Origin of the sequence: Cellulomonas sp. ACRRI, from assembly GCF_022346185.1 — a bacterium.
Lineage (GTDB): Bacteria > Actinomycetota > Actinomycetes > Actinomycetales > Cellulomonadaceae > Cellulomonas.
Window position 1 is genome coordinate 1 of record NZ_JAKRMS010000008.1, and the last position, 57138, is coordinate 57138.

The following is a 57138-nucleotide window of genomic DNA, read 5'->3' on the forward strand; positions in this document are numbered from 1 at the left end:
CGACGGGGCCGGGTCGGCGGGTCGCGTGGGGCCGGCCGGCCGCGTGCGTTCGGCCGGCCGCCAGGCGGCGACGACGTGCTGGGCGCCGGCGACGACCTCCGCGTGCGGGGTCGCGACGTCCGGGCCGAGGTGGGTGGGCAGCAGCGCGAGCGCGGCCCGCCACGGCGCCCAGCCGGAGACGGCCAGGTCCCGTGCCTCGTCGGCGCCGAGGTCGTCCAGCGCCCGGGCCAGCGCGGCCGGTCCCCCGGCGAGCGCCGCGAGCAGGGCGTCGTCGACCGCCGGGGCACGCGGGTCGTCGGCGAGCGGGGCGTCGGGCCCGTGCCGGGCGCTCAGCGACCCGACGACCACGACGGCACGCAGGACGTCCGGCGCGGGGAGGGCGTCGGCGGCGGGGGCGGTCTCGGCGGCGAGGATGTCGGCTGCGGGGGCGTCGGCTGCGGCGCGGTCGATCTCGAGCACGTCGACCGGCGCGGTCACCCCGGCCGCCCGCAGCAGCACGAGCGCGACCGACGCGGGCGTGTCGGCGAGCACCGCCCCGTCCGCGACCGGCGCCGTGCCCGGCAGGTCCAGACCGGCGGCGCCCAGCCCCGGGGCGACGGGGTGCGGCAGGAACCGGTCCCGGCGAGCCGGGGCGATGACGAGCAGCCGGCCGCGCGGCCCGTCCGGGTGGGCGAGGTCCGCGAGCGCCGCCACCGCCGCGTCCCGCAGCCCGGCGGCCGGGTCGGCCCGCCCGGCGGCCCCGGGGACGAGCAGGGCGGTGTCGGGCAGGAACACCACGGCCAGGCTCACCCCACGACCGTATCCCGCCCGGCGCCGCTCCCCGCCCCGCGACCGACGGACCTCCCCGAGATGGCAGCTCTCGGCTGTGCACGGGTGGGCGCGCGCAGCCGAGAGCTGCCATCTCGGCGGAGCTGGCCGCGGGGGCGGCGGCGGGGGCTAGGTCGTCAGGGTGCGGGCCAGGTCGTCGGCGCGGGCGTCCTGGCCCGAGCGGCGCAGCACGTCGACCAGCGCGTTCGCCACCTCGCCGTGCGGAGCGCGCTGCCGGGCGGCGGCGAAGCCCTCCATCGCGGACTCCAGGTGCCACACGGCGTCCTCGACGCGGCCGAGCCCGTCGTGCAGGCGGCCCGCGAGCCAGAACGCGTGCGCGGCGTCCGCGAGCGCCCCGAGCCCGGCGTACGCCTCGGCGGCCGCCTGCGCGCGGGCGGCCGCGGCGGTGCTGCGCTCCGGGCCGCCGAGCGTCGCGAGGAGGCGCGCGGCGGCGTCGTCCAGGTCGGCGGCCGCGCGGCGGTGCTCGGCCTGCTCGCGGGCCACGAGCTCCGGGGCGCGGTCGTCGTCCTCCGCGGGCCCCCCGGCCGCGCTCAGCCGGGTCAGCAGCCCGTCCGCCTCGGCGAGCACGGCCTCGGCCTGGCCGGTCACCGCGGCGGCGCCGGCCCACGCGACCACGACCGGCGCCACTGCCGTCGCCGGGACGCCCGCGGCACGCAGCCGTGCCACCGCCGCCGCGTACCCCGAGGCCGCGCCGTCGTCGTCGCCGAGCACCTGGGCGCAGTGGGCGGCCTCCGCGTAGCCGAAGCCGGACTCGGTCAGCAGCCCCGCGCCCTCGAACGCGACGGCCGCGTCGAGGTACGCGCCCGCGGCGGACTCCAGGTCACCGGCCGCCGCGAGGCCCTCGGCCTCGGCGACGAGCGCCGCCGGGTCGGCCGGGGCCGCGCGCCGGGCCTCGCCGGCCGCAGGTTCGCCGGCCACCGGGCCCGCGCCGCCCGCCGCCGGCACGGCCTCGGCCGCCGGAGCCGCCGGCGACGCGGACGACGCGGACGGCTCCGCTCGCCCGGCGCCCGCCGCCAGCCCTCGCGGCAGCACGTCCAGGTCCAGCACGTCCGCGGCCGGCTCGGTCGCCCAGGCGCGCGCCACCGACTCGCTCTCGGCGCTCGTGCCGTTGCGCGCGTCGAACCGGGCCGCCAGCGCGGTCGCCTCGGCACGCAGCCAGTCGTCGAGCTCCGCCACCGTGGTCGCGGGCACGGCGTCGAGCCGGACCGGCAGGTCGCCCCGCCCGGCCCCGCGCAGCACGTGCGTGGCGGCGCCGACCAGCCGCGCGAACGCCAGCCGCGAGTACGGGGTGTCCCCGCCGGTGAGGTACTGCTGGTCCGCCTCGATGGCGCGGACGGCCCGCTCGGCCTGCCCGCCGCGCGCGAGGAGCCGCACCCGGCGGCCGCGGGCCCCGACCATGTCGGACTCGGCCTCGGCCAGGGCGGCGACGGCGCGCCGGTGCGTGCGCGCGGCGTCGCGGGGCCGGCCCTGCTCGAGGTAGGCCTCGGCGAGGTACGACAGCATGTCGGCGGGCTCGGACGCGCAGGACGGGTCCTCGGCGAGCGTCTGCTCGATGAGCCGGACGCCCTCCTCGACGCGGTCGGTGGCCAGCAGCCACGCGGCGCGGTCACCCGGGTCGCAGGCCTCGCACTGGGAGAAGTCGTCCCGCGGGGTGGCCACCCACGCCTGGAACGCGGCCTCGACGTCCGCGGCGCCGCGCTGGCGCGCCCACGCGAACCGCTCGTAGGCGACGGCGTCCATGCCGTTGCCGGCCAGCGCGTACCGGCGCTCCATGTCGGCGAGCGTGCGGTCGATCTGCTCGGCGGGCACCGTCGGGAAGTCGGCGAGGCCGGAGACCATCCACTTGAACGACCAGAACAGGCCGTGCCGGTCCTGGGCGTCGAAGTGCTCGGGGTGCTCGTCCCACCACCGCAGCAGCCGCGCGAACGCGACGAACGACCGGTCGACCTCGCCGCCCCACTGGTAGGCCTCGACCAGCGTGCTCAGCGCGTAGGCGCGCGCCGCGTCGGGTCCCTCGGCGTCGACCAGCCGCACCTGGCGCTCGGCCGCCCGGGTGCGGGCGAGCCCGTACGGCATCTGCCGCACGCGGGTGATCTCGCGGTTGGCGTCGTCCAGCGTGCGCGTCACGCGCGCTCCTCCCCGGCCGGTCCCCCGGCCGCCTCGTCGTCGGCGCCGGGCAGCGCGCCCGGCACCCCCTCGTCGCGCCCGGTACCGGCCCCGCGCAGGCCCGCGCGCAGCAGCACCGACATCGACCCGGTCATCAGCTCCGAGTCCCGCGCACGCAGCGGCTCGCCGGAGAGCAGCAGCGCCGACACGTACAGCGACCGCAGCCCCGCGGCGAACACCTCCCCGGGCGGGGCGTCCAGCAGCTCCCGCACCAGCGGGCTGGCGTCGTTGAGCACCAGCCGGCGGGCGGCGGCGGGCGCGGCGAACCCGGCGAGCACGTCGCTCCACACGTCGTCCGCCTCGGCCATCGCCGCCTGCAGGTCGCGCTGGTGGTCGCCGTCCCGGTCGTGCAGCAGGACGGCCGGCAGCTCGGCCGGGTCGAAGGTGCGCAGCACCAGCTCGGTGTCGAGCGGGCGCAGCACCTCGCCGGCGGCCCGCACCGCGTCCAGGGTGGCGAGCTCGCGCTCGGGGGTCACCGGGGCGAGCACCTGCGCGATGTCGCCGGCCCCGAGCGGCCGCACCTCGCCCAGACCGCGCCCCGGGCCCCGGGCGGCGAGCCGCGCCAGCAGGTCGGCGTCGTACACGTAGCCCGCGTTCACGACCGCGAGGCCCTGCGCGCGGGCGACGGGCGCGATCCGCCTGTACTCCTCGAGCGTGGGCGCGAACACCACCTGCCCGTGCTCCGCCGCGACCTCCGCGAGCGTCAGCGTCCCGTCGGTCGTCTCGTAGGGCAGGATCCGCGCGGCGAGGTCGAGCATCGTGTCGTCGGTCAGCGCGAGCGAGCGCACGGCGAGGTGGTGCGTGCCGACGAACTGCCGCGCCAGCGCCGTCGACGACTCCAGGGTGCGCAGCGTCCAGGACCGGACGGCGTCCGCGAGCGCCTCCTGCGTCGCGAGCAGCACCTCGTCGGTGTACAGCGCCTCGCGGGACGCGGTGGGGCGCAGGCCCGAGGCGTCGATGACGCACCGGACGAAGAACGCCCACTCGGGCAGCAGCCCGTCGACGCGCGCGCCGAGCAGCATCCGCTTGAGGTAGACCCGGTGCGACCCGCCACCGCCCGGGGGCACCGCGGCGGGCAGCACGAACGCGACGCCGGACACGCCGGCCAGCGGCACCGACAGGTCGATGTGCGCCAGCGGCGTGAAGCCGAGCGTCTGCTCGCAGTAGCGGGCGAGCGCCTGGGCGCGGGCGGCCTCGTCGGGGTACGTGCGCGCCCAGGGGGCGTCGGGCGCCGAGATCCGCCGCCAGGCGTGGCCGGGGCGGGGCGTGCCGTCGGCGGGCAGGTCCCGGGCCGGGTCGCCGGCGCCCGGCACCCCCGCCGGGACCGCCGCCGGGGCGGCGCCCAGCGGCACCTCCACCGCCACGTCGACCGGGAGCAGCGAGCCGAACTCGGCCGCGAGCGCCGCGACCGTCTCCCCCGCCAGCCAGTGCTCCAGGTCGCGTCGCGGCCGCAGCCGCACCGTGCTTCCGGGCGTCAGGTCGGCGTCCGGGAGCTCGACCAGGTCGTACGACCCGTCCGCGTGCCCGCGCCAGCGCACGGCCGGGGCCTGCGGGTCGCGGGCGGACCGGGACACCAGCTCGATGGAGTCGGCCACCATGAACGCCGACAGCAGGCCGATGCCGAACTGCCCGAGGAACTCCTCGCGCCCCACCCCGAGGTCGAGGTCCCGCTTGGACGACCGGCCGACGGTCGCCAGCAGCTCCTCCGCCTCGGCGCGGGTCAGGCCCACACCCGAGTCGGTGACGAGCAGCGACCCGTCCGGCAGCGGCCGCAGCCGGACGGTGGCGGGGCACCCCGGGTCCTCGGCGCGGCGCGCGGTGATCGCGTCGACGCCGTTCTGCAGCAGCTCGCGCAGGTAGACCCGGGGTCCGGAGTACAGGTGCCGGGCGAGCAGGTCGACCACGCCGTGCAGGTCGACCTGGAACGCCCGAGCGGCGGGGTCCGTCATCGGCGGCGCGTCACTCCCCCTGCGCGGCGGCCTCGGCGGCCTTGGCCTCGGCCGCCTCGGCCGGGAACTGCTCGTCCAGGTGCTCGAACAGGCTCAGCGCGGTGGTGATGCCGCAGGCCAGGTGCAGGTCGATCTGCTCGTCGGTCGCACCGTGCTCGTAGTCGACGGTGTGCTCGGCGTAGACGCCGACGACGTCACCCTCGGCCCGCACGTAGCCCTTCGGCCACAGCTTCTCCGAGTTCCAGGTGTTCACCAGGTCGACGACGCGCGCGTACTGGTCGATGCCGACCCGGCGGTTCCACCGGCCACGGGTCTGCAGGTACTCCTGCTGGCCGCCGAGGCGGAAGAAGTAGAACAGGTGCCCGTCCCAGTAGCCGCCGATGTCGCCGTCGTCGTCGACGCCGTAGTTCATCTCGCGCGCGTCCAGCACGTCGATGAGGCGCTGGTGGGACAGGGGCTGCGGTCCGGGGACGGACGCCGCGGCGTCCGGCTTGGTGAAGAAACCCATGGCGTCCTCGTGGGGGTCGTGCGGGGCGCGGTCGGCCCCGCGGGCTGCGTCGGTGCTGGTGGGGGGCGCGCAAGGCGCCGTCCGGCACGAGCCTAACCCGATCGCGCGGACGCACGGCCGCCCGAGATGTCCGATCCGGTGAACCAGGTCCGACCACGATGGCGGCGTCGGCTCCCGCGCGTATGGTGTGCGCATGGGTCTGTTCGGGAACCGCCGCCCCCGCCGCGGACCGGGCCGCCCGGCGAGCGGCCGCGAGGCCGCGCCGGTCCCCGCCAACCCCGGTCGTGGCGGTGCACGCGGCTCCGATCCCGCCGGCGTGTCCGTGGACGACGGCCGCCCCACCCCGCTGAGCACCGAGCGGATCGTGCGCTGGTTCGAGCGGAACGACTTCCACTACTTCACCGACGACGACGGCGACCTCGGCGGGCTGTGGCGCGGGCGCCTGTTCTACTTCTTCCTGTTCGGCGACCACCAGGAGATCGTCCAGGTGCGCGGGCAGTGGAACCGCGAGATCGCGATCGAGCGGCTCGAGGAGGTGCTGGACGCCTGCACCGAGTGGAACGCCGAGCGCATCTGGCCGAAGGCCTACGTGCGGGTGCGGGACAACGGCATGGTGCACGTCGTCGCGGAGGTGTCCACCGACCTGGAGCACGGTGCCACCGACGAGCAGCTCAGCCAGATCCTGTTCTGCGGGCTCAGCACGTCGAGCACGTTCTTCGACGCGATCGACGAGCTCTACCCCGACCCCGCGGCGGTGGCGCCGTGACCGCGCCCCGCACGCCGGGCTGGCTGTCCCGGGTGCTCGGTGAGCGCGGTGCCGCCCCCGCGCCGCAGCGCCGGGTGCCGCTGCAGGCCCGGCCGACGCCGCTGACCCGCGACCGGGTGGCGGCGACGCTGTCCGCGCGCGGCTACCACTACCGGGTCGACGAGGACGGCGACCTCACCGGCGTGTGGAACGACTCCCGGTTCTGGTTCCTGCTGCTCGGCGAGCAGCGGGAGATCCTGCAGGTGCGCGGCCGGTGGCACCGGCAGCTCCCGGTGGACAGCCGCCGGGCCGTGACGCTCGCGCTCAACGACTGGAACCGCGAGCGCATCTGGCCGAAGCTGTACCTCCGCGAGGAGGAGGGCCAGCTCGCCGTGTACAGCGAGGTGTCGACCGACCTCGAGCACGGCGTGACCGCCGAGCAGCTGGACCAGCTCGTGTCCTGCGGGCTGGGCACCGGCGTGCAGAGCTTCGCGTCGTTCGACCAGCTGCTGCCGCCGCAGGTCTGAGCGGCGCGGCGCGGGGTCCGCGCCCGGCCGGCCCCGCAGGACGGGCTCAGCGCCGCCCGAGCGTCGGCAGCCCCAGCAGCACCGGCGCGGCCGGACCCGCCGCGGCGCCGGTCCCGCACGCGTCCCCCGCGCCGCCGTGCGCGTGGTCGTCCTCGCCGGCCTGCCGCCGCTCCCAGGCGTCGCCGGCCCGGGTCCGGCGCACCGCGAAGGTGCCGCCCTCGACCGCCGAGTCCGCGACCAGGTGGTGCGGCGCGGCGTGCGTGACGTCGACCGTGACGAGGTCGCCGGGGCGGGGCGCGTCGGCCGCGTCGAGCCCGGCGGGCAGCGCGAGGTGCACCAGCCGGTTGTCCGCGGCGCGGCCCGACAGCCGGCGGGTCTCCCCGTCCTTGCGGCCCTCGCCCTCGGCGAGCAGCACCTCGACCGTGCGGCCGACCTGCTTCTGCGCCTCCTCGAGGCCGATCCGGTCCTGCAGCGCGATCAACCGCTCGTACCGCTCCTGCACGACCGCCTTGGGCAGCTGGTCGGGCAGGTCGGCGGCCGGCGTGCCGGGCCGCGGCGAGTACTGGAACGTGAACGCCGAGGAGAAGCGCGAGGCCTCGACCACGCGCAGCGTCTCGGCGAAGTCCTCCTCGGTCTCCCCCGGGAAGCCCACGATGATGTCCGTGGTGATCGCGGCGTCGGGCAGCTGGGCGCGCACCCGGTCGAGGATCCCGAGGAACTTCTCCGACCGGTAGGACCGGCGCATCGCGCGCAGGACCCGGTCCGACCCGGACTGCAGCGGCATGTGCAGGCTCGGCATGACCGCGGGCGTCTCGGCCATCGCCGCGATGACGTCGTCGGTGAACGCCGCGGGGTGCGGCGAGGTGAACCGCAGGCGCTCCAGGCCGTCGATCGCGCCGGCGGCCCGCAGCAGCTTGGCGAACGCGCCGCGGTCGCCGAACTCGACGCCGTAGGAGTTCACGTTCTGGCCCAGCAGGGTCACCTCGATGGCGCCCTGGTCCACCAGCGCCGCCACCTCGGCGAGGACGTCGCCCGGCCTGCGGTCCCGCTCCTTGCCGCGCAGGTGCGGCACGATGCAGAACGTGCAGGTGTTGTTGCACCCGACGCTGATGGACACCCAGCCGGCGTAGGCGGACTCGCGGCGGGTCGGCAGCGTCGACGGGAAGACCTTGAGGGACTCCTCGATCTCGACCTGCGCCGCCTCGTTGTGCCGGGCGCGCTCGAGCAGCACCGGCAGCACGTCGAGGTTGTGCGTCCCGAAGACGACGTCGACCCACGGGGCGCGCTCGACGATGCCGGTGCGGTCCTTCTGGGCGAGGCAGCCCCCGACGGCGATCTGCATGCCCGGGCGGGCGCGCTTGGTCCCGGCCAGCCGGCCGAGGTTGCCGTACAGCTTGTCGGCCGCGTTCTCCCGCACCGCGCACGTGTTGATGACGATGACGTCGGCCTCCTCGGCCGCCGCGGCCTCGGGCGTCGCGGCGACGTAGCCGGCCTGCTCCAGCATGCCGGCCATGTGCTCGGAGTCGTGCACGTTCATCTGGCAGCCGAGGGTCTTGACCAGGTACGTGCGCGCGGGCGCTCCGGCCGCCGACGCGGGGGCGTCGGGGGCCACGAGGACGGGGGGCGGGGTCGTCGTGCTCATCGCGGACCAGGGTACGTCCGCGGCTCGCCGCCCTCCGCAGCGATGACTTGCCCGAGAGGCGCACATGACCGGGCTGTTTCCGATCTGTGACCTCAAAAGGTGGCGCAGGTAACACGAGCCTCATAGGTTCCAGGGATGACACAGCCCCTGGTCGTCCTCGAGCACGTGGAGAAGCACTTCGGCGCGCTGCACGTGCTGCAGGACGTCAACCTCACCGTGCGGCGCGGCGAGGTCGTCGTCGTCATCGGCCCGTCCGGCAGCGGCAAGTCCACGCTGTGCCGGACGATCAACCGGCTCGAGACGATCGAGTCCGGCACCATCACCGTCGACGGCGTGCCGCTGCCCGCGGAGGGCCGCGCGCTCGCCCGCCTCCGCGCCGACGTCGGCATGGTGTTCCAGTCCTTCAACCTGTTCGCCCACCGCACCGTGCTGCAGAACGTCACCCTCGGGCTGCGCAAGGTCCGCCACCTCGGCAGCCGCGAGGCCAAGGAGCGGGCGATGGCCCTGCTCGAGCGGGTCGGCGTCGCGAGCCAGGCGGACAAGCTGCCCGCCCAGCTGTCCGGCGGCCAGCAGCAGCGCGTCGCGATCGCCCGCGCGCTGGCCATGGAGCCGAAGGTGATGCTGTTCGACGAGCCGACCTCCGCGCTCGACCCCGAGATGATCAACGAGGTCCTCGACGTCATGACCTCGCTCGCGGCCGAGGGCATGACGATGGTCGTGGTCACGCACGAGATGGGCTTCGCCCGGCGCGCCGCGGACCGCGTGGTCTTCATGGACGGCGGGGCGATCGTCGAGGAGGCGGACCCCGAGACGTTCTTCACCGCCCCGCGCAGCGACCGGGCGCGCGACTTCCTGTCGAAGATCCTCACCCACTGAGCCCGGGCGCCCCCGCGCCCGCCGCACCACCCGCACGAACCCTGACCGGCACCGACCGAGACGCACGCACCCGACGCGACCCCAGGAGCCCGACATGAGAACCCGTACCGCTGGCCCGATCGCCCTCGCCGCCGCCGCCGTCCTGACGCTGGCCGCCTGCGGCGGCTCCGACGACACCGACGAGGGCTCGACCCCCGAGGTGTCCGACGTCGAGGCCGCCGACTTCCCCGAGGGCTCGACGATGGCCGAGCTCGCCGAGGCGGGCTCCATCACCATCGGCACCAAGTTCGACCAGCCGCTGTTCGGCCTCGTCGGCCCCGACGGCACGCCCGAGGGCTTCGACGTCGAGATCGGCAAGATCATCGCCGGCGCGCTCGGCATCCCCGAGGACGGCATCGAGTGGAAGGAGACGGTGTCCGCCAACCGCGAGTCGTTCATCGAGTCCGACCAGGTCGACATCGTCGTCGCGACCTACACGATCAACGACGAGCGCAAGCAGAAGGTGTCGTTCGCCGGTCCGTACTACCAGGCCGGGCAGTCGATCCTCACGCTCGCCGACAACGAGGACATCCAGGGGCCCGACGACCTCGCCGGCAAGAAGGTCTGCACCGTCGCCGGGTCGACGCCCGAGGCGAACCTGCTGGAGAACTTCCCGGACACCGAGGTCGTGCCGTTCGGCGCCTACTCCGACTGCCTGGAGCCGCTGCGCAACGGGCAGGTCGACGCGATGAGCACCGACAACGTCATCCTCGCCGGCTTCGCGGCCGACGACCCGACGTTCGAGGTCCGCGGCGAGCCGTTCACCGAGGAGCCGTACGGCATCGGCCTCGCGCTCGACGACACCGACTTCCGGATGTGGATCAACGACGTCCTCGAGCAGGCCTACGAGGACGGCACCTGGACCGAGGCGTGGGAGGCGACCGCCGGCACCGTGCTGCCGACGCCCGAGCCGCCGGCCGTCGACCGGTACTGACGCGCCCGGCGGCGCGGCGCCCGGGGGTCCCCCGGGCGCCGCGCCGCTCGACCCGTGGACCCCCGTCGTCCCCCGAAGGCAAGGACCCCCGTGTGGACCTGATCGCCGACAACCTGCCGGCCTACCTGAGCGGCTTCCGCGTCACGCTCCAGCTCACCGTCATCTCCGGGGCCGTCGCCCTGGTCTGGGGCACCGTGCTCGCCGCCATGCGGGTCTCCCCCGTGGCGACCCTGCGCGGCCTGGCGGTCACCTACGTCGAGCTCCTGCGCAACACCCCGCTGACCCTGGTGTTCTTCTTCCTGGTGTTCGTCGCCCCGCAGTTCGGCGTGCTCCCGCCCCTAGGTTTCTGGACCGCGGTGATCGCGCTGTCCGCGTACACGTCGGCGTTCGTCTGCGAGGCGGTCCGGTCGGGCGTCAACGGGGTGCCCGTCGGGCAGGCCGAGGCGGCGCGCGCGATCGGGCTGACCTTCGGCCAGACCCTCACCCTGGTGGTCCTGCCGCAGGCGGTGCGCTCCGTGATCCCGCCGCTGATCAACGTCCTGATCGCCCTCACCAAGAACACCTCGGTGGCCGCCGGGTTCGCGGTCGTCGAGCTGCTCGCCTCCGGCCGGCGGATCGCGCTGGCCAATCCGTCCGAGGCCGTGCTCGCGCTGGTCGGCGTGGGGCTGTTCTACCTGGTCATCACCATCCCGGCCGGGTACCTGGCCGGGGTCCTCGAGCGGAAGGTGGCGTTCGCGCGATGAGCTCCGTCCTGTACGACGAGCCCGGGCCCGTCGCCCGCCGGCGCGAGCGGATCGGCTCCGTCGTCGGCGGCCTGCTGGTCGTCGCCCTGCTCGTGCTGGCGTTCCGGTACGCCGACGACCGCGGCCTGTTCGGCGCCGACCGGTGGGACGTGCTGTACGACCCGCCCAAGAACCAGTCCGCCGAGGCGGTGTGGACGTCGATGGTCGTCCGCGGCCTCGGCGCCACCCTGCGCGCCGCCGTGGTCGCCGCCCCGCTCGCGCTCGTGCTCGGGCTGCTGCTCGCGATGTGGCGCACCGCCCGGAGCACCTGGCTCCGCGCGCCGGCCACGGTCGTCATCGAGCTGTTCCGCGGCCTGCCCGTGCTGCTCATGATGCTGTTCGGGCTGCTGGGGTTCGGCTGGGACGCCTTCGCCGCCGTGGTGTTCGGCCTCACGGTCTACAACATGGCGATCATCGCCGAGATCCTGCGCGCCGGGCTCGCGTCGCTGCCGAAGGGCCAGACCGAGGCCGCGTACGCCATCGGGCTGTCCCGGTGGCAGACCCTGCTGCTCGTCCAGCTGCCGCAGGCGGTGCGGACGATGCTGCCGAGCCTCATCGCCCAGCTCGTGGTGCTGCTGAAGGACTCCTCGCTCGGGTTCATCGTCGGGTACCCGGAGCTGCTGAAGGCGATGCAGAACAACGCCCAGTACTTCGGGCAGCGGTACTACGTGGCGCTGTTCGTCGTGGGGGCCGGGATCTACCTGGTCGTGAACATCACCCTGACCCGGCTCGCGGTGTGGCTGCAGCGCCGGGGCGGCGCGAAGACGTCCGGCAAGGTCGCCCGGGACGTGACGATCGCGCCCGCCGGCGTCGGCGGCCCGGGCGGGTTCGCCTCCGGCGCGGGCGGCACGGTCTGACCGCGTGGTCCCGCCGAGATAGGACCGTTCCGCCGAGGAAGGACCGTCCTGGGTCCTATCTCGGCTCGGGCGTCCTATCTCGGCGCGGGGGTTGTCGCTCGGCGCGGGGGTCCTGCCCGGGCGGGATCCGCGGGGGCCGTCAGCCCGCCGTGGCGCTGGCGCGGACCTCGCGGACGACGGTCACCTTGATCTCGCCCGGGTAGGACAGGTCCTGCTCGATGTGCCGGGCGATCTCCACGGCGAGCCGGCCGATCTCCGTGTCCGGCACCTCGCTCGGCTCGACGACCACCCGCATCTCGCGGCCGGCCGCCATCGCCAGCGCCCGGCGGACCCCGGCGTGGCTCGCGACGAGCTCCTCGAGCTGCTCCAGCCGCTCCACGTGCTGGTCGGTGTCCTCGCGGCGCGCGCCCGGGCGGGCGGCCGACATCGCGTCCGCCACCTGCACGAGCACCGCCTCGACCGTCTCCGCCGGGACCTCGTCGTGGTGCGCGGCGATGCCGTTCACCACCGCCTCGGACTCCCCGTGCCGGGCGGCCAGCGCCGCACCGACCTGGGCGTGCGTGCCCGGCACCTCGCCCGTCATCGCCTTGCCGAGGTCGTGCAGCAGCGCGGACCGGCGGGCGACGTCGACGTCCGCGCCGATCTCGGCCGCGACCTGCGCCGCGATCAGCGCCGACTCCACCAGGTGCTCCAGCACGTTCTGGCCGAACGACGTCCGCAGCCGCAGCCGGCCGAGGACCCGCACGAGCTCCTGGTCCAGCCCGCGCACCCCGGCACGCTCGGCGGCGGCGTGCCCGGCCTCGTCGGCGCGGTCGTCCGCACCGGCCAGGGCCTCGGCGTAGGCCGTCTCGATGCGCTGGGGGTTGATCCGGCCGTCCGCCATCAGCGCCTCGAGCGCGACCTGGGCGACCTCCCGGCGGTCGGCGTCGAAGCAGGACAGCACCACCGTGCCCGGGGTCTCGTCGACGAGGACGTTCACGCCGGTCAGCGCCTCGAACAGCCGGATGTTCCGGCCCTCCTTGCCGATGATCCGGCCCTTCATCTCGTCCGACGGCAGGGGCAGCAGCGTCACGGCCGCCTGGCTGCTCGTCGGGACCGCCGCTCGCTGCGCGGCGGTCGCGAGCACCCGGCGGACCCGTGCGTCGGCGGTGCGGCGCGCCTGCGCCTCCACCCGGCGGACCGTCGCGGCCGCCGCCGTCTGCGCCTCGGCGGTCAGCTGCCGCAGGAGCTCGGCGCGCGCCTCCGCCGCGGTCAGCCCGGACGTCGCCTCCAGCCGCTCGGCGGCCTCCTGGCCGGCGACGGCGAGACGGTCGGCGGCCTCGCGCTCGGCGGCCGCGAGCCGCTCGGCGGCGGTGCGCTCCGCCTCGGCGACGACCCGGGCGGCGTCCCGCTCGGCGGCCGCCCGCTGCTCCCCGGCCGCGGCGGCGGTGGCGGCGGCCTGCTCGGCGGCGCGACGACGCAGGTCGGCGGCCGCGTCGTTGGCGGCGCGGGCCGCGCGCTCCTGCTCGGTCGCCGTGCGCTCGGCAGCCGCGGCGTTCTCCTCCCGCTCCGCCGCCCGGGCCTCGCGACGCTGCGCGTCCGCCAGGGCGGTGCGGGCCTCGTCGCGGATCGACTGCACGTCCTCCTGCGCCTGCCGGCGCACGGCGGCTGCCTCACGGCGCGCGAGCAGCACGAGGACGAGCGCGACGAGGCAGGCGGCGAGCAGTCCCACGATGATCGCCACGTCCTGCATGCGTCCACGCTCCTGGGGTGCTCGGCCGGGTCCGGGCGCGCGGCGGATCCGTGCCCCCTGGGGGACTCGCGGCTGCTGCGACCGGTGCTGCCGTCGCCGGCCCGCTGGGGTGCGGGCCGCGCGGGCGGCGCGGCGGGGAGGCGGCGGCGCGAGGTGGAGCCATTGTTCCCCATGCGGGCGGCCCGACCGGCGACCTGGCGCGAGTGGCGCGGGAGACCGGGAGATCGCACGGCCGTGGAGCGCCGCCCAGCGGAGCGGCCCTCCCGCGGCGCCGGTGCGTGCCGGGCGCACGCTCCACCCCCGCGCGAACGAGCGCGAGGACGAGTGCCGCTCCCGGTCCCGCTCCCGGTGCCGCTCCCGGTGCGGTCAGGAGTCGCCGGCGTCCTCGCCCTCGGCCGCCAGCTCCTCCCGGACGACCCGGGACACCAGCGAACCGCCGTACCCGCGCCGGCCGAGCGCGCCGTACGCCCGGCGCAGCCGGACCTCGCGGTCGAGCCCCCGGGTGGCCCGGAGCTTCTTGCGGGCGAGGGCCCGGGCCGCCTGCTCCTCGTCGGCGTCGTCCACCTGCTCCAGGGCCTCGCGGGCCACCTCGTCGTCCACGCCCTTGCGGCGCAGCTCCATCGCGAGGGCGCGCCGGGACATCCCGCGCTCGGCGTGCCGGCTGCGGACGAGGATCTCGGCGTACGCGGCGTCGTCCACCAGGCCGACCTCGGTGAACCGGTCGAGCACGCGGTCCGCGACGTCCTCGGGCACGTCGCGCTTCGCCATCGCCTCCGCGAGCTGGGCGCGGCTGCGGGGGGCGGCGGTGAGCTGGCGCAGGGCGATCGCGCGGGCGACCGACTCGGGGTCGGGCTCGGCGTCGGTCGCGGCGGTCCCGGTCTCCGGGGGCTCGGTCGCGGGCGCGAGGCGCCGGCCGGACGTCCGGCGACGCCCTCGGTCCCCGGGACCATCGCCGGTCGGGCCGCGCCGGACGACGGGCGGTCCGTCGGGGTCCGGGGCCCCCGCGGCGCCGGGGAGACCCGGGGCGGCGGCGGGCGTCTCGGTGGCGGTGCCGGTGGTCGTGGCGGCGGTGGAGGCGGCCCGACCGCCGCCCGAGCGCGCCACGATCTCGGCAAGCCTCGCCGCGACGGCCGCGACCTCCGGGGAGTGCTCGGCGGAACCGGCTCCGTCGACGCCCGCTCGGCCGCGCCGACCCGCGGCGGTACGACCCGCCCGCTCGGGTGCCGTCCCGCGAGCGCGACCGCCCCTCGCGGGTGCCGGCGCGTCGGTTCCGCCTTCCCGCACCGACGCGTGCGCCGCCCCGTCCGGCACCGGCGAGGGCGCGGGCGACTCGTCGTCCCGCACCGACCCCGGCGCGGGCGCGTCGTCGTCCCACACCGACCCCGGCGCGGGCGCGTCGTCGTCCCACACCGACCCCGGCGCGGGTGCGTCGTCGTCCCACACCGACGCGGACGCGGGTGCGTCGTCGTCCCAGACGGAGCCCGCCGGCTCCGCGGACCCCGCCCAGGCGGACGCGTCGCCGTCGGACTGGTCGTCCCACGCCGAGGCGCCCGCCGGGGCGACGTCGAGCCACGCATCGCCGGCCGCCGCGGGATCGATGCCGGCGGCGGCCGGGTCGTGCCGGGTCGACATCAGAAGTCGACCTTCACCTCCGCGCCGGCGGGCGCGTCGACCTTGGCACCGATGCCGAGCTTCTCGAGGATCTTCTTCTCGATCTCCGCGGCGAGGTCCGGGTTGTCGCGCAGGAACCCGCGCGCGTTCTCCTTGCCCTGGCCGAGCTGGTCGCCCTCGTAGGTGAACCAGGAGCCGGACTTCCGGATGAACCCGTGCTCGACGCCCATGTCGATGAGGCCGCCCTCGCGGGAGATGCCGACGCCGTAGAGGATGTCGAACTCCGCCTGCTTGAACGGCGGGGCCATCTTGTTCTTCACGACCTTGACCCGGGTCCGGTTGCCGACGGCGTCCGTGCCCTCCTTGAGGGTCTCGATGCGGCGGATGTCCATGCGCACCGACGCGTAGAACTTGAGCGCCTTGCCACCGGTCGTGGTCTCGGGCGAGCCGAAGAACACGCCGATCTTCTCGCGCAGCTGGTTGATGAAGATCGCGGTGGTGCCGGACGCGTTGAGGGCACCGGTGATCTTGCGGAGCGCCTGGGACATGAGGCGGGCCTGCAGGCCGACGTGGCTGTCGCCCATCTCGCCCTCGATCTCGGCCTTCGGCACGAGCGCCGCCACGGAGTCGATGACGATGATGTCGATCGCGCCGGAGCGGATCAGCATGTCCATGATCTCGAGCGCCTGCTCGCCGGTGTCCGGCTGGGAGACGAGCAGCGCGTCGGTGTCGACGCCGAGCTTCTTGGCGTAGTCCGGGTCCAGCGCGTGCTCCGCGTCGATGAACGCGGCGATGCCGCCCTGCCGCTGGGCGTTGGCCACGGCGTGCAGCGCGACGGTGGTCTTGCCGGAGGACTCGGGGCCGTAGATCTCGACGATGCGGCCCTTCGGCAGACCGCCGATGCCGAGCGCGACGTCGAGGGCGACGGACCCGGTCGGGATGACCTCGACCGGGGCGCGGCCGTCGTCGCCGAGACGCATGATCGAGCCCTTGCCGAACTGGCGGTCGATCTGGCTGAGGGCGGCCTCGAGAGCCTTCTCGCGGTCCTGGGGTGCGGGCATGGTGTTCCACCTCGTGCGTCTCGTGCAGCCTCGCGCTGCGCCGGCAGGGCTGGTCTTCGGTGTCGTGCGCTGACGCTATGCCCGACCACCGACATGGACCCCGGTCCCGTCCACAGCCCGCGCGACCAGTCCCCCTGGGGACGGCCGCCGGACCGCCCGGACCCGGGGCGCGCCAACGGGCCTACTCTACCGAACACATGTTCGATCAGCACCGCACCGACACGCCCGGCGCGTCGCGGGGTCGCCGGGGACGCGCCGCCCCGGCACTACCGCGGCGCGGCGGGGATCGGCCCGGACACGCCGCGCTCCCCGAGCCGCACCGCCTCGCCCGGTGCCAGCAGCACCGGCTCCACCTGCGCCCGTCGCGCCAGCGCCCGCGCGAACGCCGGCCCCGCCCGGTCCATCCACCCCGGCGGCAGCCGCCGCGACGCCGGCGCGTGCAGCGTCCCCCAGTGCACCGGCACGGCCCACCGGACGCCGACCGCCTCGCACACCGCCGCCGCCTGGTGCGGGTCCATGTGCCCGCCGGACAGCCGCGGACCCCAGCCGCCGACCGGCACGAGGGCCAGGTCGATCGGCCCCCCGGCCAGATCGGGCAGCCGGCGCATCTGCGGGTAGGGCGCGGTGTCGCCGGCGAACCACACCCGCAGCCCCGGCGCCACGACCAGGAAGCCGTGCGCGGCGTTGGGCCGGTGCGGCATCGGCCGGTGGCCGTGCTCGGCCGGGACCGGGCGGACCCGCACCGACGTCCCCGGCACCGTCCACCAGTCCTCCGCCCCGAGGCCGACCGCGCGCAGGCCCTGCCGGTCGAGCCAGTGGGCGTTCGCGCGCGCGGCGAGCACCGGCACGTCGCCGAGCAGGCGCAGCGAGCCGAGCTCGGCGTGGTCGTGGTGCAGGTGCGACACCAGGACGGCGCTGGTGCCCGCCCAGTGCTCGGGGTGCGGCGCCGGGCCGCTGCGGCGGAGCAGGCCGGCGTGCGGGCGCAGCAGCGGGTCGGTGACGAGCCGCGCGCCGGCGACGTCGAGCACCACGGTGGCGTGCCCGAGCCAGCGCAGCACCGCTCCCGCGCCGCCGGGGTCCCCCGCGGTCACCGCCCGGCCCCGCGGCGCGGACGGGGCGGTGGTGCGCCGCCCGTCACGGCGCCGGCTCCCCCGCGACGTCCGCCGCCCGCTCCGCGGCAGGGCGTCGCAGCCCGAGCCGCGTCGCCCACCGCACCAGCTGCTCGTGCACCCGGTCCGCCCCGACGGGCATGCGCTCGGAGTCGACGTCGGCCAGCAGGTCGTCGTCGACGGCGAGGTCCGCGGGGTGCAGCAGCACGGCCCGATTCTGCGCACCTCCGAGGCCGCCGTGCGACCCGACCTGCCCCTCGAACGCGTGCACGTGCCCGTCGGCGGTCACGTCGGAGAGCAGGACCAGGTCCCCGACGTGGCCGAGCCGCCCGAGCCGGCGCAGGTCGTCCGCCGCCTGGCCGCCGTACCGTGCGACCGGGTCCACGCCGTCGACCGCGGGCCCCTCGCCGGTCGCCTCCAGCCACGCGACACCACCCGGCCCCACCGCCACCAGTCCGCGCGCCGCGGTGTCGACGACGACGAGCCCGACGCCCGGTGTGCCCGCCAGGCCGCGCACCAGCCCCGGCCAGCGCTCCTCCACCTCCTCCAGCACGAGCCGGCGGCCGGCCCGCGGGAACCACACCATCCCGAGGTTGCCGGACCCGGTGACGGCCACGTCGGGGGCCGGGGCGCCGTCGGGCGCGGGCGACGGGGCGTCCGCGCGCCGCTCGCGGCCCTGCGGACCGAGGACCGGCGAGCGGTCCCCGCCGTGCCGCGCCGCGGTCGAGCTGAGGAACGCGTTCAGCGGTCCCCACTCCTCGTCGGTGCCGGCCTGCACGGCGTCCACGCCGGGCTCGGCCATCAGGGCGCGCACGACGTCGACCAGCGGCCGGCCGGCGACCTGCTCGAACGTCGCCCCGAGGGACTGCCCGTGGTCGGACAGCACCACGACCCGGTAGTCCCGCGGGGCGGCGTCGGTGACCCGGACCAGCGTGTCCAGCACCCGGTCCAGCCCTTCGAGCGCGCGCAGCGACTCCGGTCGGGTGGGTCCCGCGTGGTGCGCGATCTCGTCGTAGTCGACCAGGTCGACGAACACGACCGGCGCCCCGCGGACCAGCTGCTCGGCGACCACGGACGTGGCGAGGTCCCGCAGCAGCACGTTGGTCACCCCGCGGAGCACGACGTACCAGCCCCGCCGCGGCACCCGGGGGCGCACGTCGCGCACCCGCTGCCGCCGCCCCTGGTACAGCTCCTTGACGATCTCGCCGATCGTCAGCGTCGCGGCGCGGGCCAGCACGAACGGGCTCGCGAAGAACCGCAGGTACGACGTCCCGGGCCCGATCCCTCGCCGGGCCTGGCTCATGACCAGGTGCTGGCGCTCGGCGTCACCGGAGAACATCGTCGCGACCGCCGCTCCCCCGTCGGCCAGCAGCCCGCGGCCGTCCGAGAGCCGCCGCTCGACCAGCGCGGCGTCGTCCGGGTGGTTCGTGACCACCAGCCGGCCGGACTCCCGGTCCCACCACCGGAACGAGCAGATCCCGTCAGCCGCCCCGTGCAGCAGCCCGGCCTGGCTCGCCGGCGTGGTCGACGGCGCCTGGGCCCACCACGTCTGCAGGGCGTGCGTCCCGTCGGCCAGCCAGCGGGCCATCGTCGGCGCCAGTCCCGCGTCGAGCGCCTGGGCCAGCACCGGCGCAGCGACTCCGTCGAGCTGCACGACCAGCAGACCCGGCGGGCGGTCGTCGGGCACCGCGCCGCCGCCCTCCCCGGCCCGGCGGGCGTGCGCCCGGGCGCGGCGCAGCACGTCGCCCACCACGTAGTCGGAGTCCGAGGCGCCCCACACCCAGCGGCCCACGGCCATGACGACCGCGGCGATCACCAGCACCTGCACGGCGGCCCAGGCGTTCGTCACGTGCAGGCCGGGCAGCAGGGTCAGCGACAGCCAGACGACGAGCACCTGCGCGCCGAGGCCGGCGAGCAACGCGCCCATCGCGCCGCCAACCCGGGCGAGCACCCGCAGCGGCGGCCGCAGCACCAGGTCGCCGACCCCGACCGCGAGCGCCGCGAGCAGCACGGACCCCGGGTTCGTGGCGCTGACGCCGTCGACGAGCGCGATGGCGACGCCGAGACCCAGCGCGGTCGTGGCCAGCCCGAGCAGGGCGTCGCCCACGTCGCTGAGCGTGACCGACCACCGGCCGGGCGGCGGGCGGTGCGGGTCGGCGGGCGACACGCTCTCAGCCTGCCACGCCCGGGCGCGCCCGGGGTGACCCGACGCGGGTGGCGCGGGAGGTCAGGGGCGCGCGGGCGGCGCCTGGCGGTACCGGTCGGCGCCCCAGCGCTGCGGGTCGGGGATGTCCAGCTCGTCGCACAGCGCGTGCCACACGTCGCGCGGGTCGGTGCCGGCGTCGAGCGCCTGCTCCGCGGTGCGGTCGCCGAGCCGCTGCAGGACGAGCTCGTGCACGAGCACCCGGCCGTGGGCGCTGCCGAGCACCTCGTCGACCAGCTGCCAGAACTCGCGGTACCGCACGGTGCGCTCCCTCCCCGTCCGCGTCGTGGACCTGCGAGCGTACGCGCGCCGGGGCGCGGGCGGTCAGTCGTCCGCCGTCGGCAGCGCCAGCAGCCACCCCGACACGGGGTGCCGCACCACCACCTGGGCCCGGTACACCCGCGTCGTCCCCCCGTCGCCGACCCGCACCTCCAGGTCCGACGGCGCCGGGCTGCCGACCAGCGCGGCGAGCACGTTCCCGACCACCCCGCGCACCCGGGGCCGCCGCCGCGCACGGCCTCCGCCGCCGTCGAGCAGCGCGTCCACCACGGCCGCGGTGTCGCGGCGCGGCACCTCCAGGGCCACGACGTCCTCGACCACGACCTCGTCCTCGCCGTCCCGGTGCAGCCGCACCTGCAGGTCCGGCGTCCCCGCGAGCACGACGACGACCGGCGACCGCTCGGCCCCCTGGGCCTCGTCCTCCCACGGGTCGGCCTCGGGCACCGGTGCGGGCGCGCGGCCGTGGCGCGACCCCGCCTCCCACAGCGCCCGGACCGCGGCCTGCGTCGCGTCGTCGATCGGCATGTCCTCGATCCTGCCCTGCCGGCCCCGGGCGCCGCAGGCGTTCGCCGAGCGCGCAGCCGCGGAGCCGCAGGTGGAGGCGCGCGTGTCGGTGCCGCGCGACAGAATGGCGCGGTGACACCTCCCCCGACCGCCGGCGGCCCCACCGGCGCCGACGTCCTCGGGCGGTTCTCCGGGCCGACGCAGGACTGGTTCCGGGGCGCCTTCGCCGAGCCGACCGCCGCGCAGGCCGGCGCGTGGGACGCGGTGTCCACCGGGCGGCACGCGCTGGTCGTGGCCCCGACCGGGTCCGGCAAGACGCTCGCGGCGTTCCTCTGGGCGCTCGACCGCATCACCGCCGAGCCGGTCGACGCGGACGCGGACCCGCTGCAGCGGTGCCGGGTGCTGTACGTGTCGCCGCTCAAGGCCCTCGCGACCGACGTCGAGCGGAACCTGCGCTCCCCGCTGGTCGGCGTCCGGCAGGCCGCCACCCGCCGCGGGCTGACCCTGCCCGACGTGCAGGTGGGCGTCCGCACCGGCGACACCCCGCCCAACGAGCGGCGGCAGTTCGCGACGAAGCCGCCGGACATCCTCATCACGACCCCCGAGTCGCTGTTCCTCGTGCTCACCTCCGGTGCGCGGGCGGGGCTGTCGGGCGTGCGGACGGTGATCCTGGACGAGATCCACGCGGTCGCCGGGACCAAGCGCGGCGCGCACCTCGCGGTGTCGCTGGAGCGCCTCGACGCGCTGCTCGACCGGCCCGGCGGTCCCGGCCCCGCGCAGCGGATCGGGCTGTCCGCGACCGTCACGCCCGTCGACCGGGTCGCGGCGTTCCTCAGCGGGAGCCGCGCCCCGGCGGACGGCGGCCGCGAGGTGGTCGTCGTGCAGCCGCCGTCGACCAAGGAGATCCGGGTCGACGTCGTCGTCCCCGTGCCCGATCTGACCGACCTGGGCGCCCCGCTGCCCGACGACGGGAGGACCTCCCGCGGCCCGAAGCCCGTCGTCGACGACGAGCTGCCGCCGCTCGCACCGGGCGAGGCCGACCTCACGGGCCAGGCCGCCGGGTCCGGTGCGCCGCGCCCGTCCATCTGGCCGCACGTGGAGGAGCGCGTCGTCGACCTGGTCGCCGACCACCGGTCGACGCTGGTGTTCACCAACTCGCGCCGCGGCGCGGAGCGGCTGACCGCCCGGATGAACGAGGTGTGGGCCGAGCGGCAGGGCGAGGACGTCCCCGACCCCGGCACGCTGTGGGCGGCGCAGGCGAACGCCCAGTCGGGCACCGCGGTCGGCGTCGACGCCCGGGACGCCGACACGATCATCGCCCGCGCGCACCACGGGTCGATGAGCCGCGCGGAGCGCACCCGCACCGAGTCCGAGCTCAAGGCCGGCCGGCTCCCGGCCGTCGTCGCGACCAGCTCGCTCGAGCTCGGCATCGACATGGGCGCGGTGGACCTGGTCGTCCAGGTGGGCGCGCCCCCGTCGGCGGCCAGCGGCCTGCAGCGCATCGGCCGCGCCGGGCACCAGGTCGGCGCGGTGTCGCATGGCGTCGTGTTCCCGACGTTCCGCGGCGACCTCGTCCCCGCGGCCGTCACCGCGCTGCGGATGCGCGCGGGCCAGATCGAGCCGCTGCACGTGCTGACCAACCCGCTCGACGTGCTCGCTCAGCAGGTCGTCGCGATGGTCGCGCAGGAGGACTGGACGGTCGCCGAGCTGGCCGCGGTGGTGCGGCGGTCCGCCCCGTTCGCGACGCTCGGCGACGCGACGTTGCGCGCGGTGCTCGACATGCTCGCCGGCCGCTACCCGAGCGAGGAGTTCGCCGAGCTGCGGCCCCGCATCCTGTGGGACCGGGCGACCGACGTGCTCAGCGCCCGACCCGGCGCGCTCCGGCTGGCCGTGACCAGCGGCGGCACGATCCCCGACCGGGGCCTGTACGGCGTGTTCCTGGCGTCGGGCTCGGAGACCGCCGACGTCCCCGTCGACCCCGAGCGCTCCGGCGGGCGGACCCGCGGCGGCAAGCGGGTCGGCGAGCTCGACGAGGAGATGGTCTACGAGTCGCGCGTCGGCGACACCTTCACGCTGGGATCCAGCACCTGGCGGATCGAGGACATCACCCCCGACCGCGTCCTCGTGACGCCGGCCCCGGGCGTCCCCGGGCGGCTGCCGTTCTGGAAGGGCGACTCGCAGGGCCGGCCCGCGTCGCTCGGGCGTGCGATGGGCGCGTGGGCGCGCGAGGTCGCGGACCTGCCGGACGCCGACGCGCGCGAGCGGGTGGGCGCCGCCGGGCTGGACCCCTGGGCCGCCGACAACCTGCTCGGCTACCTGCGCGAGCAGCGCGACGCCACCGGGGTGCTGCCCAGCGACGTCACCGTCGTGGTCGAGCGGTTCCGCGACGAGCTCGGCGACTGGCGGGTGGTCGTGCACTCGCCGTACGGCGCGCGCGTGCACGCGCCGTGGGCGCTCGTGCTCGGCGCGCGGCTGCGCGAGCGGTTCGGCGTCGACGCGGCGGCCATGCACGCCGACGACGGCATCGTGCTGCGGCTGCCCGACATGCTGGCCGCGACCGCGGACCCCGTGGGCGACCTGCTCGGCTGGACCGCGCCCGACGCGTGGTCGGCCGACGGCTCGCCGGAGAGCCCCGGCGGCCTGACCGACGCCGCCCCGGTCGACGCCGCGGACCTGCTCATCGAGCCCGACGAGGTGGCCGACGCCGTCCGCGAGGAGCTCGGCGGCTCCGCGATGTTCGGCGCCCGGTTCCGCGAGGCCGCCGCCCGCGCGCTGCTGCTCCCCCGCCGCCGGCCCGACCGCCGGCAGCCGCTGTGGCAGCAGCGGCAGCGCTCGGCGCAGCTGCTGAGCGTCGCGTCCCGGTACCCGGACTTCCCGATCCTGCTCGAGGCCGTGCGCGAGTGCCTGCAGGACGACTTCGACATCGACGCGCTGGTCGAGCTCATGCGCGACGTGTCCGCCGGGCGGGTGCGGGTGGTCGAGGTGACGACCACCCGGCCCTCGCCGTTCGCCCAGTCGCTGCTGTTCGGCTACACCGCGCAGTTCCTGTACGACGGCGACGCCCCGCTGGCCGAGCGCCGGGCCGCGGCGCTCACGCTCGACCCGACGCTGCTGGACGAGCTGCTGGGCGGTGGTGGCGGGTCGCAGATCGCCGACCTGCTCGACCCCGACGCCGTGGTCCGCACCGAGGCCGAGCTCACCGCCACCGACCCCGACCGGCAGGCGCGCACCGCGGAGCAGGTCGCCGACGTGCTCCGCCGGCACGGGCCGCTGCCGCTGGCGGGCGTCGAGGACCGCACCCGCGAGGACGTGCGCGACGACGTGGCCGGCTGGCTGGCCGACCTGGAGCACGCGCGCCGGATCATCCGGGTGCGGATCTCGGGCCTCCCGCCCGCCGACGCGGAGCAGTGGGCCGCCGTCGAGGACGCCGGCCGGCTGCGCGACGCGCTCGGCGTGGCGCTGCCCGTCGGCGTGCCCGAGGTGTTCACCGAGGTGCTGCCCGACCCGCTCGGCGACCTGATGCGCCGGCACGCCCGGACCCACGGCCCGTTCACCGCCGCGCAGGTCGCGGCCCGGTTCGGCCTCGGTACCGCCGTGGTGCAGGCGGCGCTGCGGCCGCTGGAGCGGGCGGGCGTCGTCGTGCAGGGGCGGCTGCGGCCGGACGCGCTCGGCGGTGTCGGCGACGAGTACTGCGACGCGGACGTGCTGCGGACGCTCCGCCGGCGGTCGCTCGCGGCGCTGCGGTCCGAGGTCGAGCCGGTGCCGCAGGTGGCGCTGGGCCGGTTCCTGCCCGCGTGGCAGCACGCGATCGGGCGGTCCGCGCCGGGCGCGCTGCGGGGCGTGGACGGGCTGGCGCGCGCGGTCGAGCAGCTCGCGGGCGCCGTCGTGCCCGCCTCCGCCCTGGAGTCGCTGGTGCTGCCCGCGCGGGTGCCCGACTACAGCCCGGCGCTGCTGGACGAGCTCACCGCGTCCGGCGAGGTGCTGTGGGCCGGGCACGGCACGCTCCCCGGCAAGGACGGGCTGGTCAGCCTGCACCTCGCCGCGACCGCCGACCTCACGCTGCCGCTGCTGACCCCGCCGGGGTCCGAGCCGGCGCCCGCGCCGGAGCACCTGGACACGCCGCTGCACCGCGCGCTGGTCGAGGCGCTGCGGGGCGGCGGGGCGTACTTCGTCGGCGCCCTGGGCGCCCGGGTCGCGGAGGCGCTGCCCGAGTCGCCGCCGTCGCAGGCCGCGCTGGTCGACGCGCTCTGGGACCTGGTGTGGGCCGGGCTCGTCACCAACGACGGGCTGGCGCCGCTGCGCGCCCGGCTCGCCGGCGGGAAGACGACCCACCGGACGACGGCGTCCGCGCCCCCGTCCCGGGCCCGGCAGCTCACCATGGGCGGTGGCCGGTTCGGCGGGCGGCCGAGCCTGCGCGGCAGCGGGCTCGGCCTGCGCGGGGCGGGGCTCGCGGGCGGCGGCCTGGGCGGTCTCGGCGGCGGGCTCGCGACCACCGCGGGCGAGGCGGGCGGACGGTGGTCGATGCTCCCGTCCCGCGAGCAGGACCCCACCCGCCGCGCGCACGCCCTGGCGGCCCAGCTGCTCGACCGGCACGGCGTCCTGACCCGCGCCGTCGCCCCGGCCGAGGGCGTCGCCGGGCAGTTCGCGCCGGTGTACCGGGTGCTCGCGGCGCTCGAGCAGCAGGGGCAGGTCCGGCGCGGCTACTTCGTCGAGCACCTGGGCGGTTCCCAGTTCGCCCTGCCCGGGGCCGTCGACCAGATCCGCGCGGAGGCCCGGCAGATCGAGCGGATCGCCGAGCAGTCGGTGCCCGCGGACGCCGACCGCGCCGTGGTGCTGCTCGCGGCGACGGACCCCGCGAACCCGTACGGCGCCGCGCTCGCGTGGCCGGTCCGCACCGACGCGCCCACCGGCCACCGGCCGGGCCGGAAGGCGGGCGCGGTGGTGGTGCTGGTGGACGGCGTGCTCGCGCTCTACCTGGAGCGCGGCGGGCGCACGGTCCTGACCTTCTCCGAGGACGAGACGGTGCTCCGGCTGGCGACCGCGCGCCTGGCCGAGACGGTCCGCGAGGGACGGCTGGGCCGGATCACGCTGGTGCGGGCCGACGGTGAGGAGCTGCTGTCCGGGGGACTGGAGACGACGGCGCTGGGCCGGGCGCTGGCGCTGGCGGACTTCGCGCCGACGCCGCGGGGCATCCGGCTGCGGAGCGCCCGGTGACCCGGGCGGTGACGGCCGGTGCCTGAGGGCGACATCCTGGCCCGCACCGCGCGGCGGCTCGACGAGGCCCTCGCGGGGCGCGTCCTGGTGCGCGGCGACCTGCGCTGGCCGACCGCCGCGACCGTCGACCTGGTCGGGCGCACGGTGCTCGGCACGGCGTCGTACGGCAAGCACCTGCTCACCCGGTTCGACGACGGCCGCACGCTGCACACCCACCTGCGGATGGACGGGTCCTGGCGGATCGCCCGGACCGGTTCCCCCGGCGCCCGGGCCGCTGCGCCGCACGTCCGGGCGGTCCTCGCGAACGAGACGTGGACCGCCGTCGGCGAGCTCATCGGGATGCTCGACGTCGTGCCCACCCGGGACGAGCACACCCTCATCGGGCACCTGGGCCCGGACCTGCTCGCCGACGACTTCGAGACCGCCGGGCTGCCCGAGGCGCTGCGCCGGTGGGCCGCGCGCGGAGCGACGCCCGTGTGCGAGGTGCTGCTCGACCAGACGGTCGTCGCCGGCATCGGCACGATCTACATGGCGGACTCGTTGTTCCTCGAGAAGATCTGGCCGTGGACGCCCGCGGACGAGGTGGTCGACCCCGCCCGGCTGCTCCGGGTGGCGCGGGCGATCATGCAGCGGTCGGTCGGGTCGTCGTCGCCGTCGACCACCGGCGAGGTGTACCGCGGCCGGGAGACCTGGGTGCACGGCCGGCTGAAGGAGCCGTGCCGGCGGTGCGGGGCGCCGGTCCGCCGGGGCCTGGCGGGCCACCCGCCGACGGAGCGGCCCGCGTACTTCTGCGGCGTCTGCCAGCGCCCGGCGGCCCCGGCGGCCTGACCCGTGCGCCCCGCCGCTCCCCGGACGCGACGACGCCCGGTCGTCCCCGCCGAGCGAACGGGCGGGACGACCGGGCGTCGTCGGTGTCGGGGTGGGTGTTCCCCGCGGTCAGCCGACCGGGGTGAGCTCCGGGCGTCGACGCCAGGTGCTGTCCTGGCCGCCCAGCGCAGAGGCCAGGTCGACGGGGACGGTGTCGGGGATCAGCAGACCCTCGGCGACGGCGATGCGGTCGCTCACCTCGCGCAGCACGAGCGACATGGGCACGTCGAGCGCCTCGCAGATGCTCGCGAGCAGCTCCGACGACGCCTCCTTCTGACCCCGCTCGACCTCGCTGAGGTAGCCCAGCGACACCCGGGCGGCGGAGGACACCTCGCGCAGGGTGCGTCCCTGCCGCTGGCGGGCATCCCGCAGCACGTCACCGATCTCTCGGCGCAACACGACCATCTGGCGTCCCCCTCTCATGTCCCGATCCTGCTCCTGCCGCGCGGCCGGCGCGCCCTGCGGGGCGGTCCGGACGAGCGCGGCACCCTTGTGGCCCCGCGTGGGGAGGCTCCCACCGTACATGTCGCCGCCACGACGGGCAGCGGCGGGACGGCTGGTGGGCCTGGTGTTCATCACGATCTGCACAACGCGTGCACGACCGCGCGTGTTCCCGGGGGTCAGGAGGCGACGGCGGGACGCACCGCGGACAGGGCCTCGGCGAGCACGGCGGCGCAGGTCGCGGCGCGGACGGCGGCCCGGTCGCCGGGCAGGGACAGGGTGCGGACGACCGTGCCCTCCGGGGTCGCGACGGCCACGTGCACCGTCCCGGGGGCGAACCCGTCCTGGGGGTCGGGGCCGGCCACGCCGGTCGTCCCGAGGCCGACGTCGGCCCCGAGCAGGCCGCGCACGCGCTCGGCCATCTGCCGGGCGACGTCGGGGTGCACCGCCCCGTGCGCGGCCAGCAGGTCGGCGTCCACGCCCAGCACCGACCCCTTGACGTCGGTGGCGTACGCGACGACCCCGCCGCGCACCGACCGGGAGGCGCCGGGCACGTCGACCAGGGTGGCCGCGACCTGGCCGCCGGTCAGGGACTCGGCGGTCGCGACGGACCAGCCCCGCTCGCGCAGGGCGGTCAGGAGGGCGGCGGCGGGCTCCCCCGCGCCCGGGGCGCCGACGGGACCGCCCGCCGGGTCGGTGCCCGCCGTCACGCCGGGTCGCCGTGCGGCGACGTCGTCCCGGTCGCCGCGGCGTGCCGGGTGGCCTCGGGGCTCGCCCCGGAGGCGTGCTCCCGGTGCACCCGGACCGCCGTGCGGACGTAGTCGGCGCCGGTCACCAGCGTCACCACGACCGCGGCCCCCATGAGCACGCTCGCGACCACGAGCACCGCGGTCGGCAGCTCGGACAGCGGCAGCAGGAACAGCCCGACGGCGACCGACTGCAGCACGGTCTTGATCTTCCCGCCGCGCGAGGCGGGCAGCACCAGGTACCGCAGCAGGAAGAACCGCATCACGGTGATGCCGATCTCCCGCACCAGGATCGCGGCGGTCACCCACCAGCTCAGGTCGCCGATCCAGGACAGCCCGACCAGCGCGGTGCCGATGAGGGCCTTGTCGGCGATCGGGTCGAGCAGCTTGCCGAGGTCCGTGACCAGGCCGAGCCGCCGGGCCAGGTAGCCGTCGAGCCGGTCGGTGGCGGCGGCGAGCGCGAAGATGCCGGCGGCCACGAGCCGCCACCGCGGGTCGTCCCCGCCGTCGACCAGCAGGGCCCAGGCGAAGAACGGCACGACGGCGATGCGCAGCACCGTCACGACGTTGGCGACGTTCATCGGCGAAGGGCGGCTCACCCGGACAGCCTACGGGCAGCGGGCGCGGAGCACGGCCCACGGCGCGGGACCGACGCGGCACCCACCGGGCCGCCGGCGGCCGTCAGCGCAGGTCGTCCGCGTCGTCGAAGTAGTCGACGGCCTCGGGCGGCTCGCCCGGCATCCGGCCCTCGGGCGCGGCGTACCGGTCGTCGGCCGCCGCCGGCGCCCCGCCCCCGGACCCGCCGGGCTCCGGCTCGCCGCGCAGCATCGCGAGCGTCCCCGGCAGGTCGTCGGGCTGCACGAGCACCTCGCGCGCCTTCGACCCCTCGGACGGCCCGACGATCTCGCGGGACTCGAGCAGGTCCATCAGGCGGCCTGCCTTGGCGAACCCGACCCGCAGCTTGCGCTGCAGCATCGAGGTCGAGCCGAACTGCGAGGTGACGACGAGCTCCGCGGCCTGCAGCAGCAGGTCGAGGTCGTCGCCGATGTCCTCGTCCACCTGCTTCTTGGCGGCCGTGACGGCGACGTCCTCGCGGTAGACCGGCTTCAGCTGCTGCTTCACGTGCGCGACGACGGCGTGGATCTCCGACTCGGACACCCAGGCGCCCTGGGTGCGCATCGGCTTGGCGGCGCCCATCGGCAGGAACAGGGCGTCGCCCTGGCCGATCAGCTTCTCGGCGCCGGGCTGGTCGAGCACGACGCGCGAGTCGGTGAGCGAGGAGGTCGCGAACGCCAGGCGGGACGGCACGTTGGCCTTGATCAGGCCGGTGACGACGTCGACCGACGGGCGCTGGGTCGCGAGCACCAGGTGGATGCCGGCGGCGCGCGCGAGCTGCGTGATGCGCTGGATCGACGCTTCGACGTCGCGCGGGGCGACCATCATGAGGTCGGCGAGCTCGTCGACGATCACCAGCAGGTACGGGTACGGCGCGATCTTGCGCTCGGAGCCGGGCAGCGGCTTGACCTTGCCGGCCTTCACGGCGACGTTGAAGTCGTCGATGTGCTTGAAGCCGAACATCGCGAGGTCGTCGTACCGCGCCTCCATCTCCCGCACCACCCACTCGAGGGCCTCGGCGGCCTTCTTCGGGTTGGTGATGATCGGGGTGATGAGGTGCGGGATGCCCTCGTAGATCGTGAGCTCGACGCGCTTGGGGTCGACCAGCACCATGCGCACCTGGTCGGGCGTCGCGCGCATGAGGATCGACACGATCATTGAGTTGACGAACGACGACTTGCCGGCGCCGGTGGCGCCCGCGACCAGCATGTGCGGCATCTTGGCGAGGTTCGCGGTGACGTAGCCGCCCTCGACGTCCTTGCCGACGCCGATCACCATGGGGTGCTCGGAGCGGCGCGCCGCGGACGACCGGAGCACGTCGCCGAGCGACACGGTCTCGCGGTCGGTGTTCGGGATCTCGATGCCGATGGCGGACTTGCCGGGGATCGGCGACAGGATGCGCACGTCCGCCGACGCCACCGCGTAGGCGATGTTCTTGGACAGCGCCGTGACGCGCTCGACCTTGACGCCCTTGCCGAGCTCGACCTCGTACCGGGTGACGGTCGGACCGCGCGTGAACCCGGTGACCTGGGCGTCGATCTCGAAGTTCTCCAGCACGCTCGTCAGCGCCTCGACCACGCGGTCGTTGGCGGCGGAGCGGACCTTGTGCGGCTGGCCCTTCGCGAGGGCGTTCTCGTCCGGCAGCGTGTACAGCACGTCGCCGCCGAGCATCGGCTGCTCCCCGCGCGGCACGCCGGTGGTGGGCGGCGCGACGGGGTCCGGCCGGGCCGCGGGGGCCTCGGCGGCGGCGGACGCGGCGCCCACCGCCGTGACGGCCTGCGTCGGGGCGGTGCTGGGGGAGACCTCGTCCTCGGCGTCGGCCGCGTCGAGGAGCGCGGTCGCGTCCTCCTCCTCGCGGCGCATCCGCTCGACGTACGCGGCGCGCTCGAAGGCCTCGTCGCCGGCGTACCCGTCCAGGGCCGGGTCGACGTCGGGGTCGGCCGCGGCGCGCTTCTTGAGGCGGTCCATGAGCGTGCGGCGCGACGGCTTGGCCGGGGGCTCGTCGACCGCCGTGTGCCCCGCGTTGATGACCAGCGGGGCGTCGTCGTCCTCGACCTCGGCGTCGTCCTCGCGGTGGTTGCCCGTCAGGCGGTCGTACAGCGCGCGCAGCCGGGGGCCGATCTGGTTCACCGGCGTGGCGGTGACGACCAGCACGCCGAAGAACGCGAGCAGCACCAGCAGCGGCACGGTGGCCCAGACGGTCACGAGGCTGACCAGCGGCGTGCCGACCAGGTAGCCGACGATGCCGCCCGCGTCGCGGACCGCCTCGAAGCCGCCGGACGGGGCGGGCAGGTCCTGCTGCACGTGCACCAGCCCGCAGGCCGCGAGCGTGATCGCGGTGACGCCGATGCCGATCCGGGAGTTCGCCTGGTTGCGGTCGGGATGCCGCATCAGCCGGACGGCGATGCCGACCAGCGCGACCGGCACCGCCGCGGCGACCCGGCCGAAGGTCCCGGCGACGACGACGTGCACGGCGTCGCCCGCCATGCCCTCCAGGCCCCACCACTCGCGGGCGGCGACGACGATCGCCAGGGCGATCAGGAAGAAGGCGGCACCGTCGCGGCGCAGGGCCGGGTCGAGGTCGCGCGCGCCGTGGCCGACCCGGCGCGCCGCGCCGCCGACGACGTGCGCGCAGCCCATCCAGATGCCGCGGACGATGCGGATCGGCAGGGCGGGGCGCGGCGGGGGCGGCGGCGCCTTGGCGGAGCCGCGGGAGCCGGGCGCGCGCGCCGCCGGTGCCGCGGCGCGGGCGCGCGACGACGGCGCAGCCGCACGGGTGGCGGTGGAGGACGGACGGGCGGCCATGATCCTCACGGTAGCGGGCACGCGGCAGCTGGGCCGGGAGCCCGCGCCGGTGCGGTGCGTGTCGGTGACGCGCGGCACAGCGGCGGTGTCCGGCGCGGGGGTGCCGCGTGTCCGTGCCGGGTGGGACGCTCGGCGCATGTCCGACCGCGTCACCGCCGACCAGGTCCGCCGGTACCGCGTCCGCGCGCAGCAGCTCGACCGGGGGCCCGACGCCGCGCGCGCCGTCACCGACGCCGCCGTGCTCGACGCGGGCGTGCAGGACACCGGGCCGGACGGGGCGCTGTGGGCGCTCGCCCTGCGCGGCGTGCCGGTGTCGGCCCGCGCGTGGCCGGACGACCTCGCGATGGCGTGGAGCGTCCGCGGCGCCCCGCACGCGTACCGCCGCGCGGACCTGCCCGCCGTGCAGCGCGCCCTGCGGCCGTACTCGGACGCGGACGCGGGCAGGCGGATCTACGACGCGGCCAAGCCGCTGCGCGCCGCCGGCATCCGGCCGGTCGACGCGCTCGCGCGGGTCGCCCGCACGATGCGCGAGGTCGTCGTGGAGCCCACGAGCAAGGAGGCGCTGTCCACCCGGATGACCGCCGAGCTGGACGAGCCGTACCTGCGCTGGTGCCGGCCGTGCGGGGCGACCCACATGTTCGAGATGCCGTTCCGGCTCGGCGCCCTGCACGCCGGGCTGGAGCTGGAGCCCGGCACCTCTCCCCCGGTGCTCCGCCGGTCGCCGGGCTTCCCGGCCGGCCAGATCGGCGCCGTGGACCGGGACCAGGGCACGGCCGGGCCGCAGGACGGCGGCGGGGACGACGACGCCACCGACGACGACGGACCGCACGACCTCGTCCGCGGCGTGCTGCACCTGCTCGGCCCCACGACGCCGAAGGACGTGGCGGCGTTCCTCGACGCGCCAGTGGCCGACGTCACGCGGCGGTGGCCGGCCGCCGCCGTCCCGGTGGAGGTGGACGGGGCGCCGGCGTCGGTGCTCGCCGGGGACCTGCCCGCGCTGCTCGCGGCGGCCGGCCCTCCCGGCGACGACGACGGCCCCGTCGTGCGGCTGCTCGGCCCCTACGACCTGTTCCTCCAGGCCCGTGACCGGCACGTCCTCGTCCCCGACCCGGCCCGCGCGAAGGCGCTGTGGCCCGTGCTGGGCCGCCCGGGCGCGGTGCTCGCGGGCGGGGAGGTCGTCGGCACGTGGCGCCCGCGGTCCCGGGGCCGGCGGCTGGCGCTCGAGCTCGACCCGTGGGTGCCGTGGGACGCGCGACTCCGACGCGCGGTCGCCGCGCAGCACGAGCGCCTGGCCGCCTTCCGCGGCGCCGACCCGGCCTGAACACGTGCGCTCGCGCCGGCCCCGGTCAGCGCAGCTCGTTGTCCGGGTGCGCGCGGTCGTAGGTCGCGCGGGCCTCGGCGATCCCCTGGCGGTGCTCCGTCGACCAGTCGACGAGCGCCCGGACCAGGTGCGTCAGGCTGGCGCCCGACTCGGTGAGACGGTAGTCGACCTCGGCCGGCACCGTCGGGTAGACGGTGCGCACCAGGAGTCCGTCCCGCTCGAGCCGTCGCACCGTGAGCGTGAGCATCCGCTGAGAGATCCCGGTCAGCGCGCGTTGCAGCTCGCGGAACCGGCGGGGTCCGCCGGCGAGCTCCACGACGACGAGGGCCGGGTCCCACGATCGTCGCGCTCGCATCCAGTGGAACCACGACGGGGAGACCGAACGATCATGATCCTGGTGACCGGAGCGCACGGAGCGCTCGCCTCGACCATCCTCGCAGAGCTCGACGCGCGCGGGGTGCCCGCTGTCGGCGGCACCCGCACCCCGGCGGCAGGACAGCGGTACGTCGACTTCGACGATCCGGCACGTCTCGACCTCGGCGGCACCGACGTCCTGGTGCTCGTGTCCGCGGGGTATGCGGAGGACGACCGGGTGGTCGCGCGGCACCGGGCGGTTCTCGACGCGGCTCGCCGCGACGGTGTGCGGTCCGTCGTGTACACGAGCGTGACCACGGGCGGGGACCATCTGGCGTTCGCGCTCGCGCACCGCGTGACGGAGCGGATGCTCAGGGACAGCGGCCTCGCCTGGACGATCCTGCGCAACGGGTTGTACGCCGAGCTCTTCGGCGCTCTGCTCCGGTGGTCCGCCGACGGGCTCGAGTCGGCGTTCGGAACCGGCTCGCTCGCAGCGGTCACCCGCGCCGACCTCGCGGCGGCAGCAGCGTCGGTCGCTGCGGCACCGCGCTCCCACACCAGCCGGACGTACGACCTCGTCGGCGTGCCGGTGACGGCGACCGACGTCGCGGACCATCTCGGCGTCGTGCACCGGACCATCGGGCTCGGGGAGTACCGGGACCGCTTGCTCGCGGACCCGCTTCTTCTGCCGTTCCAGCCGCCGATGCTGCACTCGATCGCGAGCGCGGTTCGGCACGGCGTGCTGTCCGGCACGGGGCCCGACCTCGCAGGCTTGCTCGGCCGCGCGGCCACGGACCCGCTGCCCTTCGCCGTCGCCGCAGCGACGGCCGGCCGGGCGGTGTCGGCACGGCCGTGAGAAGCCCGCACGCCGCCGACCCGGGAAGGTCGGCGGCGTGCGGTGGTCCGGGGTGGAGCGGCGACCGGTCAGGCCTCCACGACCACCGGGATGATCATCGGCCGACGGCGCAGCCGGTTGGACGCCCAGCGCCCGACCACGCGCCGCACCACCTGCTGCAGCTGCTGGGTGTCCACGGCCCCGCCGCGCGACGCGTCCTCGAGGGCCGCGGTGACGTCCGGCACGATCGCGTCGAACACGGAGTCGTCCTCGGCCACGCCGCGGGCGAGGATCTGCGGCTTCCCGAGCACCTTGCCGTCGGTGGAGCTGATGACGGCGAAGATCGAGATGAAGCCCTCGTCGCCGAGGATCCGGCGGTCCTTGAGGTCGGCCTCGGTGATGCCGCCGACGCTGGAGCCGTCGACGAACACGTACCCGCACGGCACGGCGCCCACGACCGACGCCCGCCCGTCGACGAGGTCCACGACCACGCCGTCCTCGGCGAGCACCACGCGGTCGGCCGGGACGCCCGACTTCACGGCGAGCGCCCCGTTGGCGACCAGGTGCCGGACCTCGCCGTGCACCGGCATGACGTTGCGCGGCCGGAGGATGTTGTAGCAGTACAGGAGCTCGCCGGCGCTGGCGTGGCCGGAGACGTGCACCTTGGCGTTGCCGCCGTGCACGACGCGCGCGCCGAGCCGGGTCAGGCCGTTGATGACGCGGTACACCGCGTTCTCGTTCCCGGGGATCAGCGACGAGGCGAGGATGACGGTGTCGCCGGGGCCGACCGAGATCTTGTGGTCGTTGTTGGCGATCCGGGACAGCGCGGCCATCGGCTCGCCCTGGGAGCCGGTGCACATGAGCACGAGCTCGTCGTCCCGGACGTCGTCCAGGCGCTTGGCGTCCACCAGCACGCCGTCCGGCACCTTGAGGTAGCCGAGCTCGGCGGCGATCGTCATGTTCCGGATCATCGACCGGCCGACCAGGGCGACCTTGCGCTCGTGCGCGGCGGCGGCGTCCAGCACCTGCTGCACGCGGTGCACGTGCGAGGAGAATGACGCGACGACGATCTTGCGCGCGGAGGTGGCGAACACGTTGTCCAGCACCGGGCCGATCTCGCGCTCGGGGCTGACGAAGCCCGGCACCTCGGCGTTGGTGGAGTCGACCATGAACAGGTCGACGCCCTTCTCCCCCAGCCGCGCGAACGCGCGCAGGTCGGTGATCCGGCCGTCCAGCGGGAGCTGGTCCATCTTGAAGTCGCCGGTGTGCAGCACGGTGCCGGCGCCGGTGGTGACCGCGACCGCCAGCGCGTCCGGGATCGAGTGGTTCACCGCGACGAACTCGCAGGAGAACGCGCCGATCTGCTCGGTCTGGCCCTCCTTGACCGCGTGGGTCAGCGGGGTGATCCGGTGCTCCTTGAGCTTGGCCTCGACGAACGCGAGGGTCAGCTGCGAGCCGATCAGCGGGATGTCCTGGCGCAGGCGCAGCAGGTACGGGACGGCGCCGATGTGGTCCTCGTGCCCGTGGGTGAGGACGATGCCGTCCACGTCCGCCATGCGGTCGGCGATGTAGCTGAAGTCCGGCAGGATCAGGTCGACGCCGGGCTGGTGGTCCTCGGGGAACAGGACGCCGCAGTCGATGATGAGCAGGCGGCCGCCGTACTCGAGGACGGCCATGTTGCGGCCGACCTCGCCGAGCCCGCCGAGGGCCACGATGCGCAGTCCCCCTTCGGGCAGGGCGGGGGGCAGGTCGAGGTCGGGGTGCGGGTGGGACATGCTTCTCCTGTGCTAGGCGGACAGGGCGTCGACCATGCCCGCGGCAGCCAGGCCCGCGCGCACCGCCTCGACGTCCTCGTCCGACGCGGCGACGTTGGGCAGCCGCAGGTGTCGGGACGGGATCAGGCCGAGGGACCAGACGGCGGCCTTGGCCGCGACCGCCTGGAAACCCCGGCCGTTGAGCGCGTCGATCGCCGGTGCGATCGACAGGAAGATCTCGAGCGCGCGGGCGTGGTCGCCCGCGTCGTGGGCCGCGGTGAGCGCGGCGAGCTGCGGGCCGGCGACGTGGCCGACCACGCTGACGATGCCGGCGGCGCCGTGCGCCAGGAACGGCAGGTAGAGCGAGTCGTCGCCGGAGTACCAGGCGAGCCCGGTCGCCGACGCGGCCTTCGCGGCGGCGTACAGGTCGCCGGTGGCGTCCTTCATCGCGACGACGCGGTCGTGCCGCGCGAGCTCGACCAGCGTCTCGTGCGCGAACCGCACGCCGGTGCGGCCGGGGACGTCGTAGAGCATGACCGGCAGCGGCGTCGCGTCGGCCACGGCGGTGACGTGCGCGACCAGGCCGGGCTGGGACGGGCGGGAGTAGTAGGGCGCGACGACCAGCAGGCCGTCGGCGCCGGCCTCGGCGGCCTGCTCGGCCATCCGGACGGCGTGCAGGGTGTCGTTCGACCCGGCGCCGGCGACGACCGTCGCCCGGTCGCCCACGGCGGCGACGACCGCCTGCACCACCTCGGCCTTCTCGGGCGCGTGCGTGGTGGGCGACTCCCCCGTGGTGCCGTTGAGCACCAGGCCGTCGTGCCCGTGGTCCACGAGGTGCGTGGCGAGGGAGACGGCGGCGTCGAGGTCGACCGAGCCGTCCTCCCGCATGGGCGTCACCATCGCGGTGAGCACCGCGCCGAAGGGACGCGACGGGGTGGCGGGGAGCATGGCCTCCACGGTACCGCCCCGCGCCGGGGCCGGTCGCACCCGTCCGGGGCGGACCGGCCCCGGCGCGGGGCGGGGCGTGCTCAGGGCGTCAGGACGCGCGGGCCGCGAGCCAGCCGGCCAGGCGGTCCGGGCGGTCGGTGATGACCGCGTCGACGCCCAGGGCGACCGCGGCCGCCCAGTGCTCGGGCTCGTTGAGCGTCCAGACCTGGACCTGCAGGCCGGCGGCGTGCAGCCGCGCGACCAGGTCCGGGTGCTCGACCAGCAGCGGGCCGTACGGGTTGACCGTCATGACGCCGAGCTCGCCCGCGACGCGGACCACCTCGTCGACCCCGCCGTCCTCGGGCACCTGGAAGATGAGCAGGCCCCGCCGGAGCGAGGGGTCCGCCGCCGCGAGCGCCCGCACGGACTCGGGCCAGAACGACTGCCCGATCACCCGGTCGGCCAGCCCGGCCGCGCGGATCGCCTCGGTGACCGGCCGGACCTGCTCGACCGTGAAGGCGCCCTTGAGCTCGAGCAGCAGGTCGATCCCCGGCCGGCGGACCATCAGGTCCAGCACCTCGGCGAACGTCGGCACCCGCTGCCCGGCGTAGGCGGCCGCGAACCACGAGCCCGCGTCCAGGGCCCGCACGGCGTCGAGCGTCATCTCGCCGACGACGCCCTGCCCGTCCGTGGTGGCGTCGACGGTGTCGTCGTGGATCACCACGACCTCGCCGTCGGCGGTCGGCTGGATGTCGATCTCGATGCTGTGCGCCCCCGCCCGCCAGGCGGCCTCGAAGGCGGCGAGCGTGTTCTGCGGGGCGACCGCGGAGTTGCCGCGGTGCGCGACGACCGCGGGCGCCCCGGCGCCGGGGCCGCCCTCCCGGGCGACCCCGGCGACCGGGCCGGTGACGGTTCCGGTCACAGGTACGGCTCCACGTTCTCCGTGTAGGCCGTCTCGATCTGCGGCGTGACGGAGTCGAACGCCTCGGCCGGGTCGGTGCCCTCCAGGACGATCTGCTCCAGCGCGTCGGTGAGCAGCGCGTCGGCGCCCGGGACGAACACGCGGATGTAGTCCTGCGGGCGCGCCTTCTCCGCCAGCTGGTCGACCGCGGTGCGGAACTGCGGGTACTGCTCGTACACGGCCTGCATGGTGTCGGACTCGACGGCCGACGTGCGCACCGGCATGTAGCCCGTCGCCTGGGAGAACGTCGCGGTGTTCTCGGTGTTCGTGAGGAACTCGAGGAACATCGCCGCGGCGAGCTGCTTCTCCGGGGTGCTGGAGGACGAGATCGCGAGGCCGGTGCCGCCGGTCGGCGTGCCGCCGCCCTGGGGGCCGTCCGGCAGGTACGCCGTGCCGACCTCGAACGAGGCCGCGTCCAGCGCGCCCTTCAGCGAGCCGGTCGAGCCGATGGTCGACGCGATCAGGCCGGACGCGAAGTCCGCCATCGAGTCGTCCGCCGAGACCGTGGCGATCGCGTCGTCGCCGTGGAACAGGCCGCGCAGGAACTCGCCGCCGGCCAGCGCCTCCTCGGAGTCGAGCGTGACGTCGAACTCGTCGGAGTACTCGCCGCCCTGGCCCCAGATCATGTTCTCGAACCACCAGGCGGACCAGGAGGTGCCGAGGGACAGGCCGAACGGCGAGCCCTCCGCCGGGACCTGGGCCTCGAGCGCGGTGCTCCACTCCTGGAGCTGCTCCCAGGTCTCCGGGCCCTCGTCGGGCAGGCCCGCGGCGGCCCACATGTCCTTGTTGTAGTAGAAGAGCGGCGTGGAGCGCGCGTACGGCGCGGCCCAGTGCTGGCCCTCGTACTCGTAGTCGCCGTACAGCCCCTGCTGGAAGTCGTCCGCGTCGGCGTCGAGCGCCTCGAAGACGTCGTCGAGCGGCATGATCTGGTCGTTCAGGTGGTACCGGAACCACCAGACGTCGGACGCGATGACGAGGTCGGGCTTCTCGTCCGTCTGCGAGGCGGCCTGGAACCGCTGGGCGACCTCGTCGTAGTTGGCGCCGGCGGTCACCAGGTTGACCGTGATGTCCGGGTTCTCGGCCTCGAAGTCCGCGATGAGCTGCTCCTCCACGGCCTGGGACTGGCCGGGGTGGTTGCTCCACCAGGTGATCTCGGACGCGGGCTCGACCTGCGACCAGTCGGTCGCCTCGGCGGCCGCGGACTCGTCGGACGAGGCGGCGGTCGACGGGCCGCCGCACGCCGTGAGCGCGAGCGTCGTGCCGGCGACGGCAGCGGCGAGGGCCAGGGTGCTGCGGCGCCTGCGGGGGTGGGACACGTGGTGCTCCTTCGGGGTTCGCGCGCCGCGTCGCGGCGCTCGGGGGCTGACGGGCGCGCGGGGGCGCGACCGTCTCAGGCGGCCGGCGGACCGGCCACGTCGGGGGCGGGGTCAGCCGGTGACGGCGCCCGCGGTGAGGCCGGCGACGAGCCGGCGCTGCAGGACCAGGAAGACGACGAGGATCGGCAGGGTCACGACGACCGTGGCGGCGAGCAGCACGCCCCAGTTGGTCAGGCCGTCGATGTTCTGCAGCAGGGTCAGGCCGATCGGCAGCGTCATCTTGTCGGCGCGGTCGATGACCAGGAACGGCCAGAGGTAGTCGTTCCACTCGGTGACGACGGACACCAGCGTGACCGCCGCGATGGTCGGCGTGCTCATCGGGACCACGAACCGCCACAGCTTGCGCCAGTGGCCGGCGCCGTCCAGCTCCGCGGCCTCGAGGATCGAGGCGGGCAGCGTCAGGAAGTGCTGGCGGAACAGGAAGGTGCCGAACGCGCTGGCCAGGCCCGGGACGAGGATGCCCTGGTAGGTGTTCAGCCAGCCGAGGTCGGCGACCAGGGTGTAGTTCGGGATGATCGTGACCTGCGGCGGGATCATCAGCGTGGCGATGACCAGCCCGAACACGATCCGCTTGAACGGGAACTCCAGGAACACCAGCGCGTACGCGCAGGTGAGACCGAGGACCACCTTGAGGCCGGCACCGACGACGGTCAGGCCGACGCTGTTCAGCAGCAGCCGGCCGAGCGGCACGGTGTCCGCGGCCTGCGCGTAGTTGTCCAGGCTGGGCGCGCCCGGCAGCCACTGCACCGGGAACTGGTACAGCTCCTGGGAGGTCTTGAGGCTGGCGAGCAGCATCCAGATCAGCGGGGCGCCGAGCACGATCGTCGCGAGGGCCATCGTGAGGTAGCTGGCGACGTGCGGGCGCTGCTGGCGGCCGGGCCGGGAGGAGGCGTCCGTCGGGCGGACGTCGCGCCGGGTGGGCGCCGCGGGCGGGGTCGCGGCCTCGGCGGCCGGGCGACGGGGCGTCAGGACGCTCATGCGTAGTGGACCTTCCGCTGGACGAACCGCATCTGCACCGCGGTGACCGCCAGCAGCACGAGGAACAGGACGGTGGCGACGGCGGAGGCGTAGCCCGCGCGGCCGTTGACGAAGCTCTCCTGGTACACGGAGTACATGAGCGTCGTGGTCGACCCGAGCGGGCCGCCCTGGGTCATCGCCTTGATGATGTCGAACGACTGCAGGGAGGCCAGCATCATCGTGACCAGCAGGAAGAACGACGTCGGGGTCAGCAGCGGCAGGATGATCGACCGCAGCGTCCGGAACGACGAGGCGCCGTCGAGGGCCGCCGCGTCCTTGAGGTCCTGCGGGACCGACTGCAGTCCGGCCAGGTAGATCAGCGCGACGTACCCGAGGTTCTTCCACAGGTACACGACGATCACCATGACCAGCGGCCACGGGCGCTCGGTGTACCACTGCGGCGAGGAGGCCCCGACCCAGCTCAGCACCTCGCGCATCAGGCCGTACCGCGGGTCGAAGATGAACAGCCACAGGATGCCGACCGCGAAGCCGGACAGCACGTAGGGCGCGAACGCCACGGTGCGGGCGAAGCCGCGGCCGCGGAGCTTCTGGTTGAGCAGCACCGCGAGGCCGAGGCCCAGCAGCATCGCGCCGCCGACGGTCGCGACGGTGAACACGACCGTGGTCGTCACGACCTGCGTGAAGTTCCGCGAGGTGAACAGCTCGACGTAGTTGCCCAGACCGATGCTGCGGGCGACGGGCGAGCCGAGGTTCCACTGCAGGGTGGACAGGTAGAACGACTGGATCAGCGGCCGGTACACGAACACCAGCAGCAGGGCCACGTTGGGCCCGGCCAGCAGGAGGAACCAGAGGAGCGCAGACCGGCGGCGGCGCGACTGGAGCGCACCCCGGTGCCGGGGGGCGCGCGCGGGCGCGGCCGCCGGCGGCGGGGCGAGGACTTCGGCTGTGGACACGGGGAGGGATCCGCTTCGTCAAGGGGCAGGTGCTGGCCCGCTCCGTCGCCGGCCCTGGACACCCTGCCCCGGCCACGCCACCGGGGACGACCCCTCCCGGGGTGCGTTCCGCAAGGCTTCCCGGGTCGTTCACCTGGGGTTCCGCGGCGTCACCGGGCGGTCAGCGGGTGGACGCCCGGGCGACCGCCCGACCCGGACGTCCTACCCTCGTCGCGTGCCCGCCCGCTCCCCCGCGGACCGGTCCGACCCCGCCGTCCGGTCGGCCGTCCGCACCGCCGTGTCCGTCTCCGTGGCCACCGGGCTGTACGGCGTCTCGTTCGGGGCGCTGTCCGTCGCCGCCGGCCTGGACGTCCCGCAGACGATGGCGCTGAGCCTGCTGATGTTCAGCGGCGGCTCGCAGTTCGCCGCGGTGGGCGTCGTGGGCGCCGGCGGCGGGATCGGGGCCGTCGTGGCGACCGCGGGGCTGCTGGGGGCGCGCAACGGCCTGTACGGGGTGCAGGTGGCCCCGCTGCTGGGCGCCTCCGGCTGGCGGCGGCTGCTCGCGGCGCACCTGACGATCGACGAGTCCACGGCGGTCGCGACCGCGCAGCCGACCGGGGCCGCGACCCGCGCCGGGTTCTGGTGGACCGGGGCGGGCGTCTTCGTGCTGTGGAACGCCTTCTCGCTCCTGGGTGCGCTGCTCGGCGACGCGCTGGGCGACCCGCGCCGGTACGGGCTGGACGCCGCGGCCGGGGCGGCGTTCCTCGCGCTGCTGTGGCCGCGGCTGTCCGGGGGCGACCCGCGGGCGACGCGGATCGTGCGCGTCGTGGCCGTGGCGGCCGCCGTGCTGGCGCTGGCGCTCACCCCCGTGGCCCCGCCGGGGGTGCCGGTGCTCGCGGCGGCCGCGCTCGCCGTGCTCGTGGGCGCGCTGGACGGCGGCCCCCGGGGCGCGGGCGAGCCGGGCGACGACGGGCGCGACGCGGCGCCGGTGGTGACCCCGTGAGCCGGCTCGCGGTGTGGTGGGCCGTGCTGGCCGCCTCGGTCGTCGTGCTCGCCACGAAGGTCGCCGGGCACCTGGTCCCCCGCGCGCTCCTCGAGCGGCCCCGGGTCGTCCGCACCGCCGCGCTGGTGACCGCGGCGCTGCTGGCCGCGCTGGTCGCGGTGCAGACGGCGACGACCGACGGCGCCCTGGTGCTCGACGCGCGGGTGGCGGCGCTGGCGGTCGCGGCCGTCGCCCTGCTGCTGCGCGCGCCCTTCGTCCTCGTGGTGCTGCTCGCCGCCGCGACCGCCGCCCTGCTCCGCTGGCTGGGCCTGCCCTGACGCGGGCGCCGGGCGGTGCCGTCAGACCGCGACGGGGGCCTTGATCGCCGGGTGGTGCTGGTAGTTCTCGATCGTGACGTCCTCGTAGGTGTACTCGAACAGGCTCGGGGCCCTGCGCAGCACCAGGCGCGGAGCCGGGAAGGGGTCCCGGGTGAGCTGCTCGCGCACCTGCTCGACGTGGTTGTCGTAGATGTGGCAGTCCCCGCCGGTCCACACGAAGTCGCCGACCTCCAGGTCGACCTGCTGCGCCACCATGTGCGTCAGCAGCGCGTAGGACGCGATGTTGAACGGCACGCCGAGGAACAGGTCCGCCGACCGCTGGTACAGCTGGCAGGACAGCTTCCCGTCGGCCACGTAGAACTGGAAGAACGCGTGGCACGGCGCCAGCGCCATGGACGGGATGTCCGCGACGTTCCACGCGGACACGATGTGCCGGCGCGAGTCGGGGTCGCGGCGCAGGCCGTCGAGCACCTGCGCGAGCTGGTCGATCGTCCCGCCGTCGGGGGTCGGCCAGGACCGCCACTGCACCCCGTACACCGGGCCGAGGTCGCCGTCCTCGGCGGCCCACTCGTCCCAGATGTGCACGCCCTTGTCCTGCAGCGTGCGGGCGTTGCGCTCGCCGCGCAGGAACCAGAGCAGCTCCTCGGTCAGACCCCGCAGGAAGACGCGCTTGGTGGTGACGAGCGGGAACCCCTGCTGCAGGTCGAACCGCATCTGGTGCCCGAACACGCTGCGGGTCCCGGTGCCGGTGCGGTCCGCCTTGGGGGTGCCGGTCTCCAGCACCAGGCGGAGCAGGTCCTCGTACGGCGTCTCGATCGGTCCGGCGGGGGTCGTCATGGGGCCATCGTAGGGTTCCGCCCGGCCGATCTCGGGGTGCCGCTCGGCGACGTCCGGGTCGACACTGGGCCCCATGACCTCGCCGCTGCCGCCGTACGTCGCCGCCCACACGCCCACCGGCCTGCTGATCGACGGCGAGTGGCGGCACGCCACCGGCCGGGGCGCGTTCGCCGTGGCCGACCCGGCCACCACGGACGTGCTGTTCGAGGTGGCCGACGCCACGCCCGAGGACGGCCTCGCGGCGCTCGACGCGGCCCACCGGGCGTTCCCGGCGTGGCGCGAGGTCGCCCCGCGGACCCGGTCCGACGTGCTGCGGGCGGTGTTCGACGCGATGGTGGCCCGCGCGGAGGACCTCGCGGCGCTCATCACCGCGGAGGGCGGCAAGCCGCTGGCCGAGGCCCGCGCGGAGGTGCAGTACGCCGCGGAGTTCGTGCGCTGGTACTCCGAGCAGGCGGTGCGCCTCGACGGGCTGACCCGGCGCGCGCCCGCGGGGACGCACCACCAGCTCGTGCTGCGCCGCCCCGTCGGCCCGGCGCTGCTCATCACGCCGTGGAACTTCCCGATCGCGATGATCACCCGCAAGGTCGCGCCCGCCCTGGCCGCCGGCTGCCCCGTCGTCATCAAGCCGGCGCAGCTCACGCCGCTGACCACCGCGTACTTCGCCGAGATCGTCCGGGCGGAGCTCGACGCGCGCGACCTGCCCGCCGGGGTGATCAACGTGCTGCCCACCTCGTCGTCACGCGCGCTGACCGAGCCGGTGATCGCCGACCCGCGGCTGCGCAAGCTGTCGTTCACCGGGTCGACCGAGGTCGGGCGCTCGCTGCTCAGGCAGGCGGCGGACAACGTCCTGCGCACCTCGATGGAGCTCGGCGGGAACGCGCCGTTCCTCGTGTTCGCGGACGCCGACCTGGACGCCGCGGTCGAGGGCGCCGTCGCCGCCAAGATGCGCAACGCCGGGCAGACCTGCGTCGCGGCCAACCGGTTCCTCGTGCAGGAGGAGGTCGCCGCGGAGTTCGCCGACCGGCTGACCGCGGCCTTCGACCGGCTCGTCATGGGGCCCGGGACGGCCCCCGACGTCACGGTCGGCCCGCTCATCGAGAAGGCGGCCGTGGACCGGGTCGAGGAGCTGGTGACGGAGGCCGCGGACGACGGCGCCCGGGTGCGGACGGGCGGCGAGCGCCCCGGCCGGCGCGGGTACTTCTACCCGCCGACCGTGCTGGACCGGGTCCCGGAGGACGCCCGCGCCGTCCGGGAGGAGATCTTCGGGCCGGTCGCCCCGGTGGTGACGTTCGCGGACGAGGCCGACGCCGTCCGGCTGGCGAACGCGACCGAGTTCGGGCTGGTCGCCTACGCGTACACGCGGGACGTCGGGCGGGTCGTGCGGCTGGCGGAGAGCGTCGAGACCGGGATGCTCGGGATCAACCGCGGCATGGTGTCCGACGCGAGCGCGCCGTTCGGCGGCGTGAAGTCCTCCGGCGTCGGCCGCGAGGGCGGCGAGGCCGGGATCGAGGAGTATCTGGAGCCGCTGTACGTGGCATTGTGAGCGGCATGGACCCCCTGCTCGCCGCCACCTCCGACGTCTCCGTCCGGCCCGCCGTCCCCGGGGACGAGGGGGCCGTCGCGGCCGTGCAGCTCGCCGCCTGGCGTGCCACCCTCGGCGACCTGGTCGGCGAGGAGGTCCTGGACCGGGTGGACCCGGCGCGGGTCACCGACCAGTGGGCCGCCGCGATCGCCTCCCCGCCCGGGCGCGGGTACCGCGTGCTGGTCGCGATGCACGGCCCGCGGCTGGTCGGGTTCGCCTCGGTCGCGCCGGTCACCGCCCCGCCCGGGTCCGGCGACGACACCCCGGGCGGGGAGATCCTCGCGCTCGAGGTCGACCCGGCCGAGCGCCGGCTCGGCCACGGCTCCCGGCTGCTGGCGGCCGTCGTCGACCTGCTGCGGGACGAGGACCGGGCGACCAGCGTGCAGACCTGGGTGGTCGCCGGCGACACCGCGCGCGAGCGGTTCCTCGGCTCGGCCGGGCTCGGCGACGTCGGCGCGACCCGGGTGCTCGGCGAGCAGGACGACCCGCGCGAGATCACCGAGCACCTGTGGGGCGCCAGCATCTGACGCGCGCGGGCACGTCGCCGCGCGACCGCCGGCCCGGACGCGGCCGGAGGGGTGAACCCGTCACCCGCACGGGTCGGCCCCGGTGAACGGCGCGCGAACGGTCGGCGACGGCCCGCGCCGACCGCTCAGCCGGGCCGCGCGGCGGGCGATCGTGCGGGCGTGTCCCCCCAGACCCGCGCGCCCTGGCGGCGCGCCGACCGCGGCCGCGCCCTCGCCGACCTGGTCTCCGCCCCCGTCGTCGTCGCCCCCACCGACTCGTGCGAGGCGGTGGACGTCGGCTTCCGCACCCGGTGGACCGGCTCCTCGGTGCTCGTCGCCCCGCGGGAGCCCGGCGGGGGGTTCGGGATGGTGGCCCGCAAGGACTTCCTGACCACCATGACCGGCCGGTACGGCTTCGGGCGCTCGCTGTGGGGGCGGCGGCCGGTCGCGGACGTCGCCCGGTGGGACGTGCCGTGGGTCGACGTCCGCGCCTCGCTGACCGAGGCCGCCGAGCGGCTGGTCACCGGCGACGGCTACCAGGACATGCTGGTGACCGGCGCGGACGGCGGCCCGGTGGGGATCCTCGACCCCACGACGCTGATGGAGGCGCTGGCCGCCGAGCTCGCGCACGAGGCGTCGCACGACCACCTGACGGGCGTGACCTCCCGGGCGCGGTTCGTCGACGGCCTGCGCGAGCTGTGCACGGCCGCGCGCGAGGACGGCGGGGCGGTCGTCCTCGCGTTCCTCGACCTCGACCGGCTCAAGGAGGTCAACGACACCCTCGGGCACTCGTTCGGCGACGCGCTGCTGCACTCGGTCGCGACCCGGCTGGCGGCGTGCGCGCAGCCCGGCGACGTGGTCGGGCGGCTCGGCGGAGACGAGTTCGCGCTCGCGCGGCTGCTGCCGCCGCAGACGCCCGACGACACCTGGCGCGTGCGGGCCCTGGACCTCGGCGAGGTGCTGCGCGCCGCCATCGCCGCGCACGACCCGGGGCTGCCGGTGCCGGCGCACTCCCGGGTGTCCGTCGGCCTGGCGCTCGGAGCGGGCGCGCTGGTGGACCACGACCGGCTGCTGCGCGAGGCCGACCTCGCGATGTACGGCGCCAAGAAGGCCGGCGGGGACCGGGTCCGGCTCGCGGGGGCGGACGCGGGCCGGGGCGCGGCGGCGGCCGCCGGTCCGCTGGTGCCCACGGGTCTGGCCGCGCTGCCCGGGCTGGACCTGGACGCGCTGGAGGTGCACTACCAGCCGATCGCCGGCACCGCGGACGGGACGGTGCACGAGGTCGAGGCGCTGCTGCGCTCCCGGGACGGCGAGGGGCGGCTGGCGGGCCCGGTGGCGCCCCTGGACCGGGCCGCGCGGGCCGGGCTGGCCCTCGAGCTCGACCTCTGGGTCCTGGAGCGCGCGTGCGGCGACCGGGCGGCCTGGCGGGACGGGCTCGGCGACGGCGCCCCCGCGGTGGTGAACGTGAACCTGTCCCCCGCCGCGCTGGAGGAGCCCCTCCTGGCCGAGCGGGTGCTCCGGGTGCTCGACGCCACCGGCACGCCGCACGCCGCCGTCCGCCTGGAGCTGTCCGAGGCCGCCTCCGAGGCGCAGGTCGCCGGGGCGCTCCGGGCGCTCGACGCGCTGCGGGCCGCCGGGGTGCCGATCGCGCTCGACGACCTGGGCGGCGCGATGTCCGGGCTGCGGCAGGTCTCGCGGCTGCCGGTCGACGTGCTCAAGATCGACCGGTCGGTGGTGGCCGGGATGCTCGACGACCCGCTGGACGCGCTGCTGGTCGAGCTGGTGCACCGGATGGCCGTCGAGCAGGGCATGACGGTCGTCGCGGAGGGCGTGGAGTCGCAGGCGCAGCTGGACGCGCTGCGGGACGCGGGGGTGCCGCTGGTGCAGGGCTTCCTGGTGGCGCGCCCCATGCCGGCGGACGCCCTGCACGCGTACCTGGCCGGCGCCGCCTGACCCGCGCCCGCATCAGCCGGGCCGCGAGCGCCCTCGCGTCAGGACAGGCCGCGCGGGGTCTCGCCCGCCGTGGGCGTGCGGCCGCGGTGCACGCGCGACGCGTGCCGCAGGGCCGCACGGGCGCGGCGCCGGTCGCCGGCCGCGTCGTAGGCGAACGCGAGCCGGTACCAGGTGCCCCAGTCGCCCGGCGCCGCCGCCTCGGCCTCGGCCCGGGCCGCCGCGAACTGCTCGGCCGCGGCAGCGCGGTCGATCCGGCCGCCGGGGCTGCGCGGCAGGTCGTCGACGGGCAGCTCGCCGCGCGCCGCGAGGGTGTCGGCCATCCGCTGCACGTCCACGGCCAGCAGCCACTCCCGGGCGACCAGGCCGAGCACCAGCAGCGGCAGCAGCGCGAACGCGGCGCCGAGCCCGACGCCGACCGGCTCGCCGGTCCGGATCAGCGCGACCGCGCGACCGGCGACCAGCCACAGGTAGAGGCCGAGCAGGGCGGTGAGGGCGATCGCGGCGACGAGGCCGGTGCGCCGCCGCGCGGGCGAGGCGGGCACGGGCGCGCCGTCGCCGGGGCGCCGGGACTCCCCCACGGCCGTCAGCCCAGGTCCAGGTAGTGCTCGAGCCCGACCGTCAGGCCCGGACGCGACCCGACCTGCCGCACGGCGTGCAGCACGCCCGGCATGAACGACACCCGGTCGAACGAGTCGTGCCGGATCGTGAGCTGCTCGCCCGGGTTGCCCAGCAGGATCTCCTCGTGCGCGACGAGCCCGCGCAGCCGCACCGCGTGCACCCGCACGCCGTCCACGTCCGCGCCGCGGGCGCCGTCGAGCGACGCCGTGGTGGCGTCGGGGACGGGGCCGAGCCCCGCCTCCCGCCGGGCGGCCGCGATCGCGGCGGCGGTGTGCCTGGCCGTGCCCGACGGGGCGTCGACCTTGTCCGGGTGGTGCAGCTCGACCACCTCGACCGACTCGAACCAGCGCGCGGCCCTCGCGGCGAAGGCCATGGCCAGCACCGCGCCGAGAGCGAAGTTCGGGGCGACGAGCACGCCGACGCCGGGGCGGCCGGCCAGGTCGGCCTCGACCCGGGCCAGCGACTCGGCGGTCCAGCCGGTGGTCCCGACGACCGCGTGCACGCCCTGCGCCACCAGCGACCGGACGTTGGCCTCCGCGACCGCCGGGACCGTGAAGTCGACGGCGACCCGGGCGCCGGTCGCGGCCACGGCGCCGACGTCGTCGCCGTGCTCGAGGGCGGCCACCAGCTCCAGGTCGGGCGACGACTCCACGGCGTCGACGACGGTCCGTCCCATGCGGCCGGCCGCGCCCAGCACGGCCACCGTGATCGCTTCAGTCACCGCTGCACCCTATGCGGTCGCGAGCACGTCCTCCATGCCGCGCACGGCCCGGCGCAGCTCCAGCGCCCCGAGCCCGGTGAACCGCTCGACCTCCCGCTGGGGGTAGCCGGCGTCCGCGTAGGCGCGCAGCACGCGGACGACCCCGACGGCGTCGCCGCGGTCGTCGACGCCGAGCTCGCGCACGGCGCAGGACAGCCGGACCGTCGACAGGAACGCCGACGGGCTGAGACCGACGTGCGCCGCGAGCAGGGCGTGCAGGCCGGCGAGCGAGCGGTCGACCTCGCGCGCCAGGTCGACCGGGCGGACCAGCCCGCGCTCGGCGTCGGCGTACCGGGCGACCCGGTCGACGGCGTCCCGCTCCGCGGGCGGCACGGGGCGTCGGACGGCCGCGGCCAGCGCGTCCTCCAGCACCGCCACGCACGCGGCGGCCGCGGCGCGCTCGCCGAGGCCCGCGGCGGCGTCCCAGGCGGCGCGCATCCGCGCGGCCAGCGCGGGCTCGTCCAGGTCGAGCGCCACGCCCAGCGGGCGGTGGTCGTCCACCAGGAAGCCCTCGGGGTGCAGCGCGGACAGCGCCCACGGGGCCAGCCGGGCACCGACCTCCCAGGACTCGGCGTCCCCGGCGGGCAGCACCACCCCGGGCACGACCCGCGGTCCGCGCAGCACGCTGCCGACCGTCTCCGCCTCGCGCGTCAGCGGGTCGACCCACCGCACCGGCGCGCCGAGCCGGACGACCACGGACGGGCGCCCGTCCGGCAGCGCGACCCGCGGCGGGGCGGCGTGCGGCGCCCGGGCCACCCAGAACGCCTCGACCAGCCCCGGCGACCGGGGGGCGACGGCGACGGAGCGGCGGGCGGAGGTGACGGCGGCCATGCCCTCATCATCGTCCCGCGCGGCGCGCGGCGGAACGGGACCTCCGGCCCGGCCCGCCCGGGCGGTGCCGCCGGGAACGGCAGGAGCCGGGCCCCGCGAGGGGGCCCGGCTCCCGGACGGTCGCGCGCCGGCGTCAGTCGCCGAACGGCCCGACCCGCACCACGGACCGCGGCCGCGACGCCAGGTCGGCGGCCAGCTCCTGCACCTCGCGGGCCGTGACCGCGCGGACGCGGTCCAGCGACTCCTGCGTGGACAGCAGCTCGCCGTGCACCAGCTCGGACTTGCCGAGCCGGCTCATCCGCGACCCGGAGTCCTCCAGGCCGAGGACCAGGCTGCCGGACAGCTGCCCGACCGACCGGCGCAGCTCGGCGTCGGTGATGCCGCCGTCCGCCAGGCGCTCCAGCTCGGCGACCAGCAGCTCGGTCACCTCGTCGATCTTCGCCGGCGCGCAGCCCGCGTACAGGCCGAACACGCCGGTGTCGGCGTGCCCGGACGCGAACGAGTACGTCGAGTACGCCAGACCCCGCTTCTCGCGGATCTCCTGGAACAGCCGGGACGACATGCCGCCGCCCAGCGCCGCGTTCAGCACGGAGAGCGTGAACCGGCGGGGGTCGGTGGCGGTGAGCCCCGTGCCGCCGACGATGACGTTGCCCTGCTCGGTGGTGCGGCGCACCGTCACCTCGGAGGCGCCGGCGGTGACCGGCTGCGCCGCGGAGGCGCCGCGGCGCGCGGCGGGCGCCGCGCCCTCCGCGAGGTCCCAGCCGCCGTCCCGCAGCGCCCGGGCGACCTGCGCGGCCAGCGCGTCGTGGTCGACGTTGCCCGCCGCGGTCACGACCAGGGTGTCCGGGCGGTAGTGCTGCCGGTAGTGCTCCCAGACGGCGTCCCGGGGCACGGCGCGGATGGTGTCCGGCGTGCCGCCGATCGGCCGGCCCAGCGGGTGGTCGCCCAGCACGACGGTGGCGAACCGCTCGTGCACGACGTCGCTCGGGTCGTCGTCGTTCATGGCGAGCTCCTCGAGGATCACGCCGCGCTCGGTCTCGAGCTCGTCGCGGTCCAGGCGGGCGGAGGTCACCATGTCGGCGATGACGTCGACCGCCATCGGCAGGTCCTCGTCGAGCACCCGGGCGTAGTAGCAGGTGTGCTCCTTGCCCGTGGCGGCGTTCGCCTCGCCGCCGACCTCGTCGAACGCCTCCGCGATGTCCATCGCCGTGCGCCGCGCGGTGCCCTTGAACAGCAGGTGCTCCAGGAAGTGGGTCGAGCCGTGGTGCCCGTCCGACTCGTCCCGGGAGCCGACGCCGACCCACGCCCCGACGGACGCGGACCGCACGCCGGGGACGTGCTCGGTGAGCAGGCGGACCCCGCCGGGCAGGACGGAGCGACGGACGGATCCGTCACCCGCCTGCCCGGCGGTCACGTCGCTGCCCGGGGTGCCGGGCGCGACGAGCGGGAGGTCCAGCGGCACGTCAGGCGTCGGCCGGCTCGGTCGTCGCGGCCTCGTCCGAGCCCGCGCCCTCGTCCTCGACCACCGCGTGCAGCGACAGCTTGCCGCGCGGGTCGATCTCGCCGATCTCGACCTGGACCTTCTGGCCCACGCCGAGGACGTCCTCGACCTTCTCGACGCGCCGGCCGCCGACGAGGCGACGGATCTGCGAGATGTGCAGCAGGCCGTCCTTGCCCGGGGACAGCGAGATGAACGCGCCGAAGGTGGTCGTCTTGACGACCGTGCCGACGAAGCGCTCGCCGATCTCCGGCATGTGCGGGTTGGCGATCGCGTTGATCGCCGCCCGCGCGGCCTCCGCCGACGGACCGTCGGTGGCGCCGATGTAGACCGTGCCGTCGTCCTCGATCGAGATGTCGGCGCCGGTCTCCTCCTGGATCTGGTTGATCATCTTGCCCTTCGGGCCGATGACCTCGCCGATCTTGTCGACCGGGACCTTCACCGAGATCACGCGCGGGGCGTTCGGCGACATCTCGTCGGGCGTGTCGATCGCCTCGTTGATGACGTCGAGGATCGCGAGGCGCGCCTCCTTGGCCTGGGTCAGCGCGTCGGCCAGCACGGAGGCCGGGATGCCGTCGAGCTTGGTGTCGAGCTGGATGGCCGTGACGAACTCGCGGGTGCCGGCGACCTTGAAGTCCATGTCGCCGAACGCGTCCTCGGCGCCCAGGATGTCGGTGAGCGCCGCGTAGCGGGTCTCGCCGTCGACGGTGTCGGACACGAGGCCCATCGCGATGCCGGCGACGGGCGCGCGCAGCGGCACACCCGCGTTCAGCAGCGACAGGGTCGAGGCGCACACGGAGCCCATCGAGGTCGAGCCGTTGGAGCCGAGGGCCTCGGACACCTGGCGGATCGCGTAGGGGAACTCCTCGCGGCTCGGCAGCACCGGCACGAGCGCGCGCTCGGCGAGGGCGCCGTGCCCGATCTCGCGCCGCTTCGGCGAGCCCACGCGGCCGGTCTCACCGGTCGAGTACGGCGGGAAGTTGTAGTTGTGCATGTAGCGCTTGCGCGTCTCGGGCGACAGCGTGTCGAGCTGCTGCTCCATGCGGAGCATGTTCAGCGTGGTGACGCCCAGGATCTGGGTCTCGCCGCGCTCGAACAGCGCCGAGCCGTGCACGCGGGGCAGGACCTCGACCTCGGCGGACAGCGTGCGGATGTCCCGCAGGCCGCGGCCGTCGATGCGGAAGCCGTCGGTGAGGATGCGCTGGCGGATGACCTTCTTGGTCACCGAGCGCACCGCGGCGGACAGCTCCTTCTCGCGGCCCTCGAACGAGGCGGCGAGCTGGTCCAGGACCTCGGCCTTGATCTCGTCCAGCCGGCCCTCGCGGGTCTGCTTGTCCGCGATCTGCATGGCCTCGTGGATCTTCGCCTCGGCGGCGCCCTCGACGGCCTCGTACGCGTCCGGCTGGTAGTCCGGGAACGTCGGGAAGTCGCGGGTCTCCTTGGCGGACTGCGCGGCGAGCTGCTGCTGCGCCTCGACGAGCGCGCGGATGAACGGCTTGGACGCCTCCAGGCCCTCGGCCACGACGGCCTCGGTCGGGGCGGTGCCGCCCTCGTCCTTGATGAGGTTCCAGGACTTCTCCGGCGCCTCGGCCTCGATCATCGCGATCGCGACGTCGTCGCCGACGACGCGGCCGGCCACGACGATCTCGAACGTGGCGCGCTCGCGCTCGGTGTACCGCGGGAACGCGACCCACTGGCCGTCGATCAGGGCGATGCGCACGGCGCCGACCGGGCCGGAGAACGGCAGGCCGGAGATCTGGGTGGAGATGGACGCGGCGTTGATCGCCAGCACGTCGTACGCGTCGTCCGGGTGGATCGCCAGGACGGTGACGACCACCTGGACCTCGTTGCGCAGGCCCTTGACGAACAGCGGGCGCAGCGGGCGGTCGATCAGGCGGCACGCCAGGATCGCCTCGGTGGACGGGCGGCCCTCGCGGCGGAAGAACGAGCCGGGGATCTTGCCGGCGGCGTACTGCCGCTCCTCGACGTCCACCGTCAGCGGGAAGAAGTCGAACTGGTCCTTGGGGTGCTTGCCCGCCGTCGTGGCGGACAGCAGCGCGGTCTCGCCGTCGAGGTAGGCCATCGCGGCGCCGGCGGCCTGCTTGGCGAGGCGGCCGGTCTCGAAGCGGACGGTGCGGGTGCCGAAGCGACCGTTGTCGATCACGGCCTCGGCGAACTGGATCTCGGGACCCTCCACGGGTGCCCTCCTTTGTCTCGAAGGCGCCGGACCGGTCACGGCGGTCTTCGATCGAGGCACTCGGACACGGACGTTCCGGGAACCACTACCGAGGACCGGACGCGTCGACCGGCGCGGAGTGAGAGTGGTGCTGAGGTGGTGCACGCCGGCCCCCCGGGGGCCGACGCAGGACCAGCCCGGACCCCGATCGGGGTCCGGGCTGGTCAGGCGGTCACCGGCGCAGGCCGAGCCGCTGGATCAGGCTGCGGTAGCGGTCGATGTCGACCTTCTGCAGGTAGCCCTGGAGGCGACGACGCTGGCCGACCAGCAGCAGCAGGCCACGGCGGCTGTGGTGGTCGTGCTTGTGCGTCTTGAGGTGCTCGTTCAGGTCGTTGATGCGCTGCGTCAGCAGGGCGATCTGGACCTCCGGCGAGCCGGTGTCACCCTCGTGGGTGGCGTACTCGGCCATGATGGACTTCTTGGTGGCGCTGTCGAGGGGCACGACTCTCCTGGATTGTCTCGTTGCGCGGTGCTCCGGGGCAGGTCCACCCGGGCGCTCTCGTTCCGCGGCCGTTCTGACGGCTGTGCGAGTCTACCAGGTGCGGGTGCCGGACCCGGGTCCGGCCGGGCGTCAGCCGGCGGCGCCGGCCAGGACCTCGCGCACGCCCGCCACGTCCTGGTGCATGCGCGCGACCAGGTCGTCGACCGACTCGAACCGCAGCGTGGGCCGCAGCCGCTCGACGAACTCCAGGACGACCTCCTCGCCGTACAGGTCGAGGTCGGTGCGGTCCAGCACGTACGCCTCGACCCGGCGCTGCAGGCCGGCGAACGTCGGGTTGGTGCCGACCGACACCGCCGCGGGCAGCACGGCGTCCGGCGACCCGGCGGGCACGGCGGGCCGCCGCAGCCACCCGGCGTACACGCCGTCCGCCGGGACCATGCCGGTGGCGTCCTGCGACAGGTTGGCGGTCGGGAACCCGAGGTCGCGACCGCGCTTGTCGCCGTGCACCACCGTGCCGCGCACCCGGTGCGGGCGGCCGAGCACGCGGGCGGCCTGCCGGACGTCGCCGGCGACCAGGAGCTCGCGGACCCAGGTCGACGACCAGCGGCGGCGCAGGGGGTCGGCGAGCGCGGCGGCGTCCCCGGCCGGCTCCGCGGTGCCGTCGGCGGCGGGGTCCGGCGCGACGTCCTCGATCACCTCGACCGCGAACCCGAACCGCTCCCCCAGCTCGACCATGGTCGCGAGGTCGCCGGCGTTGCCCCGCCCGAACCGGACGTCCCGGCCGACGACGACCGTGCGCGCGTGCAGCCCGTCCACGAGGTAGCGCCGCACGAACTCCTCGGCGGTCTGCTGCGCGAAGTCGAGCGTGTAGGTGAGCAGCAGGACGGCGTCGAGGCCGGTCTGCTCCAGGAGCTCCAGGCGGTCGGCGTCACCGGTGAGCAGCGGCGGGGCGGTGTCCGGGCGGTGCACCTGCTGGGGGTGCGGCGTGAACGTCACGGCGACCGAGCGGGCGCCGACCGCGCGGGCGTCGGCGACCATCCGGGTCAGCACCCCGACGTGGCCCCGGTGCACCCCGTCGAAGTTGCCGACCGTCACCACCGACGGCCCGAAGTCCGCCGGGACCTGCGCGAGGTCCGTCCAGCGCTGCACCAGCTCTCCCGTCGGTCGGCGCCTCGCGGCGCGCTGCGCGCCGGCGGGGTCGCGGCGCGGGGACAAGCCTGCCACGGCGCGCGGGGTGCCTCGGGCGCCGCGGCGCTACGCTCGGCGCGCAGCCGCGCCGCGGCCCACGACCCCGGAGGTCCCGCATGGTCACCCTGCGCACCACCCTCGTCGCCACGGGCGGCACGACCACCGGCGTCGAGGTGCCCGAGGACGTGGTCACCGGGCTCGGGCGCGGGAAGCGGGTGCCCGTCGTCGTGACGATCAACGGTCACGCCTACCGCGGCTCGATCGCGCCGTACTCCGGCGGGTACTGGGTCGGCGTCTCGGCGGCGAACCGCGCCGCCGCGGGGATCGAGGCCGGTCAGCCGGTCGAGGTCGACCTCGCGGTGGACGACGCCCCCCGCACCGTCGAGGTGCCGGCGGACCTCGCGGCGGCGCTCGCCGCCGGTGGGTCCGCGGTCGCCGGGGCGTGGGCGGCGCTGTCGTACTCGAAGCAGCGCGCGCACGTGCTGGCGGTCGAGGGCGCGAAGACCGACGCCACCCGGGAGCGCCGGGTCGCGTCGGTGGTCGCGGCCCTGGGCTGACCGGGGCCGTTCCTGGCGTCGAGAGAGGGCCCACCCGCCGAGATAGGGCCGCGGGCGGTCCTATCTCGGCGGGTGGGCCCTATCTCGGCGTGCTGCTCAGGAGGCGGCGGCGAACACCAGGGCCGGGCGGGCGTGCGGGCCGCGGTCCTCGAGGAGCGCCGCCAGGGCGCCGTCGGGGGTCAGGGCGGCGACCGTCACGCCGGCGCCGGTACCCGTCGCGGGGATGCGCTGGCCGTAGGACAGCGCCCGGGCCTCGGCCTCGGTCAGCTCGCGCACGGGGAACGTCGCCCGCGCGGCGTCGGCGAGCGGCAGCGTGTCCAGCGGGACGTCGGCCGGCCACGCCTCGAGGTCCTCGAGCGACCGCGCCCCGTCGATCCCGTACCCCCCGACCCGCGTGCGGCGCAGCGCGGTCAGGTGTCCGCCGACGCCGAGCCCCCTGCCCAGGTCCCGCGCCAGCGCGCGGATGTACGTGCCCGACGAGCACACCACCGTGACGTCGACGTCGAGCGCCGCGACGCCCGAGGCGTCCGCGTCCGGGACCTCGCGCACCTCGTGCACGTCGAACCGGGAGATCGTCACCGGCCGCGCCGCCAGCTCGACGTCCTCGCCCGCCCGGACCCGCGCGTAGGCACGCTGCCCGTCGACCTTGATCGCGCTGACCGCGCTGGGCACCTGCTGGATCGGGCCGGTGAGGCCGGCGACGCCGGCGCCCAGCGCGGCCCGGGTGACGCCGGAGGCGTCGGTGCGCGCCACGAGCTCGCCCTCGGCGTCGTCGGTGGTGGTCGCCACGCCGAGACGGATCGTCGCGGTGTACTCCTTGTCCGCGCCCACGACGTAGGTGAGCAGCCGGGTGGCCCGGCCGACGCCGAGCACGAGCACCCCGGTCGCCATCGGGTCGAGCGTGCCGGCGTGGCCGACCTTGCGGGTGCCGGCCAGGCCGCGGGCCTTCGCGACGACGTCGTGGCTGGTCCAGCCCTGCGGCTTGTCGACCACGAGCAGGCCGTCGGGCGCCGTGGGGCGGCGGGGCCGGTCGGGGCGGCGCTGGTCGCGCGCGGCGGTCACGCGGTCGCCCCGGCGCGGTCGCCCGCCGTGGCGGCGGACCCGGCGGCGACGACCTCGGGGGCGAAGCAGCGCAGGAGCGCGTCGAAGCCGGCGTCCTGCCCGGCGTGCGCGAAGCCGTCCGAGCTGAGCAGCACGTTGATCAGCATGCCGTCGGCCACGAACCGCCGGGCGGTCTCGTCGCCATCCGGGTCGTCCGGCTCGACGCGGTCCCGGAACAGCCGGAAGACCTCGCCGAGCGTGTGCCGCGCGAGCGCGGTCACCTCCGGGTCCTCCGCGGTGAAGCCGTGCATGAGGACGCGCAGCAGGTCGCGGTCGGCCATGAGCTCGACGTACGCGCGCCCGGTGCGCTCGACCGCGCCCGGCCCGGGGTCGACCGCGGCCATCGCGGCCAGCACCCGCTCCGTCGTGTGGCGGTAGGCCTCCAGGAACAGGCGCTGCTTCGACCCGAACAGCCGCACGACGTAGGGCTGCGACACCCCTGCCGCGCGCGCGACCTGGTCGGTCGTCGTCCCCGCGTAGCCGCCCTCGGCGAACACCTCGATCGCGGCGGCGAGGATCTGCTCGCGCCGCTGGTCGCCCGACATGCGGGGGGCGCGAGGGGCGGGCCGGGCGGCGTGCTCGAGGTCCATGGTTGACATGTTATCAGCCGATTACTAACGTCCGTCGTGTCGAAGTAATCAGCCGATGCTTACAGGAGTCCCCGATGTCGACCCCGACCCGCACGACCGCCCGGGGTGCCGGTGCTGCCGGCGCCCCGGCGGACCCGCCGCCCGCCTCCGCGACCGGCTCCCCGGCTCCCGCCGTGCCGCGCCCCGGCGCCCGGGGCGCGACCCGCGCCGTCCCGGTCGCCGTCGCGCTGCTGGCCGCCTCGCTGCCGATGTTCATGGCCACGCTCGACAACCTCGTCGTCACGAGCGCCCTGCCCGTCCTGCAGGCCGAGCTCGGCGCGTCCCTCACCGACCTGCAGTGGGTGGTGAACGCCTACACGCTGGCGTTCGCGTCCCTGATGATCGCCGCCGCCACCCTGGGCGACCGGTGGGGCCGGCGCCGCACCTTCCTCGGCGGGATCGCGGTGTTCACCCTCGGCTCGGTCGCCGCCGCGCTCGCCGGCTCCCCCGGCGCGCTGATCGCCGCCCGCGCCCTGCAGGGCGTCGGCGCGGCCGCGGTCATGCCGCTCTCGCTCGCCCTGCTCGCCGCCGCGGTCCCCGCCTCCCGGCGGGCGATGGCGATCGGCATCTGGGGCGGCGTCTCGGGCCTGGGCGTCGCGCTC

At 76.1% G+C, this 57138-nt stretch carries 49 protein-coding genes and 1 pseudogene (1 of these 50 only partly in view); 17 read left to right on the plus strand and 33 right to left on the minus strand.

Annotation, left to right across the window (positions count from 1 at the left end; genetic code table 11):
• From MHY85_RS03355 to MHY85_RS03370, 4 genes and pseudogenes are all read right to left on the minus strand, one after another.
• A pseudogene (locus MHY85_RS03355) lies at positions 1-789 on the minus strand (hypothetical protein); the annotation flags it as partial.
• Between the two features lie 147 nt (positions 790-936).
• A complete protein-coding gene (locus tag MHY85_RS03360; protein WP_239193172.1) occupies positions 937-2955 on the minus strand; it encodes a hypothetical protein in 2019 nt (672 codons plus the stop codon).
• The gene (locus MHY85_RS03365) at positions 2952-4943 is read right to left on the minus strand and encodes an HSP90 family protein (protein WP_239193173.1); all 1992 of its coding nucleotides are present in this window, start codon (positions 4941-4943) and stop codon (positions 2952-2954) included. The genes MHY85_RS03360 and MHY85_RS03365 overlap by 4 nt, the downstream gene beginning before the upstream one ends.
• A 10-nt stretch (positions 4944-4953) precedes the next feature.
• Positions 4954-5451: a YbjN domain-containing protein gene (locus tag MHY85_RS03370; RefSeq protein WP_239193174.1), complete on the minus strand. Its 498-nt coding sequence runs from the start codon at positions 5449-5451 to the stop codon at positions 4954-4956.
• Positions 5452-5767: 316 nt separating this feature from the next.
• On the opposite strand from MHY85_RS03370, the gene MHY85_RS03375 reads away from it, so the two are divergent.
• Positions 5768-6217, plus strand: coding sequence for a YbjN domain-containing protein (locus MHY85_RS03375; protein WP_239193175.1), 450 nt, complete (start codon positions 5768-5770; stop codon positions 6215-6217).
• Positions 6214-6723, plus strand: a complete 510-nt coding sequence (locus MHY85_RS03380) for a YbjN domain-containing protein (protein WP_239193176.1) — start codon at positions 6214-6216, stop codon at positions 6721-6723. Before MHY85_RS03375 ends, MHY85_RS03380 begins: the two co-directional genes overlap by 4 nt.
• A gap of 46 nt (positions 6724-6769) precedes the next feature.
• Here MHY85_RS03380 and miaB read toward each other — a convergent pair whose 3' ends face one another.
• Positions 6770-8365 (minus strand): tRNA (N6-isopentenyl adenosine(37)-C2)-methylthiotransferase MiaB, encoded by a 1596-nt coding sequence (gene miaB / locus MHY85_RS03385; protein ID WP_239193177.1) that lies wholly within the window; start codon positions 8363-8365, stop codon positions 6770-6772.
• A 135-nt stretch (positions 8366-8500) separates the two neighbouring features.
• On the opposite strand from miaB, the gene MHY85_RS03390 reads away from it, so the two are divergent.
• The 4 genes from MHY85_RS03390 (at position 8501) to MHY85_RS03405 (ending at position 11853) form a co-directional block, all read left to right on the plus strand.
• Positions 8501-9241: an amino acid ABC transporter ATP-binding protein gene (locus MHY85_RS03390; protein ID WP_304518872.1), complete on the plus strand. Its 741-nt coding sequence runs from the start codon at positions 8501-8503 to the stop codon at positions 9239-9241.
• 94 nt (positions 9242-9335) lie between these two features.
• On the plus strand, positions 9336-10214 hold the full coding sequence (locus tag MHY85_RS03395; protein ID WP_239193178.1) for a glutamate ABC transporter substrate-binding protein: 879 nt from the start codon (positions 9336-9338) through the stop codon (positions 10212-10214).
• A 92-nt stretch (positions 10215-10306) separates the two neighbouring features.
• Positions 10307-10957, plus strand: a complete 651-nt coding sequence (locus tag MHY85_RS03400) for an amino acid ABC transporter permease (RefSeq protein ID WP_239193180.1) — start codon at positions 10307-10309, stop codon at positions 10955-10957.
• Entirely contained in the window at positions 10954-11853 is a 900-nt protein-coding gene (locus MHY85_RS03405; protein WP_239193182.1) for an amino acid ABC transporter permease, read from the plus strand. Before MHY85_RS03400 ends, MHY85_RS03405 begins: the two co-directional genes overlap by 4 nt.
• 139 nt (positions 11854-11992) lie before the next feature.
• On the opposite strand, the gene rny is transcribed toward MHY85_RS03405, so the two are convergent.
• The 7 genes from rny to MHY85_RS03440 all read right to left on the minus strand — a co-directional run bounded on the left by rny (position 11993) and on the right by MHY85_RS03440 (position 20373).
• The gene (rny, locus tag MHY85_RS03410) at positions 11993-13585 is read right to left on the minus strand and encodes a ribonuclease Y (protein WP_239193184.1); all 1593 of its coding nucleotides are present in this window, start codon (positions 13583-13585) and stop codon (positions 11993-11995) included.
• Positions 13586-13951: 366 nt separating this feature from the next.
• On the minus strand, positions 13952-15217 hold the full coding sequence (locus MHY85_RS03415; protein WP_239193186.1) for a regulatory protein RecX: 1266 nt from the start codon (positions 15215-15217) through the stop codon (positions 13952-13954).
• Positions 15217-16257, minus strand: coding sequence for a recombinase RecA (gene recA, locus MHY85_RS03420; RefSeq protein ID WP_158373147.1), 1041 nt, complete (start codon positions 16255-16257; stop codon positions 15217-15219). The genes MHY85_RS03415 and recA overlap by 1 nt, the downstream gene beginning before the upstream one ends.
• Before the next feature lie 266 nt (positions 16258-16523).
• Positions 16524-17348 (minus strand): MBL fold metallo-hydrolase, encoded by an 825-nt coding sequence (locus MHY85_RS03425; protein ID WP_239193188.1) that lies wholly within the window; start codon positions 17346-17348, stop codon positions 16524-16526.
• Between the two features lie 43 nt (positions 17349-17391).
• On the minus strand, positions 17392-19533 hold the full coding sequence (locus MHY85_RS03430; RefSeq protein WP_239193190.1) for an alkaline phosphatase family protein: 2142 nt from the start codon (positions 19531-19533) through the stop codon (positions 17392-17394).
• A 60-nt stretch (positions 19534-19593) separates the two neighbouring features.
• On the minus strand, positions 19594-19830 hold the full coding sequence (locus MHY85_RS03435) for a DUF3046 domain-containing protein (protein WP_239193192.1): 237 nt from the start codon (positions 19828-19830) through the stop codon (positions 19594-19596).
• 63 nt (positions 19831-19893) lie between these two features.
• Positions 19894-20373: a hypothetical protein gene (locus tag MHY85_RS03440; protein ID WP_239193194.1), complete on the minus strand. Its 480-nt coding sequence runs from the start codon at positions 20371-20373 to the stop codon at positions 19894-19896.
• Positions 20374-20484: 111 nt separating this feature from the next.
• Between MHY85_RS03440 and MHY85_RS03445 the strand changes: the two genes are divergently transcribed.
• Positions 20485-25566: a DEAD/DEAH box helicase gene (locus tag MHY85_RS03445; protein WP_239193196.1), complete on the plus strand. Its 5082-nt coding sequence runs from the start codon at positions 20485-20487 to the stop codon at positions 25564-25566.
• 18 nt (positions 25567-25584) lie between these two features.
• Positions 25585-26394, plus strand: a complete 810-nt coding sequence (locus tag MHY85_RS03450; protein WP_239193198.1) for an Fpg/Nei family DNA glycosylase — start codon at positions 25585-25587, stop codon at positions 26392-26394.
• A 108-nt stretch (positions 26395-26502) separates the two neighbouring features.
• On the opposite strand, the gene MHY85_RS03455 is transcribed toward MHY85_RS03450, so the two are convergent.
• The 4 genes from MHY85_RS03455 to MHY85_RS03470 all read right to left on the minus strand — a co-directional run bounded on the left by MHY85_RS03455 (position 26503) and on the right by MHY85_RS03470 (position 31040).
• Positions 26503-26838: a helix-turn-helix domain-containing protein gene (locus MHY85_RS03455; protein WP_158373248.1), complete on the minus strand. Its 336-nt coding sequence runs from the start codon at positions 26836-26838 to the stop codon at positions 26503-26505.
• Positions 26839-27053: 215 nt separating this feature from the next.
• Complete coding sequence (locus tag MHY85_RS03460; RefSeq protein WP_239193200.1) at positions 27054-27584, minus strand: CinA family protein; 531 nt, start codon at positions 27582-27584, stop codon at positions 27054-27056.
• The gene (gene pgsA, locus MHY85_RS03465) at positions 27581-28201 is read right to left on the minus strand and encodes a CDP-diacylglycerol--glycerol-3-phosphate 3-phosphatidyltransferase (protein WP_239193250.1); all 621 of its coding nucleotides are present in this window, start codon (positions 28199-28201) and stop codon (positions 27581-27583) included. Before pgsA ends, MHY85_RS03460 begins: the two co-directional genes overlap by 4 nt.
• A gap of 100 nt (positions 28202-28301) precedes the next feature.
• Positions 28302-31040, minus strand: coding sequence for a DNA translocase FtsK (locus tag MHY85_RS03470; protein WP_239193202.1), 2739 nt, complete (start codon positions 31038-31040; stop codon positions 28302-28304).
• Positions 31041-31176: 136 nt separating this feature from the next.
• Between MHY85_RS03470 and MHY85_RS03475 the strand changes: the two genes are divergently transcribed.
• Positions 31177-32361 (plus strand): DNA glycosylase AlkZ-like family protein, encoded by a 1185-nt coding sequence (locus MHY85_RS03475; protein ID WP_239193204.1) that lies wholly within the window; start codon positions 31177-31179, stop codon positions 32359-32361.
• Between the two features lie 25 nt (positions 32362-32386).
• Here MHY85_RS03475 and MHY85_RS03480 read toward each other — a convergent pair whose 3' ends face one another.
• Entirely contained in the window at positions 32387-32716 is a 330-nt protein-coding gene (locus tag MHY85_RS03480) for a helix-turn-helix domain-containing protein (RefSeq protein WP_239193206.1), read from the minus strand.
• A 33-nt stretch (positions 32717-32749) separates the two neighbouring features.
• On the opposite strand from MHY85_RS03480, the gene MHY85_RS03485 reads away from it, so the two are divergent.
• Positions 32750-33571, plus strand: coding sequence for an NAD(P)H-binding protein (locus tag MHY85_RS03485; RefSeq protein WP_239193208.1), 822 nt, complete (start codon positions 32750-32752; stop codon positions 33569-33571).
• 68 nt (positions 33572-33639) lie between these two features.
• On the opposite strand, the gene MHY85_RS03490 is transcribed toward MHY85_RS03485, so the two are convergent.
• From MHY85_RS03490 to MHY85_RS03515, 6 genes are all read right to left on the minus strand, one after another.
• Entirely contained in the window at positions 33640-35325 is a 1686-nt protein-coding gene (locus tag MHY85_RS03490; RefSeq protein ID WP_239193210.1) for a ribonuclease J, read from the minus strand.
• Positions 35326-35337: 12 nt separating this feature from the next.
• Positions 35338-36252: a 4-hydroxy-tetrahydrodipicolinate synthase gene (dapA, locus tag MHY85_RS03495; protein ID WP_239193212.1), complete on the minus strand. Its 915-nt coding sequence runs from the start codon at positions 36250-36252 to the stop codon at positions 35338-35340.
• Positions 36253-36340: 88 nt separating this feature from the next.
• Positions 36341-37153 carry a glycerophosphodiester phosphodiesterase family protein gene (locus tag MHY85_RS03500; RefSeq protein ID WP_239193214.1) on the minus strand — a complete coding sequence of 271 codons (813 nt, stop codon included), beginning with the start codon at positions 37151-37153 and terminating at the stop codon, positions 36341-36343.
• Complete coding sequence (locus MHY85_RS03505; protein ID WP_239193216.1) at positions 37150-38508, minus strand: ABC transporter substrate-binding protein; 1359 nt, start codon at positions 38506-38508, stop codon at positions 37150-37152. The genes MHY85_RS03500 and MHY85_RS03505 overlap by 4 nt, the downstream gene beginning before the upstream one ends.
• Positions 38509-38619: 111 nt before the next feature.
• On the minus strand, positions 38620-39546 hold the full coding sequence (locus MHY85_RS03510; protein WP_239193218.1) for a carbohydrate ABC transporter permease: 927 nt from the start codon (positions 39544-39546) through the stop codon (positions 38620-38622).
• Positions 39543-40499, minus strand: a complete 957-nt coding sequence (locus MHY85_RS03515; protein WP_239193219.1) for a carbohydrate ABC transporter permease — start codon at positions 40497-40499, stop codon at positions 39543-39545. The genes MHY85_RS03510 and MHY85_RS03515 overlap by 4 nt, the downstream gene beginning before the upstream one ends.
• Positions 40500-40713: 214 nt before the next feature.
• Between MHY85_RS03515 and MHY85_RS03520 the strand changes: the two genes are divergently transcribed.
• Positions 40714-41481, plus strand: a complete 768-nt coding sequence (locus MHY85_RS03520) for an AzlC family ABC transporter permease (RefSeq protein WP_239193221.1) — start codon at positions 40714-40716, stop codon at positions 41479-41481.
• Positions 41478-41798, plus strand: a complete 321-nt coding sequence (locus MHY85_RS03525; RefSeq protein ID WP_158373133.1) for an AzlD domain-containing protein — start codon at positions 41478-41480, stop codon at positions 41796-41798. Before MHY85_RS03520 ends, MHY85_RS03525 begins: the two co-directional genes overlap by 4 nt.
• 21 nt (positions 41799-41819) lie before the next feature.
• Here the strand turns inward: MHY85_RS03525 and MHY85_RS03530 are convergent, their stop codons facing one another.
• A complete protein-coding gene (locus MHY85_RS03530) occupies positions 41820-42635 on the minus strand; it encodes a thymidylate synthase (RefSeq protein WP_239193223.1) in 816 nt (271 codons plus the stop codon).
• A gap of 73 nt (positions 42636-42708) precedes the next feature.
• On the opposite strand from MHY85_RS03530, the gene MHY85_RS03535 reads away from it, so the two are divergent.
• From MHY85_RS03535 to MHY85_RS03545, 3 genes are all read left to right on the plus strand, one after another.
• On the plus strand, positions 42709-44178 hold the full coding sequence (locus tag MHY85_RS03535) for an NAD-dependent succinate-semialdehyde dehydrogenase (RefSeq protein WP_239193224.1): 1470 nt from the start codon (positions 42709-42711) through the stop codon (positions 44176-44178).
• 5 nt (positions 44179-44183) lie between these two features.
• Positions 44184-44744, plus strand: a complete 561-nt coding sequence (locus MHY85_RS03540) for a GNAT family N-acetyltransferase (protein ID WP_239193226.1) — start codon at positions 44184-44186, stop codon at positions 44742-44744.
• 159 nt (positions 44745-44903) lie between these two features.
• Positions 44904-46676, plus strand: coding sequence for a bifunctional diguanylate cyclase/phosphodiesterase (locus MHY85_RS03545; protein WP_239193227.1), 1773 nt, complete (start codon positions 44904-44906; stop codon positions 46674-46676).
• A 38-nt stretch (positions 46677-46714) separates the two neighbouring features.
• Here the strand turns inward: MHY85_RS03545 and MHY85_RS03550 are convergent, their stop codons facing one another.
• From MHY85_RS03550 to MHY85_RS03580, 7 genes are all read right to left on the minus strand, one after another.
• Positions 46715-47218, minus strand: a complete 504-nt coding sequence (locus tag MHY85_RS03550) for a hypothetical protein (RefSeq protein ID WP_239193229.1) — start codon at positions 47216-47218, stop codon at positions 46715-46717.
• Between the two features lie 41 nt (positions 47219-47259).
• Entirely contained in the window at positions 47260-48015 is a 756-nt protein-coding gene (dapB, locus tag MHY85_RS03555) for a 4-hydroxy-tetrahydrodipicolinate reductase (RefSeq protein ID WP_239193231.1), read from the minus strand.
• Positions 48016-48024: 9 nt separating this feature from the next.
• On the minus strand, positions 48025-48885 hold the full coding sequence (locus MHY85_RS03560; protein WP_239193233.1) for a hypothetical protein: 861 nt from the start codon (positions 48883-48885) through the stop codon (positions 48025-48027).
• A gap of 133 nt (positions 48886-49018) precedes the next feature.
• Positions 49019-50347, minus strand: a complete 1329-nt coding sequence (locus MHY85_RS03565) for a pitrilysin family protein (protein WP_239193235.1) — start codon at positions 50345-50347, stop codon at positions 49019-49021.
• Position 50348: 1 nt separating this feature from the next.
• Positions 50349-52580, minus strand: coding sequence for a polyribonucleotide nucleotidyltransferase (locus tag MHY85_RS03570; protein ID WP_239193237.1), 2232 nt, complete (start codon positions 52578-52580; stop codon positions 50349-50351).
• 211 nt (positions 52581-52791) lie between these two features.
• The gene (gene rpsO, locus MHY85_RS03575) at positions 52792-53061 is read right to left on the minus strand and encodes a 30S ribosomal protein S15 (protein WP_154730160.1); all 270 of its coding nucleotides are present in this window, start codon (positions 53059-53061) and stop codon (positions 52792-52794) included.
• Between the two features lie 129 nt (positions 53062-53190).
• Positions 53191-54210 carry a bifunctional riboflavin kinase/FAD synthetase gene (locus tag MHY85_RS03580; RefSeq protein ID WP_239193238.1) on the minus strand — a complete coding sequence of 340 codons (1020 nt, stop codon included), beginning with the start codon at positions 54208-54210 and terminating at the stop codon, positions 53191-53193.
• 155 nt (positions 54211-54365) lie between these two features.
• Here MHY85_RS03580 and MHY85_RS03585 point away from each other — a divergent pair, with 155 nt between their 5' ends.
• Positions 54366-54806: a YdeI/OmpD-associated family protein gene (locus MHY85_RS03585; RefSeq protein WP_239193239.1), complete on the plus strand. Its 441-nt coding sequence runs from the start codon at positions 54366-54368 to the stop codon at positions 54804-54806.
• 96 nt (positions 54807-54902) lie between these two features.
• On the opposite strand, the gene truB is transcribed toward MHY85_RS03585, so the two are convergent.
• Entirely contained in the window at positions 54903-55868 is a 966-nt protein-coding gene (gene truB / locus MHY85_RS03590; RefSeq protein ID WP_239193241.1) for a tRNA pseudouridine(55) synthase TruB, read from the minus strand.
• Positions 55865-56497, minus strand: a complete 633-nt coding sequence (locus MHY85_RS03595) for a TetR/AcrR family transcriptional regulator (protein WP_239193243.1) — start codon at positions 56495-56497, stop codon at positions 55865-55867. Before MHY85_RS03595 ends, truB begins: the two co-directional genes overlap by 4 nt.
• 74 nt (positions 56498-56571) lie before the next feature.
• Between MHY85_RS03595 and MHY85_RS03600 the strand changes: the two genes are divergently transcribed.
• Positions 56572-57138: the 5' end (the start) of a DHA2 family efflux MFS transporter permease subunit gene (locus tag MHY85_RS03600; protein ID WP_239193245.1), read on the plus strand. The gene runs 933 nt beyond the window's last position; only the first 567 of its 1500 coding nucleotides appear in the window; the start codon lies at positions 56572-56574; its stop codon lies beyond the right edge, outside the window.

Excerpts from the sequence above, each read along its gene's own strand:
- MHY85_RS03365 (WP_239193173.1), bottom strand. The coding sequence starts at position 4,943 with ATGACGGACCCCGCCGCTCGGGCGTTCCAGGTCGACCTGCACGGCGTG.
- MHY85_RS03370 (WP_239193174.1), bottom strand. The coding sequence starts at position 5,451 with ATGGGTTTCTTCACCAAGCCGGACGCCGCGGCGTCCGTCCCCGGACCG.
- miaB (WP_239193177.1), bottom strand. The coding sequence starts at position 8,365 with ATGAGCACGACGACCCCGCCCCCCGTCCTCGTGGCCCCCGACGCCCCC.
- MHY85_RS03390 (WP_304518872.1), top strand. The coding sequence starts at position 8,501 with ATGACACAGCCCCTGGTCGTCCTCGAGCACGTGGAGAAGCACTTCGGC.
- MHY85_RS03395 (WP_239193178.1), top strand. The coding sequence starts at position 9,336 with ATGAGAACCCGTACCGCTGGCCCGATCGCCCTCGCCGCCGCCGCCGTC.
- MHY85_RS03405 (WP_239193182.1), top strand. The coding sequence starts at position 10,954 with ATGAGCTCCGTCCTGTACGACGAGCCCGGGCCCGTCGCCCGCCGGCGC.
- rny (WP_239193184.1), bottom strand. The coding sequence starts at position 13,585 with ATGCAGGACGTGGCGATCATCGTGGGACTGCTCGCCGCCTGCCTCGTC.
- MHY85_RS03415 (WP_239193186.1), bottom strand. The coding sequence starts at position 15,217 with ATGTCGACCCGGCACGACCCGGCCGCCGCCGGCATCGATCCCGCGGCG.
- recA (WP_158373147.1), bottom strand. The coding sequence starts at position 16,257 with ATGCCCGCACCCCAGGACCGCGAGAAGGCTCTCGAGGCCGCCCTCAGC.
- MHY85_RS03440 (WP_239193194.1), bottom strand. The coding sequence starts at position 20,373 with ATGCCGATCGACGACGCGACGCAGGCCGCGGTCCGGGCGCTGTGGGAG.
- MHY85_RS03455 (WP_158373248.1), bottom strand. The coding sequence starts at position 26,838 with ATGGTCGTGTTGCGCCGAGAGATCGGTGACGTGCTGCGGGATGCCCGC.
- pgsA (WP_239193250.1), bottom strand. The coding sequence starts at position 28,201 with ATGAACGTCGCCAACGTCGTGACGGTGCTGCGCATCGCCGTCGTGCCG.
- MHY85_RS03470 (WP_239193202.1), bottom strand. The coding sequence starts at position 31,040 with ATGGCCGCCCGTCCGTCCTCCACCGCCACCCGTGCGGCTGCGCCGTCG.
- MHY85_RS03475 (WP_239193204.1), top strand. The coding sequence starts at position 31,177 with ATGTCCGACCGCGTCACCGCCGACCAGGTCCGCCGGTACCGCGTCCGC.
- MHY85_RS03480 (WP_239193206.1), bottom strand. The coding sequence starts at position 32,716 with ATGCGAGCGCGACGATCGTGGGACCCGGCCCTCGTCGTCGTGGAGCTC.
- MHY85_RS03485 (WP_239193208.1), top strand. The coding sequence starts at position 32,750 with ATGATCCTGGTGACCGGAGCGCACGGAGCGCTCGCCTCGACCATCCTC.
- MHY85_RS03490 (WP_239193210.1), bottom strand. The coding sequence starts at position 35,325 with ATGTCCCACCCGCACCCCGACCTCGACCTGCCCCCCGCCCTGCCCGAA.
- dapA (WP_239193212.1), bottom strand. The coding sequence starts at position 36,252 with ATGCTCCCCGCCACCCCGTCGCGTCCCTTCGGCGCGGTGCTCACCGCG.
- MHY85_RS03510 (WP_239193218.1), bottom strand. The coding sequence starts at position 39,546 with ATGAGCGTCCTGACGCCCCGTCGCCCGGCCGCCGAGGCCGCGACCCCG.
- MHY85_RS03530 (WP_239193223.1), bottom strand. The coding sequence starts at position 42,635 with ATGACGACCCCCGCCGGACCGATCGAGACGCCGTACGAGGACCTGCTC.
- MHY85_RS03535 (WP_239193224.1), top strand. The coding sequence starts at position 42,709 with ATGACCTCGCCGCTGCCGCCGTACGTCGCCGCCCACACGCCCACCGGC.
- MHY85_RS03540 (WP_239193226.1), top strand. The coding sequence starts at position 44,184 with ATGGACCCCCTGCTCGCCGCCACCTCCGACGTCTCCGTCCGGCCCGCC.
- MHY85_RS03560 (WP_239193233.1), bottom strand. The coding sequence starts at position 48,885 with ATGGCCGCCGTCACCTCCGCCCGCCGCTCCGTCGCCGTCGCCCCCCGG.
- MHY85_RS03585 (WP_239193239.1), top strand. The coding sequence starts at position 54,366 with ATGGTCACCCTGCGCACCACCCTCGTCGCCACGGGCGGCACGACCACC.
- MHY85_RS03595 (WP_239193243.1), bottom strand. The coding sequence starts at position 56,497 with ATGGACCTCGAGCACGCCGCCCGGCCCGCCCCTCGCGCCCCCCGCATG.